The sequence below is a fragment of the Pseudomonas sp. m6p genome (assembly GCF_055760375.1).
On record NZ_CM147084.1, the window covers coordinates 3,369,961 to 3,427,231 of the forward strand.

At 55.9% G+C, this 57,271-nt stretch carries 53 protein-coding genes, 1 tRNA gene and 2 pseudogenes (2 of these 56 running past the window's edge); 25 read left to right on the top strand and 31 right to left on the bottom strand.

Annotated elements, in window-relative coordinates:
• Positions 1-697, top strand: the 3' portion of a protein-coding gene (locus ACYZUM_RS15200; protein WP_108183161.1) for an NAD(P)H-quinone oxidoreductase. 302 nt of this gene lie to the left of the window's left edge; 697 of the gene's 999 nt are visible here — the last part of the coding sequence; its start codon lies beyond the left edge, outside the window; the stop codon is at positions 695-697.
• A gap of 109 nt (positions 698-806) precedes the next feature.
• A complete protein-coding gene (locus tag ACYZUM_RS15205; RefSeq protein ID WP_108183162.1) occupies positions 807-1,751 on the top strand; it encodes an alpha/beta hydrolase in 945 nt (314 codons plus the stop codon).
• On the opposite strand, the gene ACYZUM_RS15210 is transcribed toward ACYZUM_RS15205, so the two are convergent.
• Positions 1,748-3,559 (bottom strand): ABC transporter ATP-binding protein, encoded by a 1,812-nt coding sequence (locus ACYZUM_RS15210; RefSeq protein WP_108183163.1) that lies wholly within the window; start codon positions 3,557-3,559, stop codon positions 1,748-1,750. The two genes, ACYZUM_RS15205 and ACYZUM_RS15210, sit on opposite strands and share 4 nt — an antisense overlap.
• A 203-nt stretch (positions 3,560-3,762) precedes the next feature.
• Between ACYZUM_RS15210 and ACYZUM_RS15215 the strand changes: the two genes are divergently transcribed.
• On the top strand, positions 3,763-4,176 hold the full coding sequence (locus ACYZUM_RS15215; RefSeq protein ID WP_108183164.1) for a VOC family protein: 414 nt from the start codon (positions 3,763-3,765) through the stop codon (positions 4,174-4,176).
• Positions 4,177-4,232: 56 nt separating this feature from the next.
• Here ACYZUM_RS15215 and ACYZUM_RS15220 read toward each other — a convergent pair whose 3' ends face one another.
• Positions 4,233-4,562 (bottom strand): hypothetical protein, encoded by a 330-nt coding sequence (locus ACYZUM_RS15220; protein WP_007961262.1) that lies wholly within the window; start codon positions 4,560-4,562, stop codon positions 4,233-4,235.
• A 166-nt stretch (positions 4,563-4,728) separates the two neighbouring features.
• On the opposite strand from ACYZUM_RS15220, the gene ACYZUM_RS15225 reads away from it, so the two are divergent.
• The 4 genes from ACYZUM_RS15225 to ACYZUM_RS15240 all read left to right on the top strand — a co-directional run bounded on the left by ACYZUM_RS15225 (position 4,729) and on the right by ACYZUM_RS15240 (position 8,137).
• Positions 4,729-5,004: a hypothetical protein gene (locus tag ACYZUM_RS15225; RefSeq protein ID WP_041066175.1), complete on the top strand. Its 276-nt coding sequence runs from the start codon at positions 4,729-4,731 to the stop codon at positions 5,002-5,004.
• A gap of 70 nt (positions 5,005-5,074) precedes the next feature.
• The gene (locus ACYZUM_RS15230) at positions 5,075-5,278 is read left to right on the top strand and encodes a hypothetical protein (protein WP_041066334.1); all 204 of its coding nucleotides are present in this window, start codon (positions 5,075-5,077) and stop codon (positions 5,276-5,278) included.
• Positions 5,279-5,619: 341 nt separating this feature from the next.
• Positions 5,620-7,032, top strand: a complete 1,413-nt coding sequence (locus ACYZUM_RS15235) for a tyrosine-type recombinase/integrase (protein WP_071984472.1) — start codon at positions 5,620-5,622, stop codon at positions 7,030-7,032.
• A gap of 85 nt (positions 7,033-7,117) precedes the next feature.
• The gene (locus ACYZUM_RS15240; RefSeq protein WP_155769224.1) at positions 7,118-8,137 is read left to right on the top strand and encodes a hypothetical protein; all 1,020 of its coding nucleotides are present in this window, start codon (positions 7,118-7,120) and stop codon (positions 8,135-8,137) included.
• Positions 8,138-8,329: 192 nt separating this feature from the next.
• Here the strand turns inward: ACYZUM_RS15240 and ACYZUM_RS15245 are convergent, their stop codons facing one another.
• The 3 genes from ACYZUM_RS15245 to ACYZUM_RS15255 all read right to left on the bottom strand — a co-directional run bounded on the left by ACYZUM_RS15245 (position 8,330) and on the right by ACYZUM_RS15255 (position 10,831).
• Positions 8,330-9,808, bottom strand: a complete 1,479-nt coding sequence (locus ACYZUM_RS15245; protein ID WP_071984474.1) for a YfjI family protein — start codon at positions 9,806-9,808, stop codon at positions 8,330-8,332.
• A 20-nt stretch (positions 9,809-9,828) separates the two neighbouring features.
• The gene (locus ACYZUM_RS15250) at positions 9,829-10,068 is read right to left on the bottom strand and encodes a helix-turn-helix transcriptional regulator (protein WP_004574260.1); all 240 of its coding nucleotides are present in this window, start codon (positions 10,066-10,068) and stop codon (positions 9,829-9,831) included.
• Between the two features lie 316 nt (positions 10,069-10,384).
• Entirely contained in the window at positions 10,385-10,831 is a 447-nt protein-coding gene (locus ACYZUM_RS15255; RefSeq protein WP_306409249.1) for a helix-turn-helix domain-containing protein, read from the bottom strand.
• Positions 10,832-11,061: 230 nt separating this feature from the next.
• Here ACYZUM_RS15255 and ACYZUM_RS15260 point away from each other — a divergent pair, with 230 nt between their 5' ends.
• The 4 genes from ACYZUM_RS15260 to ACYZUM_RS15275 all read left to right on the top strand — a co-directional run bounded on the left by ACYZUM_RS15260 (position 11,062) and on the right by ACYZUM_RS15275 (position 14,714).
• Positions 11,062-11,538: a hypothetical protein gene (locus ACYZUM_RS15260; protein WP_306409250.1), complete on the top strand. Its 477-nt coding sequence runs from the start codon at positions 11,062-11,064 to the stop codon at positions 11,536-11,538.
• A gap of 129 nt (positions 11,539-11,667) precedes the next feature.
• Positions 11,668-12,636, top strand: coding sequence for a DUF932 domain-containing protein (locus ACYZUM_RS15265; protein ID WP_004574264.1), 969 nt, complete (start codon positions 11,668-11,670; stop codon positions 12,634-12,636).
• A 75-nt stretch (positions 12,637-12,711) separates the two neighbouring features.
• Complete coding sequence (locus ACYZUM_RS15270) at positions 12,712-13,716, top strand: YqaJ viral recombinase family nuclease (protein WP_071984475.1); 1,005 nt, start codon at positions 12,712-12,714, stop codon at positions 13,714-13,716.
• Between the two features lie 77 nt (positions 13,717-13,793).
• Positions 13,794-14,714, top strand: a complete 921-nt coding sequence (locus ACYZUM_RS15275; RefSeq protein WP_004574266.1) for a recombination directionality factor — start codon at positions 13,794-13,796, stop codon at positions 14,712-14,714.
• Between the two features lie 170 nt (positions 14,715-14,884).
• Here ACYZUM_RS15275 and ACYZUM_RS15280 read toward each other — a convergent pair whose 3' ends face one another.
• Complete coding sequence (locus ACYZUM_RS15280) at positions 14,885-15,124, bottom strand: hypothetical protein (protein ID WP_192931599.1); 240 nt, start codon at positions 15,122-15,124, stop codon at positions 14,885-14,887.
• 448 nt (positions 15,125-15,572) lie between these two features.
• Between ACYZUM_RS15280 and ACYZUM_RS15285 the strand changes: the two genes are divergently transcribed.
• From ACYZUM_RS15285 to ACYZUM_RS15325, 9 genes and pseudogenes are all read left to right on the top strand, one after another.
• Positions 15,573-16,730 carry an iron-containing alcohol dehydrogenase gene (locus ACYZUM_RS15285; protein WP_004574270.1) on the top strand — a complete coding sequence of 386 codons (1,158 nt, stop codon included), beginning with the start codon at positions 15,573-15,575 and terminating at the stop codon, positions 16,728-16,730.
• Between the two features lie 81 nt (positions 16,731-16,811).
• On the top strand, positions 16,812-17,489 hold the full coding sequence (locus ACYZUM_RS15290; RefSeq protein ID WP_004574272.1) for a type 1 glutamine amidotransferase domain-containing protein: 678 nt from the start codon (positions 16,812-16,814) through the stop codon (positions 17,487-17,489).
• Between the two features lie 10 nt (positions 17,490-17,499).
• Positions 17,500-17,793, top strand: a complete 294-nt coding sequence (locus ACYZUM_RS15295; RefSeq protein WP_071984477.1) for a DUF1330 domain-containing protein — start codon at positions 17,500-17,502, stop codon at positions 17,791-17,793.
• Between the two features lie 92 nt (positions 17,794-17,885).
• Positions 17,886-19,278 (top strand): annotated as a pseudogene (locus ACYZUM_RS15300) (NAD-dependent succinate-semialdehyde dehydrogenase).
• Between the two features lie 253 nt (positions 19,279-19,531).
• Entirely contained in the window at positions 19,532-21,031 is a 1,500-nt protein-coding gene (locus tag ACYZUM_RS15305; RefSeq protein WP_071984478.1) for an aldehyde dehydrogenase family protein, read from the top strand.
• 65 nt (positions 21,032-21,096) lie between these two features.
• Entirely contained in the window at positions 21,097-22,221 is a 1,125-nt protein-coding gene (locus tag ACYZUM_RS15310) for an alkene reductase (protein WP_071984479.1), read from the top strand.
• Between the two features lie 66 nt (positions 22,222-22,287).
• The gene (locus ACYZUM_RS15315) at positions 22,288-23,271 is read left to right on the top strand and encodes an LLM class oxidoreductase (protein WP_071984480.1); all 984 of its coding nucleotides are present in this window, start codon (positions 22,288-22,290) and stop codon (positions 23,269-23,271) included.
• A 138-nt stretch (positions 23,272-23,409) separates the two neighbouring features.
• On the top strand, positions 23,410-23,715 hold the full coding sequence (locus ACYZUM_RS15320; protein WP_015275824.1) for an ArsR/SmtB family transcription factor: 306 nt from the start codon (positions 23,410-23,412) through the stop codon (positions 23,713-23,715).
• Positions 23,716-23,998: 283 nt separating this feature from the next.
• A complete protein-coding gene (locus tag ACYZUM_RS15325; protein WP_071984481.1) occupies positions 23,999-24,598 on the top strand; it encodes a nucleotidyltransferase family protein in 600 nt (199 codons plus the stop codon).
• Here the strand turns inward: ACYZUM_RS15325 and ACYZUM_RS15330 are convergent.
• The 9 genes from ACYZUM_RS15330 to ACYZUM_RS15370 all read right to left on the bottom strand — a co-directional run bounded on the left by ACYZUM_RS15330 (position 24,576) and on the right by ACYZUM_RS15370 (position 33,217).
• Positions 24,576-25,544, bottom strand: coding sequence for a GTP 3',8-cyclase MoaA (locus ACYZUM_RS15330; protein ID WP_071984482.1), 969 nt, complete (start codon positions 25,542-25,544; stop codon positions 24,576-24,578). The genes ACYZUM_RS15325 and ACYZUM_RS15330 overlap by 23 nt on opposite strands.
• Complete coding sequence (locus ACYZUM_RS15335) at positions 25,541-25,879, bottom strand: putative quinol monooxygenase (RefSeq protein WP_004574290.1); 339 nt, start codon at positions 25,877-25,879, stop codon at positions 25,541-25,543. Before ACYZUM_RS15335 ends, ACYZUM_RS15330 begins: the two co-directional genes overlap by 4 nt.
• Positions 25,880-25,907: 28 nt before the next feature.
• Positions 25,908-27,116 carry an XdhC family protein gene (locus ACYZUM_RS15340; protein ID WP_004574292.1) on the bottom strand — a complete coding sequence of 403 codons (1,209 nt, stop codon included), beginning with the start codon at positions 27,114-27,116 and terminating at the stop codon, positions 25,908-25,910.
• A gap of 13 nt (positions 27,117-27,129) precedes the next feature.
• Positions 27,130-28,350 carry a c-type cytochrome gene (locus ACYZUM_RS15345; protein ID WP_473060846.1) on the bottom strand — a complete coding sequence of 407 codons (1,221 nt, stop codon included), beginning with the start codon at positions 28,348-28,350 and terminating at the stop codon, positions 27,130-27,132.
• Positions 28,351-28,360: 10 nt separating this feature from the next.
• The gene (locus tag ACYZUM_RS15350; protein WP_071984483.1) at positions 28,361-30,553 is read right to left on the bottom strand and encodes a xanthine dehydrogenase family protein molybdopterin-binding subunit; all 2,193 of its coding nucleotides are present in this window, start codon (positions 30,551-30,553) and stop codon (positions 28,361-28,363) included.
• Position 30,554: 1 nt separating this feature from the next.
• A complete protein-coding gene (locus tag ACYZUM_RS15355; RefSeq protein WP_004574298.1) occupies positions 30,555-31,016 on the bottom strand; it encodes a (2Fe-2S)-binding protein in 462 nt (153 codons plus the stop codon).
• Positions 31,017-31,115: 99 nt separating this feature from the next.
• Positions 31,116-31,358, bottom strand: a complete 243-nt coding sequence (locus ACYZUM_RS15360) for a hypothetical protein (protein WP_004574300.1) — start codon at positions 31,356-31,358, stop codon at positions 31,116-31,118.
• Positions 31,359-31,477: 119 nt separating this feature from the next.
• Positions 31,478-32,512 carry an NADP-dependent oxidoreductase gene (locus ACYZUM_RS15365; RefSeq protein WP_004574303.1) on the bottom strand — a complete coding sequence of 345 codons (1,035 nt, stop codon included), beginning with the start codon at positions 32,510-32,512 and terminating at the stop codon, positions 31,478-31,480.
• A gap of 111 nt (positions 32,513-32,623) precedes the next feature.
• Positions 32,624-33,217 carry a TetR/AcrR family transcriptional regulator gene (locus tag ACYZUM_RS15370; protein ID WP_004574304.1) on the bottom strand — a complete coding sequence of 198 codons (594 nt, stop codon included), beginning with the start codon at positions 33,215-33,217 and terminating at the stop codon, positions 32,624-32,626.
• Positions 33,218-33,607: 390 nt separating this feature from the next.
• Between ACYZUM_RS15370 and ACYZUM_RS15375 the strand changes: the two genes are divergently transcribed.
• Positions 33,608-34,228 (top strand): glutathione S-transferase family protein, encoded by a 621-nt coding sequence (locus tag ACYZUM_RS15375; RefSeq protein ID WP_033726382.1) that lies wholly within the window; start codon positions 33,608-33,610, stop codon positions 34,226-34,228.
• A gap of 2 nt (positions 34,229-34,230) precedes the next feature.
• Here ACYZUM_RS15375 and ACYZUM_RS15380 read toward each other — a convergent pair whose 3' ends face one another.
• The gene (locus ACYZUM_RS15380) at positions 34,231-34,677 is read right to left on the bottom strand and encodes an acyl-CoA dehydrogenase N-terminal domain-containing protein (RefSeq protein ID WP_004574310.1); all 447 of its coding nucleotides are present in this window, start codon (positions 34,675-34,677) and stop codon (positions 34,231-34,233) included.
• Positions 34,678-35,140: 463 nt separating this feature from the next.
• Between ACYZUM_RS15380 and ACYZUM_RS15385 the strand changes: the two are divergent.
• From ACYZUM_RS15385 to ACYZUM_RS15400, 4 genes and pseudogenes are all read left to right on the top strand, one after another.
• Positions 35,141-35,356, top strand: a pseudogene (locus tag ACYZUM_RS15385) (JAB domain-containing protein); the annotation flags it as partial.
• 420 nt (positions 35,357-35,776) lie between these two features.
• Positions 35,777-37,276, top strand: a complete 1,500-nt coding sequence (gene istA / locus ACYZUM_RS15390; RefSeq protein WP_024087936.1) for an IS21 family transposase — start codon at positions 35,777-35,779, stop codon at positions 37,274-37,276.
• The gene (gene istB / locus ACYZUM_RS15395; protein WP_013973271.1) at positions 37,269-38,069 is read left to right on the top strand and encodes an IS21-like element helper ATPase IstB; all 801 of its coding nucleotides are present in this window, start codon (positions 37,269-37,271) and stop codon (positions 38,067-38,069) included. Before istA ends, istB begins: the two co-directional genes overlap by 8 nt.
• 434 nt (positions 38,070-38,503) lie before the next feature.
• Positions 38,504-39,451, top strand: coding sequence for a YagK/YfjJ domain-containing protein (locus ACYZUM_RS15400; protein WP_004574314.1), 948 nt, complete (start codon positions 38,504-38,506; stop codon positions 39,449-39,451).
• A 206-nt stretch (positions 39,452-39,657) separates the two neighbouring features.
• On the opposite strand, the gene ACYZUM_RS15405 is transcribed toward ACYZUM_RS15400, so the two are convergent.
• From ACYZUM_RS15405 to thrS, 15 genes are all read right to left on the bottom strand, one after another.
• Positions 39,658-41,517 (bottom strand): DUF262 domain-containing protein, encoded by a 1,860-nt coding sequence (locus ACYZUM_RS15405; protein ID WP_071984484.1) that lies wholly within the window; start codon positions 41,515-41,517, stop codon positions 39,658-39,660.
• Between the two features lie 228 nt (positions 41,518-41,745).
• Positions 41,746-43,218, bottom strand: a complete 1,473-nt coding sequence (locus ACYZUM_RS15410; protein WP_071984485.1) for a class I SAM-dependent DNA methyltransferase — start codon at positions 43,216-43,218, stop codon at positions 41,746-41,748.
• On the bottom strand, positions 43,215-44,009 hold the full coding sequence (locus ACYZUM_RS15415) for an HNH endonuclease signature motif containing protein (protein WP_071984486.1): 795 nt from the start codon (positions 44,007-44,009) through the stop codon (positions 43,215-43,217). Before ACYZUM_RS15415 ends, ACYZUM_RS15410 begins: the two co-directional genes overlap by 4 nt.
• Positions 44,006-45,697, bottom strand: a complete 1,692-nt coding sequence (locus ACYZUM_RS15420) for an ATP-binding protein (RefSeq protein WP_071984487.1) — start codon at positions 45,695-45,697, stop codon at positions 44,006-44,008. Before ACYZUM_RS15420 ends, ACYZUM_RS15415 begins: the two co-directional genes overlap by 4 nt.
• 2 nt (positions 45,698-45,699) lie before the next feature.
• Complete coding sequence (locus tag ACYZUM_RS15425) at positions 45,700-47,505, bottom strand: restriction endonuclease subunit S (protein WP_071984488.1); 1,806 nt, start codon at positions 47,503-47,505, stop codon at positions 45,700-45,702.
• A complete protein-coding gene (locus tag ACYZUM_RS15430; protein WP_071984783.1) occupies positions 47,505-50,285 on the bottom strand; it encodes a type I restriction endonuclease subunit R in 2,781 nt (926 codons plus the stop codon). Before ACYZUM_RS15430 ends, ACYZUM_RS15425 begins: the two co-directional genes overlap by 1 nt.
• 203 nt (positions 50,286-50,488) lie before the next feature.
• Positions 50,489-50,565 (bottom strand) — tRNA-Pro (locus tag ACYZUM_RS15435).
• Positions 50,566-50,653: 88 nt separating this feature from the next.
• Positions 50,654-51,010, bottom strand: coding sequence for a MerR family transcriptional regulator (locus ACYZUM_RS15440; protein ID WP_003179985.1), 357 nt, complete (start codon positions 51,008-51,010; stop codon positions 50,654-50,656).
• Complete coding sequence (gene ihfA, locus ACYZUM_RS15445) at positions 50,991-51,293, bottom strand: integration host factor subunit alpha (RefSeq protein ID WP_002553164.1); 303 nt, start codon at positions 51,291-51,293, stop codon at positions 50,991-50,993. Before ihfA ends, ACYZUM_RS15440 begins: the two co-directional genes overlap by 20 nt.
• Before the next feature lie 3 nt (positions 51,294-51,296).
• Positions 51,297-53,675, bottom strand: coding sequence for a phenylalanine--tRNA ligase subunit beta (gene pheT, locus ACYZUM_RS15450; protein ID WP_108183219.1), 2,379 nt, complete (start codon positions 53,673-53,675; stop codon positions 51,297-51,299).
• Positions 53,676-53,701: 26 nt separating this feature from the next.
• Positions 53,702-54,718, bottom strand: a complete 1,017-nt coding sequence (gene pheS, locus ACYZUM_RS15455; RefSeq protein WP_003226365.1) for a phenylalanine--tRNA ligase subunit alpha — start codon at positions 54,716-54,718, stop codon at positions 53,702-53,704.
• 109 nt (positions 54,719-54,827) lie between these two features.
• Entirely contained in the window at positions 54,828-55,184 is a 357-nt protein-coding gene (gene rplT / locus ACYZUM_RS15460) for a 50S ribosomal protein L20 (RefSeq protein ID WP_002553161.1), read from the bottom strand.
• A gap of 28 nt (positions 55,185-55,212) precedes the next feature.
• The gene (gene rpmI, locus ACYZUM_RS15465) at positions 55,213-55,407 is read right to left on the bottom strand and encodes a 50S ribosomal protein L35 (protein WP_002553160.1); all 195 of its coding nucleotides are present in this window, start codon (positions 55,405-55,407) and stop codon (positions 55,213-55,215) included.
• Positions 55,408-55,467: 60 nt separating this feature from the next.
• Entirely contained in the window at positions 55,468-56,019 is a 552-nt protein-coding gene (infC, locus tag ACYZUM_RS15470; RefSeq protein ID WP_170929410.1) for a translation initiation factor IF-3, read from the bottom strand.
• Positions 56,019-57,271 carry the 3' portion of a threonine--tRNA ligase gene (thrS, locus tag ACYZUM_RS15475; RefSeq protein ID WP_007961251.1) on the bottom strand. 670 nt of this gene lie beyond the right edge of the window, so only the last 1,253 of its 1,923 coding nucleotides appear in the window; its start codon lies off the right edge, out of view — the gene reads right to left on this strand; its stop codon occupies positions 56,019-56,021. The genes infC and thrS overlap by 1 nt, the downstream gene beginning before the upstream one ends.

The following is a 57,271-nucleotide window of genomic DNA, read 5'->3' on the forward strand; positions in this document are numbered from 1 at the left end:
TGAATACTGCAACGTCCCGGCCGGACAAACCCTGCCGATCCCCGATGGCCTGGATTGGTTGCAGGCCGCCGCTATCCCGGAAACCTTCTTTACCGTGTGGGCCAACCTGTTCGGCCTCGGCGACGTTCAGCGCGGTCAGCGCGTGCTGATTCACGGCGGCACCAGCGGCATCGGCACCACCGCGCTGATGCTCTGCCGCGAGTTCGGCATCGAAGCCTTCGCCACCGCCGGCAGTGCCGATAAATGCGCGGCAATCAGCAAACTGAGTGGGCAGCCGATCAATTATCGCGAGCAGGATTTCGCCACGGTCATCGCAGAAAAAACTGCAGGCCAGGGGGTGAACGCGATTCTCGACATCATGGGCGCCTCGTACCTCAACGCAAATGTCAGCGCGCTGGCGATGGATGGCCGGCTGGTGATGCTGGGCTTTCTTGGTGGCGGCAAGGCCAACGACGTCGACCTGTTGGCGATCATGGCCAAGCGTGCGGTGATCACTGGCTCGTTGCTGCGAGCGCGCACCGCAGAGGAAAAAGCCGACATTGCCGAGCAACTGCGCGAACACGTGTGGCCGGCGCTGGCCGCCGGGCGCTGCCTGCCGATCATCGACAAGGTTTATTCGCTGAACGATGCGGCCCAGGCGCATGCGCGCATGGAGGGTGGCGACCACATCGGCAAAATCGTTCTGCGGGTGAATTGAGCCGCAGCATTTTGTAATCGTTAAGGGCGCACGGTGGTCGAAAAAGTCACGCGCAGACCGAGCCTTCTGGTAAAAAGCCTTCTTTGTCTACGCCGTGGTGAACCGTTTAATGTTCCTGTCCTTCATGACCCGTTTGCGTCGCCGCCGTCTGGCGTTCGCCTGCATGGCTGCGCTGATCATTGGCGTGCCGACGAGTTGTGCGGTGCTCGAACACACCGAGCGCAAACTGCTGTTTCGCATCGAACCGGGCACGGCCGGCTGGTATCACGGCCTGCCGGGCAGCGTACAGGAGCTCGACCTGCAGCCCAGGAGTTTCAGGGCCGGGGAGAATATTCATGCCTGGTGGTGGCCGGCGGAAAAAGCCAATGCACCGGCCATTCTCTATCTGCATGGCGTGCGCTGGAACCTCACCGGGCAGTTGTTCCGCATCGAACAATTGCGCGCGGCCGGCTACTCGGTACTGGCCATCGACTATCGTGGTTTCGGCCAGAGCAAGGGCGATCTGCCTTCGGAAAGCAGCGTGTACGAAGATGCCCGTGTGGCGTGGGAACGTTTCAAACTGCTGCAGCCAGACCCGAATAAACGCCTGATTTACGGTCACTCGCTAGGCGGTGCCGTGGCCATTGATCTGGCGGCAGAGCTCGGCCAGGACGCCACGCGGGACCATACACCGCTACCGGTCAAGGGGCTGGTGATCGAGTCGACTTTCACCTCGCTCGCCGACGTGGCCGCCGCTGTGGCCAATACCTCGCTGCCGGTGCGCTGGCTGCTGTCGCAGAAATTCGACTCCATCGACAAGATCGCCGAGATTCATATGCCACTGTTGGTGGTGCACGGCATGGCCGACGCGTTCGTGCCGCCACGCTTCAGCGAACAACTGTTCAACGCCGCCCGACAACCGAAACGACTGCTGCTGGTGCCAGGCGCGACCCACAACAACAGCATGGCGCTGGGCGGACAGAATTATCGCAAGGCGATCGATGCGCTGATGCAGTCCAGACCCGCGCCGCGCGTGGCCGGGCCGGCAGTGGCCCGCAACGCGCAAGATTCCTAGCGATAGCCGCGAGCCTGCAGATCGAACAGCTTGGCGTAGCGTCCATTGGCGGCAATCAGGCTGTCGTGACCGCCCTGCTCCAGTATCCGTCCGGCCTCCAGCACAATGATCTGATCGGCGTTGCGCACACTGGAAAAACGATGGGAAATCAGCAGGGTCATGCGACCTTCGGTGTGCTGGCTGAAATGCTCGAACACTGCCGCTTCCGCTGCCGGATCCAGGGCCGAGGTCGGCTCGTCGAGAATCAGGATATCCGCATCGCGGCGCATGTAGGCCCGGGACAAGGCAATCTTCTGCCATTGCCCACCGGACAACTCCTGACCGCCAGCAAACCAGCGGCCCAACTGTGTGGCGTAGCCGCGGTCGAGCCCATCAATGAACGGCGCAGCCATTCCTTCGGTAGCCGCAGCCTGCCAGCGCGATTCATCATTGAACGCCGAGGTATCCCCCACGCCGATGTTTTCGCCCACGGTGAACTGATAGCGGATGTAGTCCTGAAAAATCACGCCGATGCGCCGGCGCAAAGTGGTCTCTTCCCAGTCCTGCAAGTCACTGCCATCAAGCAGGATGCGCCCTTGATCCGGCCGATACAGGCGGGTCAGCAGTTTGATCAGGGTGGTCTTGCCTGAACCGTTCTCTCCCACCAGCGCCACGCTCCTGCCCGGCACCAGGTGCAGGTCGATGCCTTCCAGTGCCGCGCGATTGGCGCCCGGATAACGAAAACCAACGTTTTCAAAGCGCAGGCCATCACCCGGGTGCGCGCCGACGGTGAGATGACCGGAATCGGCCAGCACCGGTTCAGCCAGGTATTCGTAAAGGTTCGACAGGTACAAACCGTCTTCGTACAAACCGCTGATTGCGCTCAGACTGCTACTGACCGCGCTTTGCCCCTGCTTGAACAACACCAGGTACATGGTCATTTGGCCGAGACTGATATTGCCGTGCACGGCATCGATCACCACCCACGCATAAGCCAGGTAGAACGCTCCGGTGCCGAGCAAGCCGAGACCAAACCCCCAGCCATCGCGACGCAAGGTCAGGCGCCGATCCTCGGCATAGAGCTTGGCGAACGTGTCCCGATAACGCTGCAGCAGCAACGGCGCAAAGCCGAACAACTTGACCTCTTTGATATAGGCCTCGTGGGACAACAAGGTTTCGATGTAATTTTGCTGCCGACTTTCCGGGGCCCGGCGGGTAAACAAGCGGAAAGCATCGCCGGAAAAATGTGCCTCGGCAAAGAACACCGGCAACGCGCCGATCACCAGCAACAGCAGTGCCCACGGCGAAAAGTGCACCAGCAGCACACCAAAGCTGATCAGCATGATCAGGTTCTGGATCAGTCCCAGCGACTTCATCACCAACGCCAGCGGTCGAGTCGAGGCTTCACGGCGTACGCGCACCAGCTTGTCATAGAACTCGGAGTTCTCGAACTGCACCAGCGACAGGGTCTGGGCCTTTTCCAGAATCAGCGTGTTGACCTTCTGCCCCAACTGCACCCGTAGTAGCGACTGCTGGACCGACAATGCCCGTTGCGTGCCGGACAATAACGCCAATACCCCCGCTTCCAACAGGACATAACGCAACACCGGCCACAGCGGGGCATCGCCCTGCTGCGCGTGCAACTGCATCGCGGTCACCACCGCATCGACAATACGCTGCCCCAGCCACGCGGCCAGCGCCGGCAGCACACCGGCAATCAGGGTCGCCAGCACCAGCCCCAGAAACAACCCGCGTGATGTCGCCCAAACCAATAGCAAAGCGCGCCGGGCCTGATCGAACAGGTTGTTGAAGCGGGAAATCAAAGGCATGGCAAATCAAGCTCGACAGGTCGTACAGGGTGTCATGGTACTCCGCAGGGTTTATCCGTGCTGAAGCGCGGTGTTTTCAGAAGAAAAACATCTGGAAAAACTCCGGACGTTACGACGCCCAATGCTCTGCTATGTTTTTAACCGCCTTTCGCGGAACCTGGCGAAAATCGCCTCTCTCCGCGCCTACTGCCAGGAGCGCAACCATGCGAATCAATCCCTATCTGATCTTCAACGGCAACTGCCGCGAAGCCTTCACTTTTTACGAACAAGCCTTGCAGGGCAAACTCGAAGCGATGATGACTTTCGGCGAAACACCCGCCGCCGAACACGTACCGAAAGAGCACCACAACCTGGTCATCCACACCTGCCTGAAAGTCGGCGACCAGATGATCATGGCCTCCGACACCACGCCCGACCGCCCAACCGGCGGCATGAGCGGTTGCTCGATCTCCCTCAACGTCGACAGCATCGCCGAAGCCGAGCGAGTGTTTGATGCGCTGGCCAAGGACGGGCGCGTCGACATGCCGCTCGAGGCGACGTTCTGGGCCGCCCGTTTCGGCATGCTGGTCGATCGCTTTGGGGTCTCCTGGATGGTCAATTGCGAGAGCGACAAGTGACGCTGACGTATCGTCAGGCATGAAAAGCCCAACCGTTTCAGGTTGGGCTTTGGGGTTTATCGCTGGGCCAGCTCATGCCGCACGCATTGTTCGTAATAGGTCTGCTTGACTGCCGCCGGCTTGAGCTTCGAAGTGCTGTTGTAGGTCTGCTCGGTAATGCCCATCGCCGTCATGCGCATCCACGGTTGCTGGAACTTGCGCACCTGCAACTGCTTGCGCGCGCCATACAACGAGATCCCCGAGAGCTTCGACTGTTGCGCCCCGGCAGCGATGTCCGAGCCCCAGGTACAGGCAAAACGATGACTCTTGCTCAACTCCCTCGCTTCAATGGCCGAAGCAAAGGCAGCCAGGGAAAGCGTTGCAACGGTTATGACAATCGTCCGCATATAGCCAACCTAACCTTTTGAAAAAAGGCGAGTTTGCCGGGGAAGCTCAGACCTGGGGGCCAGCAAATTGCCGCATGCGCGCAAAGCCAGCCGTTCGTCCAATGAGCAGCACCTTGGCGCGCCTGGTGCCTCCAATGCGGTACACCCCTCACCCAAGGCCGGAAAAATGGACAACAAGATTGCAACCCTGATGCTTGCAAGCCTGATGCTGGCTGGCTCTGCCTTGACATTGGCAACCGAGAAAGCAGGATCGGCCGCACCGCCCACGGCCATCCCAGGCGTCAATCAATCCAGCAACACATCTGAATCAAACGAAGAAAAAGCCAACAAGAAAGGTGAAGAAGCCTCAGGTTCGAACTCGGGCGCAGAATCGAATGAAACCGAGAAAGACGCGGCAACTTCCAGCGACTCGGAAGATATTCAGCGCAAGCCCAAGCAGTAACCACTGGATTGACCGACAACGAACGCCGATCATGCTGGGCATCGCCAATCCCCTGCAGATGAATGAAAGTATGCCCAGCAAAGAAGCGCAAACCCAGGCACCCGCGACCGCCGCTGACATCGAACGCTCGATCCAGGCCCTGAACAAAATGGCGGAACGTTTATGGGGCGATGGCCGAGAGGCAGAGGCAAAGGCGCTTCTGGATGCACTGGATGCATTGAACCGGGCCCTGGACCGAATCAGGATTGGTGAGAGCCGTAGGGTTCTGCACTGAGGCGTGGCTTTTTGGCTGCGCACAGCATAGTCGTCCCGCAAAACTCACGCGCATGAAAAAGGCCAATGTCATCAACATTGGCCTAAGTCATTGAAATATATGGTCGGGACGGAGTGATTCGAACACTCGACCCCTAGCACCCCATAAAGGTAAATACCCATCCTATCTGATTCAGCCTGATCCGAAACAGAATTCTCAAACCCTTGTTTTTACTGGCATTCATCCATTTTCCCGTCCAAAATAGCCCAAAGAGATTCGAGGAAAGCCGATCTCAATTGGCAACGAATTGGCAACCAGAGAATCTCAATTGGCAACCAATTGGCAACGGGAAAACTAACCAGATGGCCAAGATTACAGACCGACAAATGACCGCCAAACCCGGCGCCAGTGACAAGTGGCTCAGTGAAGTTGCCATCTGGGGGCATGGCAGCCTGGTTGCTCGCATCACCACCAGCGGAGAACGCCTCTTTTATTTCCGTTACGCGAACAGCATCGGTGAACGTATCACCTATCCCATCGGCACCTACAGCCGTGAGGGGCTTGAGGGAACCATGACCCTGGCCGAAGCTGGCCAACGTGCGAAGGAACTTGCCGGCCTGCACAAGGCAGGAATTCGGGATATCCGGGAGCATTTTGAAGCTGAAGAGGCTGCGCGCGTGGCCACCCGGGACGCCGAGTTCGCTCGCCTAGCAGCAGAAAAAGCAGCCGCAGAAGCGGAACAAGCCCGACAGGCCGCAAGAAAAAGCGTCTCCGAGCTATTCGAACACTGGGCCACAGTCGACCTGATCAACCGCAAGGATGGTGGAGCCGAAGTTCGCCGTATGTTTGAAAAGGACGTTTTGCCATTGTTAGGCAAAATAGCCGTGGCTGACGTAAAAAAAGGGCACGTCACCGAAGTGACCGATGCCCTCCTCGCTCGTGGCGTCAACCGTATGGCCAAACTGATCTTTAGCCTGATGCGACAAATGTTCCGGTTCGCAGTGGATCGAGATCTGATTGAGCACGATCCGACTGCCAGCATCCGCAAGGCCAAGATTGGTGGCAAGGATGTCGAACGCGACCGCGTGCTGAGCGATGATGAGATCCGCGCCCTGGCCCAGCTCACTCCTGAAGCCGGCCTACTTCCGTCCACCGAAGCTGCAATTTGGATTGCCCTCTCCACCTGCTGTCGCATTGGTGAACTGCTCAACGCACGCTGGGAGCACGTCGATCTCACCAAAGGCATTTGGTTTATACCGGCAGAAAACAGCAAAAACGGTAAAGCGCACAGTGTCACGCTCTCTTCATTTGCTATTCAGCAATTCGAAAAAACCAGAGCACTCAACAGTCGCTCTGCTTGGTGCTACCCCAACACGGAAAATAGCGGCCCGGTTTGTTCCAAGACCGTAACCAAACAACTTGGCGACAGGCAGCGCCAGCCTGATCAGGGAGTGATGAGTAATCGTAGCGCCAAAGCACAAGCTCTCCTATTGAGTGGAGGAAAATGGACCCCACATGATCTGAGGCGCACCGGCGCCACCATCATGACTGCATTGGGAGTACTTCCTGAAGTAGCAGAGCGCTGTCTAAATCACACAGAAGAAAACAAGGTTAAACGCACCTATCAGCGTCACAGCTATACAAACGAAATGGCTGACGCGTGGCACAAGCTTGGATTACATTTGCACCAAATAACCTCAGACCTTCACCACCCCACTTCCAGAGCAGATCTTGTTGCACCTTTATCGCCCGCAGAAACCACAAGAGACCTCTAGCAACAAACGCTTGATCTCATTGGACGTCGACTGAGCTACTGAAACTTACCTCAAGCTGAGCCACGCCACTACGAACAAGAGGAGCATGAACATGTCATTCCGGAATGAACGTGAATCGAAACCAGACATGCCATACATGCGTACGGCGACACTATTACGCACCGAAGCTATAAAGTTGGCTCAGCGTGTGTTTGACTTACAGAAAAAAGCCCCATCTTTGCGCACGCAAGAGCTGCAAAGACTTTATGAAATGATAGAAAGCTTTGAGATCCAACCGCAAAAAGAAAAGGACGTCGACCTGACCATCCGCCAGGGCAAGGTCGCGATTGCAGATCAATTGGGTAAGCATGCCAATGCTGCCCTACAGCAAGCGGTCTATGTAACGTTTCTCCACGACAATTACGTGCTACTACAATGCACGCCAGGAGCTACCGCCACATGCGAGCTTCGCGTAGAGGACATGATCACAGCCTTGACAGTGGCCAATCGTCACTTGGCGATGTTCGAAGCACTCAAAAACCTTGAGGGCAAGCATTATGGAGTAAAGGCAGCAAAGGGAGGAAATACTAAAAATCAAAGACCCTCCAACAATGCTACCACGCAACTTGTTCACGCCATGGTTAAGGGCATGCTTTATAGAAACCCTAACTTCCAAAAACTAGACAAAACCACTGCAGCTGACAAGATGGCAACACGCATCTTCAAAGTCAATAGCGAATACGAGATACTAGATATCGCCAATCCTGATGACTTGAAGCATCTAGTGCGTAACGTCCTGTTCGAAATCTCCAAAAAAAGGGGTGTGCAAGAACGCAGCCGGCTGAATGGAGACCGCTTACAGCTAGGACACTCCCTGCGCCATTCGTTCCCCAAGCAGGATACGGAAGAGTCACGCCAGATGGATCTAGACGCCGCACGCACCCTCGGACGTATTGAAGGCGTACGAGCCACATTAATTCTGCAACTTAAGCAGCGCTTTGGGGATTTGCCGACATCAGCAATTGAAAAGCTGGAAGCTTCAAACGACATGGATCAACTGCAAACTTACGCAGAGCAGCTAGTAGAGGTCCGATCGCTGGATGACGTCATCCAGAACCTCCAGTGAACGATTTTAACCTATAATGAAACGCCATCCTAACGGGTGGCGCTCTCGACTTACAAGAAACGGCAAAACTTACAGCACACCAGCAAGAAACTGAGACTTTCAGGCTATTTATCATAATCGAAATAATCAAAACAAATTTACACATCGACACCTACCCTGATCTCGACACAACATCACGCAGGAACTATACCCCTAAATTGAAGACTTGTAAGGAGAGATAATAGTTCTAGAAGAAAAATTACTTATCGAATACTCAGGAAAAATATCGAGATATGTGATTTTTCCAAATTTTGACCGAGAAACTTTACCCTGCGCAGTGAGCACTTCAATAGCAGAATCTAAACGCTTTACTTTTCGCAACTTCCAGGGCCCCTTTTGCAGTATAATATTCTTTGCTACAAATCGCTCACCCGCCTCACGCCATACTTGCAACCAGTCATCCAATTCTTGTGCGTCGATCTCTTCCTGAGGCGGCGATGAAAACAAACGCAGAAACTCGCCAGAGTACCAAAAGCACACATCGGCAGCAGCATCCAAGGTCTCTAGAGCTATATCACCACTCCTTCTCTCAAAGAAATGAAACAATGCAGCCACCCTTGCAATATTGTCTGCCAACTTTGACGCATGATCACCCATGCCAAAAAACCTTCCTCCCGGCCCAATAGCCGACTCAACCGCATTGAAAATTTCAATCCATTTTTGAGCCGCCTCCTGAGAAAACCTAATCACTAACCTTGACCTAGCAGGATCCATCAAAAATCCAACACTTTCTTTAAGTATCTCCCCAATGCGCTCAGAGAATTTCTCGCAACAACTCCAAGTGGCCACCCCTCCACCAATCAACCTAGTTCCCTGGGTCGATCTTGGATTACAAACCAAAAACCTAGCCCACAAACCAGATCCCCGTGATATCTCTCCGTTCTTCGCCATATAACTCAAGAAAGTTTTTTCTTGAACCATTATCGATACCGTCAGACGAGCTCTTAGCTCGTAGCTTTCAGACGTTATTCGATCAACAGTTATTGCATCCCCACTCCACAAGGCATTCTGCTTCGACAAATCATTAAATGCCTTGCCAGTCAACACTCCCCCACCCTCACTAGAAATTAGCCCTGCTGCAGGAATATTCTGGTATAACCCAAAAAACAAAGCCTCTGAAGTAGCATCTTCGTAAATCAACTTAAAACGTCTAGGCTTGACCGGCTCACTACCCATATGCGCCATAAATATCCGATATTCCTCACTTTCCTCTTCATCAGCTGAATGAAGTATTTCCTTCAACATGGCCTTCCGGCGAGCCTCCCAGACTGACCACTTCGCACTCCAATCAGAAAGCTCCTTAAGATAAATCAAATCCTTTTCATCCTGAAAATGGCGAACTCCTCTAAGAAATATATTCTCCGCCGTAGACTTCCTCTCTCCAGAGTTCGCAATCGTCAGCAGCATCAGCGATGCTGGAACTATTTGCCCATTCGGCTTACAAACATCAATCAAACCTTGAGAAGCTGTAGCGATCGCCGTCAGAGCAGATGAAAAAACGAGTGCCCTCGGGGCCTTTATATGCCCTTCCGCCTCATCCACTGCACTCACTATCACCGGTAAAGACATATACCTTGGAAAGCCTTCCTCCAAAGCAGAGGCCCCCCAAGACCCAAAGCTAGAGAAACTCATAAATTAAACACCTTCAGAGATCACGATAAAATCTTTCTGGCCTCTTCGATCCTAGATTCAATCCACCGATATATATCTTCCTCAACCCAACCCACCGCAAACTTTCCTAGTTTAATTGGTCTTGGGAATGTACTGTCGTATCTAGGCGACATTGGATTTAGCCGGTCATAAATTGTAGATCTACTCAGCCCAATGCACTCTCGCAACTGCCGAATGCGTAAAATTCTTAACGTTGATTTACCACTACTTTCGTTGCCCATCACCACGCCCTCTTCAGTTGCGAACTCAATAGGGAAGGACTCTACAGTCAGTGCCACTCGGAGTCGTCAGGGGTGCTAAATGGGTTTTCCAACACTAAGCAGATGTATTGACATCTTATGATTTCTGTGATTTGGAAATTCTCATCCTAGCAGCTTGTCCCCGCCCCACCGGATTTAGCCGGGACCACCATTGCAGTTGCTATTCCTGCTACTAATAGCAGGAATAGCAGCCTTGCTTGCCGTTCAGATCCCTTCCGTCCTTTGGAAACCAGTCGCCCCATAGCCAGGAAAAACGTTGACTCTCAGTCAGAACGACTCAGGGGGCCACTGATTGCCGGTCGATCCACAACTGCAGTAAGGCTTTTCCAGGCCCAGTGGGCTGACGTCGCCCCTGCTCCCAGTCCTGCAGCGTGCGAGCGCTGACCCCCAAATGCGCAGCGAGCTCTTGCTGGGTTAGCTTCAAGCGTTGGCGCAAGCAACATGCAAGCCTGATGATGCTTGAGTCTGGCGTGACGCCGTGACACATCTTTGGCCGTTTATGCAGGAAGATCTCCGAGACCTCGAAATTAGACGAAGCAGCTCCAGGTAAAGGTAATGTGCAATTTGTCTCCGGCGCTGTATTTACCCTCGCATGCCATGGGAGCGGAGCAGCCCGTACAGATAGAGATGACTCCATCGACTCATACCGAAGTTCCTCAGACTGTTGCTCATACTCAGGATGTTCGGCGAGAAATTTACGACGCCAATAATCGCTATAGCTCATTTAACTAACCCCATGCTGTTGAAATGAGGCACGGCAACGCCGTACCATACCATTGCAATGGAACCCGGGCTTAAAAGCATCTAATCAATAAATTGCGAAAACCGCCGCCAGCTATCCTTCACCACCAGCCGGACTATGAGACCAATAAAAGCAAACCCAGAAAAATAGAATAGGAAAGTTACAATTTTATTTATACGGCAGCGCCGTAAAAACCAGGCATATTCAAGGCCTTGATCACACAGCTACGACTCTGCCGTAGCTGCCATCATAAAAATCTTAATCAAAATAATTTCAAACCTGTATTACGCAATGGAGAGCAAGCAATTAGCGCTTGCGCCTTCTATTTAATTTTAAGTTTTACAGGAGTCCGAATTATGCCCATTTGCTGCCCTTCATGTGGTTCTCTGCGCGTTTTCGCTCGCAACCATGCTCGTAAGCTCGGCGGCATCGCCGGTACGGTCGGAGGCACTGCAAGCGGTGTTGCAGGCGCCATGACTGGCGCACAATCTGGCGCTGCACTGGGAGCTATTGCTGGTCCGATAGGAATGACTCTCGGTGGCTTGGCGGGTGCGATTCTCGGTGGCTTAGCAGGCGGTACCGCTGGTGGCTTGGCCGGAGCCAAAATGGGCGAAGAGATTGATGCCCGAGTTCTCGACAACTACGAATGCCTTAACTGCGGCCAGGCATTCTCCCAAGCCGAGCACTGATCCTGCACACCTCGCCTAATCGCATCATCCGATCCCCTCCCCTTATCACATAGCCGCATGGCATAGCACCCATCCCACAAGGGCCGGGCGCTATGCTGAATGCTGCGCGTTCCGACAAGGAGCTCTCTAATGGCACATCTCATAGAAACCATGGCCTACGCTGGCGCTACCCCGTGGCATGGCCTGGGCAATCAACTCCCCCAGAAGCAGCCCATCGAGGTCTGGCAACGTGAAGCCGGCATGGACTGGCAGATCCAGGAAAGCCCAGTGCACTTCAAGTCGGATACTGTCGGTCACCTTGGCACTATCCACTCCTTCCCCGAACAGAAAGTGCTCTACCGTTCCGACACCAAAGCTCCGCTCTCAGTGGTCTCCCAGCGCTATCACACCGTACAGCCGCGTGAAGTGTTGGAGTTTTATCGCGACTTGACCGAGGCCTCCGGCTACGAGTTGGAAACTGCCGGCGTACTCAAGGGTGGGCGCAAGTTCTGGGCACTGGCGCGTACCGGGCAAGGCACAGAGCTCAGGGGTAACGACCAGGTGAATGGCTATCTGCTGCTGGCGACGTCCTGCGACGGCACACTGGCCACCACAGCAACGCCGACCACCGTGCGCGTCGTCTGCAACAACACCCTGACCATCGCCCTTGATGGCACCAGCCGGGCGATCAAGGTGCCGCACAACACCCGCTTCGATCCCAAGACGGTGAAGAAGCAACTCGGTATTGCCGTCTCGCAATGGGACGACTTCATGTACCAAATGCGGACGCTGGCAGAACGCAAAGTGCAATGGCATGAGGCACTGGGTTTCTTCATGAACGTATTGTGCGGAACGACACCGACCGGCGGTCTGCCGGAGGTACTGCCCAATGAGCGAGCCCTGCGTAAGGTGCAGGAGTTGTACGAAGGGCGTGGCCGGGGTAGCCAGATTGACTCGGCACGCGGCACCGCCTGGGGTCTGCTCAACGCCGTGACCGAATATGTCGACCACGAACGCCGTGCGCGCAGCAACGAGTACCGCCTGGACTCAGCCTGGTTCGGCCAAGGGGCGCAAATCAAGCAACGCGCTCTGGATGCCGCTCTGCAACTCGCCGCCTAACTCTAACTCACATCAACCCTTGCGCCCGGTCAGCCTTGTGCTGGTCGGGCGTTTTTATGTCTGCCGGTGAATACGATGAAAGCAACGTCATTGAATAGTAGCACCCGTAAGAAACGCACTGCCCTGCGCCTGGTCAGCACCAAGGAGCTGCCCCGCGAGGACTGGTTGCAGATCCGCAAGCAAGGCATCGGCAGTTCGGATGCCGCCGCTGCGGTGGGCCTGAATCCCTACAAGTCGCAGTTGGAGCTGTGGCTAGAGAAGACCGGTCGCGATGCTGGGCTACCGAAGGCCGATCCTCACGATGAGCAAAGCCCGCTGTACTGGGGCAATGTGCTGGAGCCCATCGTGGCTTGGCACTACAGCAAGCGCAGCCAACACAAGGTTCGACGGATCAACGCTGTGCTACAGCATCCCGATCCGGCGCTCCCCTGGATGCTCGCCAATATCGACCGCGAGGTGATCGGTGCCGACGATGTTCAGATCCTTGAATGCAAGACTGCCGGCATAAACGGGGCACGCCTCTGGAAAGAGGGCGTGCCCGAATATGTGCAATTACAAGTCATGCACCAGCTCGCAGTCACTGGCAAGCAGGTCGCTGATGTGGCCGTGCTGCTCGGTGGCCAGCATCTGGAAATCCATCGCATCACACGCGACGAGGCGCTGATTGCTCGACTGATTGACCTAGAACGGCTGTTCTGGGATTACGTCGTCAGCGACACCCCTCCACCGGCCGATGGCACAGCGTCTGCGGAAGCGGCATTGCGCTGCCTCTACCCCGAGGATAACGGACAGACGCTGGACTTCAGCCAGCACACGGCGCTGACCAGCACCTTCCTGGAACTCAAGTCTGTTCGTCAGCACATTGCTCAGCAGGAAACGCGTGAGGCGCAGCTCAAGCAGGTTCTGCAGCAGGCCATGGGGGAAGCCACCCGTGCAGAGTTTGCCGAGGGTTACATCAGCTGGAAGAAATCCAAGGACAGCATTGGTCTGGATGTCGAACAGATGCTCAAAGACAAGCCCTACCTGAAAGCTCGCTACCCCAAGGCCAAAGCAGGCACTCGTCGCTTCCTGATCGCCTAAAACATCCTGCTCACCCTCGCCACCCGGACTACTCACGTCCCGGTGGCTTTTTTATTTTCAGATCAAGGATAACCGTCATGCTCAAAGGTTTAGCCATCACCCCGCCGGTACTCGGGCGCATTTCCATCGGCAAGGTCGTCGAGAAAAACGGCAAGCGCCTACCGGAGAAGGACGATCAGTTCACCATCACGTCGCAAGTCCAGAGCCGTGACGGCTGGCTGCTGCATCCACTCAACGAAGAACTGCGCAATGGTCAGGACGGCAAGCTGCGCAGCATTCCGATCCGCTTGTTGTTCAACGAACCAGATCTCAACTTTCGCGCGGAATACAGCCTGTTCGACCGTAATACCGGCAGGCCGTTGTGCGTCGGCAACGGTGAAACATGCAAGCGTTTGACCAAGGATGGCATCCAATCGCTGCCCTGCCCTTCACCCGATGGATGCCCACTGGCTCAAGGCAATGCCTGCAAGCCTTACGGTCGGCTGAACGTGCTGATTGGAGATGACGACCCACTAGGCAGTTTTGTCTTCCGCACCACTGGATTCAATAGCATCCGCACCCTGGCAGCGCGCCTGCATTACCTGCAAGCCATCTCTGGCAATCGCCTGGCCTGCCTGCCATTGGAGCTGCGTCTGCGTGGCAAATCCACCCGTCAGAGCCACGGCTCACCGATCTTCTACGTCGATATCACGGTACGCAGTGGGCTGATTCTTGAAGACGCCTTAGTGGCAGCCAAGAAACTGGAGGAAACCCGGCAGGCCTCGGGCTTTGACCAGAGCGCCTTGGATCACGCTGCTCGCCAGGGCTTTAACAATGGTGCCTTTGAAGACAGCGAGGAAGACACCAGTGCCATCGTCGAGGAGTTCTTCCCCAACATTGAAGATCAGCCCAGCCCTGGAGGGACCCAAGCCCAACCGTTAGCACTTGAAAAACCCTCACTGGCTCAGAAGCTGGAGGTTCAGGCTATTCAGCACAGCACTAGGCCTTCCGTTCGGTAATGCTCTGCTCAATCTCCGCAGACCCCAAATCTATTCGGGGTTTGAACCCTGGACCACATCGGGATGTGACACGAGTGCTGCATTTCGCTGAGCAAACGGTTTCCGCAAACGGAAAATCAGACTGAGGCAGCCGAGTGCTGTCTCAGCCTGGTGGTCTGTTTTTTTCTTTCCTAGGCTTCTCCAACATCAAGCCAGCCTGAGATAACGTTTGAAAAACACACCGCCAGCTTGCCCAGTGCTAATTGCGTCGTGACCGCAAGCCCGTTGTTCTTCGAGAAAGGTGAATTGTAATCCATGATCGCGGCATCCAGAAAACTCCGCTCACTTTGAGCCAGACCTTCCGCCTCGAACTCATCCTCGCCAAGCAGTCCGTCTTTGTTACCCTCGGGCAAAGCTGCAGATAAGAGCAACCTTGAGGCACTGGGTCTCAGGCAGATCCTTCTGCTACAAAGCGACGTCCGTGTAGAAACGCTTGGCTGCATCAGTCGATGCGCTGGGCGATGAAGCTATTGCTGCTTCATTGGCAGCAACCATCGAAACAGCGTTGTATAGATTATCCACAACCAAAAGTAGACGACCGGTCTATTTATTGATACGGTGGATCCATGAAACAAATGTCCCATCATCTGTGGCTAGCAACAATCCTCGACATTGTGCGGATCGTAAGCTGCTTGGCGGCAACGCCTTTGGCTCGGGGCCAGGACTACAGGCGAATGCCACACCAACTTGGTTGCCTTTAGAAGCAAGCTCTAACCAATCTCCAGCTATTTGGTTCGTAATGCACGCCGACGAGCTTCTGCCATAAAAATTTCACCGAAAACTATACGACTGGTCTACTTTTAAGGAATAGAGAAATCTATGCTCAATTTTGACCTCTACAACCCCACGCGAATTATCTTCGGTAATCAAACCATTGCCCGGCTAGATGAGCTGATTCCGACTGAAGCCCGCATTCTGCTGCTCTATGGTGGCCAAAGCGCTCGTGCGAGCGGGACGCTCCACGAAGTCCGAGAGGCATTAGGTTTCCGGGAGGTGCAAGAGTTCGGGGGTATAGAGCCGAACCCCAGCTACGAAACGCTAATCAGGGCCGTTGATACGGTTCGCATCCATCGCTTGGACTTTCTACTAGCCGTTGGTGGAGGCTCGGTCATCGATGGCACTAAGTTCGTTTCCGCCGCTGTTGGCTACGACGGTGATGCTTGGGACATCCTTGAAACGCGGGGCGCAAGTATTCGGCAAGCCTTGCCATTCGGTACCGTACTAACTCTGCCCGCAACTGGCTCAGAAATGAACAACGGCGGAGTGGTAACTCGCCGAGCGACACAAGACAAGTTGCCGTTTCGCAGCCCTCACGTGTTCCCGCAATTCTCGATTCTTGATCCTACTAAGACCCAGACCCTCCCTGCCCGCCAACTCGCAAACGGCGTGGTAGATGCGTTCGTGCATGTCATGGAGCAGTACCTTACCTACCCAATCGATGCCCGCGTGCAAGATCGTTTTGCCGAAGGTCTTTTACAAACGCTGATCGAAATTGGCCCCCTTGTACTGAAAGAGTCCTCGGACTACAGCACGCGTGCCAACCTCATGTGGACGGCCACTTTGGCGCTCAATGGCCTGATCGGAGCGGGCGTACCACAGGACTGGTCCACCCACATGATCGGCCATGAGCTCACCGCGCTGTACGGCATCGATCACGCACGGACCCTGGCCATCGTACTTCCTGCGAACCTAGAGATTCGTCGTGAAGCCAAGCGCGCGAAGCTGCTGCAGTACGCCGAGCGGGTTTGGCAGATCAGCCAAGGGGACGAAGAACAACGGATTGACATGGTCATACAACAGACCCGGATGTTCTTCGAGAGCCTGGGCTTACCGACGCACTTATCCGCCTACAAGCTCGGCACTGACGCTATAGATGCGCTAATAAACCAGCTCGACACACACCACCTCACCGCGCTCGGCGAACACAACAACGTCAGTTTAGACGTCAGCCGCCGTGTGCTTGAAGCGAGCCTATAAGCCAACTTCCAGCACTGCTTATCCACACAGGCAGCGCATTACAAAACATCCACAAGCACGCACAACTGCAAGGTATACGACATGAAGATTCTCCTCGTTCTGACTTCCCACGACCAGCTTGGTGACACTGGCGAGAAGACCGGTTTCTGGCTCGAAGAGCTTGCCGCGCCTTACTACGCCTTCATCGACGCTGGCGTGAAAGTGACCCTAGCATCGCCGAAAGGCGGTCAACCACCCATCGACCCAAAGAGCAATGAGCCCGATTTCCAGACAGACGCCACCCGTCGCTTTCAGACCGATTCAGTCGCCATTCACGCGCTGGCCAACACCGAGAAACTGAGCGACGTGATCAGTTCGGAGTTTGATGCTGTGTTCTACCCTGGCGGCCATGGCCCACTGTGGGATCTTGCGGAGAACACCTTTTCTATCTCTCTGATCGAGCAATCAATCCAATCAGGCAAACCTGTCGGAGCGGTTTGTCACGCACCAGCAGTTTTGCGCCATGTCAAGAGTGTAGATGGCAAACCTCTGGTTGCAGGCAAGACAGTAACCGGTTTCAGCAATAGCGAGGAGGCTGCGGTGGGTCTAACTCAAATCGTGCCTTTCCTGGTAGAGGATATGCTCAAGGCAAATGGTGGGCGCTATACCAAGGGTGCTGACTGGAGCGTTCATGTCGAAGTCGATGGGTTGCTCGTAACTGGCCAGAACCCAGCTTCCTCTGAAGCTACGGCTCACTCGCTGCTCAAACTGTTGGCCTGAGACTACGTCAATGTCCGCCTACGTAGTCTTCACACGTGAACACACCACAGACGAGGCTGAGTTGAAACTTTATGCCCGTAAAGCACCGGCAGCACGCCAGGGTCGGAACCTCACACCATTGGCCTTCTACCGCCAACTGGAGGTGCTCGAAGGCGGACCGATTGATGGCGCAGTCATTCTTCAATTTCCGGACATAGCCGCAGCTCGAGAGTGGTACTCCAGTCCCGCCTACCAAGAGGCACTGCAATATCGTCTTAAAGGTGCGGTTTACCGAGTATTCCTGATTGATGGCATCAATTATTAGTAAATGCACCAGAAATTCCCGCAGTTTAGGTTCTGTCTACTTACCACCCTCATTAACAAATCAAATTTACTTAAAATTACTGGAGAAACAGCATGGCATACGCATCCGTTAATCCCTATACAGGTGAAGTTCTAAAAAGTTTTCCAGATGCAACAGATATTCAGATTGAACAGGCTCTTGAGGCGTCTCACAACGCATTTCTTGTCTGGAAGAATTGCTCAATCGCAGAGCGTGGGGCCGTCCTTCAGCGAGCTGCCGACCTGCTGCGCGCGCGAGCAAACGACTATGCCCGGTTACTAACACTGGAAATGGGCAAGATCACTGCCGAAGCATTAGGTGAAGTAGAAATTTCAGCAAGTATCTTTGAGTATTACGTTAAACATGCAGAAGCTTTGTTAACTCCGCAGAAGCTGCCGGTAGCCGACCCAGCCGAGGGTCAAGCAATCTTGGTCCATGAGCCGTTGGGCACTATCCTGGCCATTGAACCATGGAACTTTCCTTACTATCAAATTGCTCGAATTCTCGCACCGCAGTTGGCAGCGGGTAATACCGTGCTGCTCAAACATGCTTCAAACGTACCGCAATGTGCCGAAGCTTTCGAGCAACTACTGCTTGATGCTGGTCTACCTGCTGGCGCATTCAGCAACATGTACGCAACTCGCCAGCAAATCGAGACAATCCTCAACGACTCTCGAGTACACGGGGTGGCACTGACCGGTTCCGAAGGCGCAGGTGCCATCATCGCCTCCCAGGCTGGCAAGGCACTGAAGAAATCTACATTGGAACTGGGGGGGGGCAGATGCCTTCATAGTTCTGCGCGACGCTGAACTGAAAAAGTCCGTGAAGTGGGCTGTTGTAGGCCGTCACTGGAATGCTGGACAGGTGTGCATATCATCCAAACGCATGATTGTAGTGGAAGAAGTCTACGACGAGTTCCTGCGCCTTTATGCCGAAGGTGTAGCACAACTGAAGGCCGGCGACCCGTTCGATCCGGAAACAAATCTAGCTCCCCTGTCATCTCAAACTGCCGCCGACGAAATCCGCGCGAAGATTCGTGAAGCAGTCAACTACGGTGCTACGGCCACCGAGGTTGGGCCCAAGGTACCAAGCAAGGGTGCATTTGTTCAACCGACCATTCTGACCAACCTGAGGCCTGATAACCCTGCCTACTACTGGGAGTTCTTCGGTCCAGTCTCGATGATCCTACGAGCTAAAGACGAAGAAGACGCGATAGTTATCGCCAACGACTCTCCGTTCGGGCTCGGTGGTTCGGTATTCACCGCAGACGCCCAGCATGGTGTTGAGGTTGCTAAGCGCATCGAGACAGGCATGGTGTTCGTCAATCACCCAACGTCATCGAAAGCCGACCTACCTTTCGGCGGAATCAAAAGATCTGGTTACGGTCGCGAGCTGATTGGTTTGGGAATCAAGGAATTCGTCAACCACAAGCTGATTAACGTCATGGATATCGACGCGCCGTTCTGACTTACATCTTCACCTAAACGCAAACAGGCCTCAGTGCTTTTATGCAGCAGCCCCCCTCGTTGATGAAGAGATCGGGGGGGGCTGGACTACGTAGCCAAGCCTGGCGCGCAGCACAGCGCGCTCCACGCCGATCCAGAAGCAGGCTGAAATGATACGACGATAGGAATGCCTGCACGAATACGCAACTACATATTGACATATGTCAATATCTAAAATAATCTCAACCAAACCCATCGCACTCAGGAGGTAACCCATGCAAAATTCCAGTGATACCCATCCGAGCTACCTTCCCGACAACAGCTACGGCCTGTTTATCGACAACCAGTGGGTGGCCGCCGAAAACGGTGAAACCCTCGACATTATCAACCCCGCCAACGGAAAAATTCTCACCAACATCCCAAACGCCACAGCTGCCGACGTCGACCGCGCGGTGCAGGCCGCAAAACGCGCCTTCGTGACCTGGCATACCACCTCGCCAGCGGAACGCGCCAATGCGTTGCTGAAGATCGCCGACCTGCTGGAAGCCGATGCCGATCGGTTCGCCGTTCTGGAAACCCTTGATGTAGGCAAACCCATTCGTGAAAGTCGCTCCGTCGACATCCCACTGGCGATTGATCACTTCCGCTACTTCGCCGGCGCAATCCGCAGCCAGTCGGATGAGGCGGTCATGCTGGATGAGCAAACACTCAGCATCGCTCTCAGTGAACCCCTCGGCGTCGTGGGCCAAGTGATTCCGTGGAACTTCCCGCTTCTTATGGCCGCCTGGAAGATCGCTCCAGCCATCGCGGCGGGTAACACCGTAGTCATCAAACCTTCTGAGCTGACCCCGGTAACCATCCTTGAACTGGCGAAGATCTTCGCCAAGGTACTTCCGGCCGGCGTGGTCAACATCGTCACAGGCTTAGGCACCTCAGTTGGCCAGGCGTTACTGGATCATCCAGACCTGCGCAAGCTTGCCTTCACTGGCTCGACGCGTGTCGGCGAACTCGTCGCCAATGCGGCAGCGAAGAAAATCATTCCCGCCACCCTTGAACTGGGCGGCAAGTCGGCCAACATCGTTTTCCCCGATGCGAACTGGGACAAGGCCGTGGAAGGCGCAGTCCTCGCCATCCTGTGGAACCAAGGCCAAGTCTGCGAATCCGGCGCACGGCTGTTCGTTCACGAATCCATCTACGAACGATTCCTAGCTGAGCTCAAGCATAAGTTCGAAGCTGTGCGTGTGGGTGACCCACTGAACCCGGACACCATGATGGGTGCACAGGTCAGCAAGACCCAGATGGAACGGATTCTCGGCTACGTCGATATCGCCAAACAGGAAGGTGCTGAGGTACTGATCGGCGGCGGTCGTTTCACAGGTGCCAATTACGATGCCGGCTTCTTCATCCAGCCAACGATTCTGGTCGGTGTTCGCAACGATATGCGCGTCGCCTACGAGGAAATTTTCGGCCCTGTTCTGTGCGTCATTCCTTTCAAGGATGAAGCGGAGGTCATCGCCATGGCCAACGACTCCGAGTACGGCCTAGCGGGTGCAGTCTGGACCCAAGACATCAACCGGGCGTTACGTGTGGCACGCGCGGTGGAAACCGGACGTATGTGGGTAAATACCTACCATGAGATCCCTGCCCATGCCCCCTTTGGTGGCTATAAGAAATCTGGCCTAGGACGGGAAACTCACAAGTCAATGCTGGAAGCCTACAGCCAGAAGAAGAATATCTACGTCAGCCTCAACGAAGCACCGCTCGGGCTCTTCTGACCTCGTTAGTCCATATTTTTTTTTGACTTATAACATCGAATATTTTAGATATGCAGGTAAACGAAATGACACAATCAGAACTTTTCAAAACCACTCAGCTGGGCCCGTACACCCTCAAGAACCGTATCGTTCTGCCGCCACTGACGCGTTCGCGCAGCTCCCAACCCGGCAATATTGCGAACGACCTAATGGCCACATATTACCGTCAGCGCAGCGGTGCTGGCTTCATGGTGACCGAGGGCACACAGATCGAACCCCGAGGACAGGGTTATGCCTGGACACCCGGCATTCATAGCCCAGAACAGATACAAGGCTGGCGTAAGGTCACCGACGCTGTTCACGCCGAAGGGGGGGTGATCTTTGCTCAACTTTGGCATGTAGGCCGCGTATCGCACACATCGCTGCAACCCGGTGGTGAAGCGCCCGTCGCGCCATCAGCCATCCGCGCGGACAACGTCAAGGTGTTCATCGAAACTGGCCCCGGCACGGGTGCACTGGCCGACCCATCGACCCCACGAGCCCTGTCCACCAAGGAGGTAAAGGAACTGGTTGAGCTCTACGCCCAAGCAGCCCGAAATGCTTTGGACGCAGGTTTTGACGGGGTGGAGCTTCACTGCGCGAACGGGTACCTGGTAAACCAGTTCATTTCGGCCCATACCAACCAGCGTGATGATGAATATGGCGGTTCGCTGCAGAACCGTCTTCGCTTCCTGCGCGAAATCACCGTCGCCGTTGCTGGTGTCGTCGGCAAGGAGCGCATGGGCGTTCGCTTCGCCCCGCTGTTCGCGACCACAGACGAAGACCGCGTATACCTTGGCCTGGTCGAGGAAGATCCTCACCAAACCTACATCGAGGCAGTGAAGATCCTCGAGGAAGTGGGCATTGCCTACCTGTCGCTCGCCGAAGCCGATTGGGAAAACGCACCCGAGCTGCCTGAGACGTTCCGGGAAGATGTTCGTAAGACCTTCAGCGGCAAGATTCTCTATGCCGGCAAGTACACCGCTGAACGAGGAAATCGCGTGATAAAAGCTGGCTGGGGCGACCTGATCGCTTTTGGTCGCCCCTTCATTGCGAACCCCGACCTGCCCGCTCGTATCGCCAACAACTGGCCGCTTAACCCAGTTGATCCAAGCAGCATGTACGGCGGTACCGATAAGGGCTACACCGACTACCCCATTTACAAATCCTAAACGCTCAATGCCACGCCCCATAACTCAGGGGCGTGGCTCAGCATTTGCTGACCGAGGAAGTTAAACATGTACCAACCGAGCACGATCCCCTACCAAGAGCATAGGGGATTCAAACGAACCTTCAGGCAGGGTCACCTAAGCCTGGGGCTGTTCTTTCCCCTAGAGGCTTTCGAAGGTGATACACCGAGCATGCTAGATCAGGTCGCGCTGGCCAAACGTGCAGAGGAACTTGGTTTTTCGGCGCTCTGGTTTCGCGACGTCCCACTCAGGGACCCAAGCTTCGGCGATGTCGGCCAGGTTTTCGACCCTTGGGTGTATCTGGGCTACATGGCAGCCCATACAAAAAAAATAGCACTAGGTACCGCCTCCATCGCCCTTACTTTGCGTAATCCCTTGCACACGGCAAAGGCCGCAGCGAGCATTGATCAGTTGAGCGGAGGTCGCTTGCTCCTGGGAGTAGCCTCTGGCGATCGTCCCGTGGAGTTTCCCGCATTCAGCATTGATCCAGAAAAGCGTGGCGAGACCTTTCAAGAAAACTTCAATGTGATACGCCAAGCCCATCGAACACACTTCGAGCCGATTCGCTGGAGTCACGGCGAGTTACTGGGGGCCGACCTCGTTCCCAAACCTACGACTCGGGAAATACCGCTATTCGTAACCGGACACAGCCGCCAGCCGCTCGATTGGATCGCACGTGAAAGCCATGGATGGATCAACTATCCACGTCCGCCAAAAATACAGCGACTGATCGTGGAGGATTGGCGACAGGAAATAATTAAACAGTGTGGCACTATCTACAAGCCGTTCTTGCAATCGCTTTATATCGACCTGGACAAACATCCATCCACGCCGCCCTCGCCTATCCATCTAGGATTCCGACTAGGACGTAACCACCTCCGGGCCTTGCTGGATACACTTCAGGAAATAGGTGTAGATCACGTCATCCTGAACCTCAAGTATGGTAAACGCCCCACAGCAGAGGTTATCGAGGAAATTGGCAAGCATATCGTCCCGCAATTCGGCGCACAGGTGCCCGATAGTTCTACCTGACAGGACAATAGGGTTCCAGTCCAAACCAGCCAGTCATTGCGACGGGCAGGCGCGCAGAGAACACGGCGAAGCCTTCCAATTTGATGCGCGAACCAGGAAAATATCTAGATATCGTAAAAAACAGGTATCAAAAAATTCATGACTATTGACGTCAACGAAGCCCTGAAAGCATTGGCGAACCCGATGCGCCTTGCCATCCTCAATTGGCTCAAGGATCCCAGGACAGTCTTTCCTGAGCAGGAGGTCGACCCAGAAACGGTAGGCGTGTGCGTCAGTATCATCCAAGAGCGCACGGGCCTCTCGCAGTCAACGACATCGCTTTATCTCGCAGCTCTACAGCGCGCGCAATTGGTGACATCGCAGCGGATCGGCCCCTGGACCTACTACAAACGCCACGATGAGAATATCGATGCCTTCTTCAAGGCGCTGCAAGAAAGAATCTAGGGCTGCACACCCTTGTATTTCTGACTGATTTCAGTCTTTGCCGATGTCAAAAACAGCAATCTGACCAAATAACGATCAGATCATCCGAAGCTTCGAGTGATCGAACAGCATTACCAGTGATGCGGTGCGCGGAAAAAACGCTCCTATAGCAAAACTGCCACTTGACAACGCTGAAATCAGGGGATCTACACGCAAAAGACAGCACACTCCAGAGAGGGACGCGAAGCCCTTCAAGTGCTCTTCTACGGCCAACCTTCTTTAGGGGGCAACATAGATTTTCAACATGATAGAACCGCGCCGCAACCCTGAGTGTATTGGCCTGGTACTCGCCGCCGGCACCGGGCAGCGCTTCGGCAGCGACAAACGCTGCGCCAAGCTGGCCGACGGCAACAGCCTGCTACGCGCAACAGTGCTGCGCACGCAAGAAGCCTTCAGTGATGTTCGAGTCGTGCTAAAAGCCGAGGACGATGCCCAGGCCCTGGCTATACCGCCTGGCGTTCAGCTGGTACGTGCGGCCCACGCCAAACAGGGCATGGGCTCAAGCCTGGCTGCCGGCATCCAGAGCCTGGCACACTCGCAGGCCACTGCGGCGGCGGTGCTGCTTGGAGATATGCCGTGGATTTCTGCCGCCACCCTGCGGCAACTGCGAGCGCAGGCCGACGCTGAACATATCGTCGTGGCTTACTGCGAGGGTCAGCGCGGCCACCCGGTGTTGTTCGGCCGGCGCTTCTGGCCGGAGCTGATGCAACTGCAAGGCGAGAATGGGGCCAGGGGCTTGATCGCCAGCCATGCGCAACAGGTGATTGCCGTGACGCTCGATGACCACGGCATTCTGCGGGACGTCGACAGGCCGGACGACCTCAGCCACCCACCGATTTCATAATCAGCGCGCTGCCGGTAAACGTAGCGTCCTGCTTGTCCGCCAGCGCACGGCCCAGCAACGCGGTGAGCTGCGGCTGTGCCTGCTCAGTCGGCAGATCCAACAGCGTGCCCATAAAGTGCCCGCGATTGGATGACAGACATCCGTATAAACTGCCGGTAGACGACAGGCGCAGACGGCTGCAGCTCCGGCAAAAGGGCGCGCTTTCGTTGGCAATGATGCCGAACGCCCCGCGCTCGCCAACGCTATAACGCAGCGCAGTGGAGTCTACCGGCGCCTCAGCCTGGGTGAAGGCATAACGCTCGCCGATAAGCTCCAGCAGCTCGCGCTGGCCGACGAACTGGGTACGAAAAGCCTCTGCATGCTGGGCCAGATGGCCCATGCGCATAAGTTCGATAAAACGCAATTCGTAGCCCTGCTGAAGGCAGAACGCCAACATGGGCAAAACTTGATCGAGGTTGCTACCACGCATCGGCACCATGTTGATCTTGATGCTCATGCCGGCTCGGCGCGCCTGCTCAATGCCGTTGAGCACCGTCTGCAGGTCGCCGCCCTTGGCGATCGTGCGGAAGGCACTCGGGTCGAGCGTATCGAGGGACACATTGAGCCGCTGGATGCCGGCGCTGCGCAATAACGGCAGTTTGCCGGCCAGCAACTGGCCATTGGTGGTCAGGCTAATGTCCTGCAACGCCAGCTTACCTATGCCCTGCAGAAAGGGCTCCAGCCGGTCACTCAGCAGCGGCTCGCCGCCGGTAATGCGCAGTTCCTCAACCCCGGCAACATCCCTGAGCAACTCGACGGCACGCAGCATCGACGCGGCCGTCAGCTCATCGCGTGCGGCCACCAAGCGACGGCCATCGGCCACACAGTAGGTGCAGGCGTAATTGCATGCGGCAGTCAGGCTCAGACGAAGTTTGCGAAAACGCCGACCATGTCGATCAACTATCACCCGACAACGCCCGTACGGGGATCAATGGCGGGTTCGATGTCCTCCGCCAGCGCTTCAAGCACATAAACCTGACGATCGCTTAGCAGCTCGCCCAAGGCATTGGCCATGGCCGTGTAATGTGGCATCTGCCGATGGCGCGCTATCGCCTCATGGCTGGCCCAGCGCTCGACGAAGACAAAACGCCCGGCCTGTTCAATACAGCGATTCAGGACGTAAGACAGGCAGCCGTCTTCGGCGCGCGATGGCTGCACACAGGCGCGCAGAATCTGCTCGACCTGCGACTCTTTGCCTGCCTTGGCTGTCAGTATCGCTACAACGCGTATGGCTTGACTCATGCTGATGGGTTCCTCGGTTGATAAATTGTTAACGCTGCACGGCCACCAGCCGACAACCTTCTGCCGCAACATCCGTTTGATCCCGGCCAGCCATCAGCACAGGGTCGCTGTCATGGATGCTCGCAGATCTGAAGCGCAGGCTGCCGCCATTGCGGCCGTTGAGCACTGCCTGAATTTCCGCCAGCACCGCCATGGCCACGCTTTCCGGGGTGTCGCCACCAAGGTCCAGGCCGATCGGATAATGCAAACATTCCAGCCCCGGCAGCTCGTCCTGCGGGTTAGCCAATTGTTCGTGGATGCCGGCCAACAAACGCTCGGTGCGCTCACGCGGCCCCAACTGACCGACATAGCAGGGTTCACTGTGCAACACACCCTGTAGCCAATGCGCGTCTTGCACCAGGCTGTGGGTCATCACCGCCACCGCAGCCCCGCGCACCAGCTCGTGGTAATCGAAAGGCTGCTCAACATCGCCGACCAGCACCTGGTCAGCCTCGGCAAAACGCTCGGCCCGGGCAAAGTGCGCCCGGCCGTCGATCACCGTCACATGCCAACCCAACAGCTTGGCCATGCGCACCAGCGGCTGGGCATCATGGCCCGCGCCGAAGATCACCAGACGCCGGACCGGCGGCAGGTACTCCAGAAGCACTTCCACTTCGCCGAGACCATTCGGGTAGAGACCACGGGATGACTTGCCGCGCAGCAAGGTCTGCTGCAGGTCGGCGCTGATTTGCTCAACCAGCACCGAGCGCAGCAATTCGCCCGCGGCCTCCTGCCCAGGCATCAAGCACAAACGCTCGCCTAAGCGTGGCGCAGCCGCGCCCGAGCTGGCGATTACCGTGGCGATGGCCGCAGGCTGCTGGCGGTCGCGCACGCTGAGCAAAGCATCGACCAAGGCGCAAGGGCCGGCCGGCAGGCGCTCGAACAGCACGTGAACCTTGCCGTTACAGCCCAGGCCGAAGCTCAGCGCTTCCTCGCTGGCGTCATCCGCCTCTGCGGTGCTGTAGCTGCGCAGCGCCGGCCCGGCTTCGGTCAGCCACCAAGCCTTTTTCGCCACTTCCGCCTCCAGGCAGCCGCCACTGATGGTGCCCTCGGGCCGGCCGAAGCGCGACACCAGCATGCGCGCGCCGGGCCGCCGATACGCCGAACCTTCGACCTTGACCACAGTCGCAAGCACCGCTTCGCGGCCAGCCTCCCGCTCGGCCAGGAGCGCATCCAGCAATGTGTTCAGGCCCGACATGCAGAACCTCCGCTCAATGCAGGGACTCGGTCCGGCGCTTAGCCACAGCCGGCACCGAAACCTGCGCACCACTCTCGCCGAAACGCTGCAACATAAAGCTGCTCAACGCGGCCAACTCTTGATCGGTATAAATGCTGCCGAACGATGGCATACGCCGATTCACTGGGGCGTCGGCGGCGCCGTGGCCACTCAACAGAATGCCGAGCAAGTTGCTGGCGGCCGGATCGTTGACCGTCTTCAAGCCCAGCAGCATGGCCGTCTGGCTCTGGTTGCCCGTGCCGTCCCAGCGGTGGCAACTGGCGCAGGCTTCGGCGAACAGCTTGTTGCCGAGTGCATTGCCGCTGCCCGGTTCTGCAAGAGTGACCTGCTGCGGGCGAGGCACGCCTTCACTGCGCGGTGGCGAGTCCTTGAGGAACACTGCAATCGCCTGACGGTCAGCGTCGGTCAGGTGGCGCAAGCTGTTTTCCACCACCTCCGCCATGGGCCCTGAAGACAAACCCAGGCCTGGCGCTGCGCCATCCTTCAAATAGCCAGCTAGCACGTCCGTGGGCCAGGCACCAATGCCGTGCACGGGGTCGGCACTGATGTTGTAGGCGTTCCAACCCTGGATCAGATTACCGGCCAGCGAGCGCTCGCTGCTGACAGCCTGAAACAGGTTACGCGGTGAATGGCATTCGCCGCAGTGACCCGGCCCTTCGACGAGGTATTTGCCGCGATTCCACTCAGCAGAGCGCTGGCTGTCCGCCTGAAATGGCTCATCGTTAAGGAACAGCAAATTCCAGAAAACCATGCCCCAGCGCTGATTGAACGGGAAGCCGATGTGGTTTTCGCGCGGTGCTTGCTCGACCGGTTCCAGGCTGTCGAGATAACCCTTGATCGCGAGGATGTCATCGCGCGACATTTTGCTGTAGGAGGTATAGGGAAACGCCGGGTAGTAGTGCTTGCCGTCACGGCCAATGCCGGTCTGCAGCGCACTGACGAACTCGTCATCGGTCCATGCACCGATGCCGGTTTGCGGGTCCGGGGTAATGTTGGGCGAAAACAGCGAGCCGAACGGCAGCTTGAACTCAACACCACCGGCGAAGGGTTGACCGCCAGGCACGGTATGGCAAGTCACACAGTTGGCAGCGCGCGTCAGGTATTCGCCCTTAGCCAGCAAGTCCTCTTGCGCATAGGCCGCTTGCGCCAGCAGAGCCGCGCTGGCGAGCGTCAGTAGGTTGCTTATTAATTTCATCAAGTGCTCCTTAAACCGGGTAGTAGCCGAAGCGGCTCAGCGGCAGGCGACGGATGCGCTGACCCGAGGCCGCGTACAAGGCATTCACCAGGGCCGGGCCAATCAATGCCGTACCCGCCTCCCCCACGCCACCCGGTGCTTCCAGGCTAGGCAGCAGGTGCACCTCCACCGCCGGCGCTTCGCTGATGCGCAGCTGCCGGTAGTTGTGGAAGTTGGTCTGCTGCACCTGGCCGTTTTCGATGAGGATTTCGTTGAATAGCGAGGCGGACAGGCCGAACAGCGTGCCGCCCTCGATCTGCGCCTTAACCGAGGTCGGGTTAGTCGCAAAGCCGCAATCCACCACACTGACCAGCCGCTTGATGCGTATGCCCAAGTCGCCCTGCATCTCCAGTTCAACCAGGGTCGCCACATAGCTGCCGAACACCGCACTGACCGCCACACCACGGCCCTGCCCTGCGGGCAACGGCTTATTCCAGTCAGTCTTTTCGGCCAGCAAACGCAGCACCGCCTGGGCACGTGGTTGCTCCGCCATCAGTTCCAGGCGGTAGGCAACCGGGTCGGCCTTGGCGTTGTGCGCCAGCTCATCAATAAAACACTCCAGGGCATAGGTGCCGCGCAGCGGGCCCACGCCGCGCCACCAGGACACGGGCACAACGCTCGGCTCCTGGCGGATATAACGAACCTGCAAATGCGCCAGGCTGTAGATGGGGTCTACCGCCACTTCCACGGCATCACTATCCACGCCATTGGGCGGCAAGCTGCCGACATAACGGGCGAGAATCGAGGCGCCGGCGATGCGGTGCTCCCAACCCAGCGGCCGTCCCTGCTCGTCGAGGGCGGCCTGCATACGGTCGGCATACAGCGGCCGGTAGAGGTCGTGGGTCATGTCCTCCTCACGACTCCAGATGAGCTTGATCGGGTAATCGACCTGGCGTGCGATGGCCACCGCTTGGGTGATGAAATCAAACTCCAGACGCCGGCCGAATGCGCCACCGATCAATTGGTTGTACACCTGGATTTTTTCCACGGGCAACCCGGTGACTTGGGCGGCCGTCTGCTGGGCAAACACCGGCACTTGGGTGCCGACCCACAGCTCGCAGGCATCTTTGCGCACATGGGCCACACAACTCATGGGTTCAAGCGGCGAATGGGACAACAGCGCCTGCTCGTAAACCGCTTCGAACTGGCTGGCCGATTGCTGCTTGGCTTGCTCAATGTCGCCGCTGCGCTTGGCGACCACGCCATCACGGCTACTGGCGGCGAGCAGCTCCTGGTCCAACTGCGCTGAACCAATCGCGGCATGCGGGCCGAGGTCCCACTCGATCTTCAGCGCCCTGATGGCCTGCTGACAGGTCCAGAAGTTGCTCGCGGTGACGGCCACGGCATTGTCCAGGCGCACGATGTCGCGCACCCCAGGCACTCGTCGCGCCTGACTGTCATCAACGTTGAGCAGCCGCCCGCCATACACCGGACAGGTGATACTGGAGGCCACCAGCATGCCGGGGATTTGCAGGTCGATGGTAAAGTGCGCCTTGCCGTTGACCTTCGCAGGCGTATCCAGACGCTGCGCGGGTGTGCCCAGCAACTTGAACTGCTCGGGGGTTTTCAGCGGCACTGCGTCGGGCAATGGCAGCGTCGCAGCCGCCTCGACCAAGTCGCCATAGGCCGCCTGCAGGCCATTGGGGCCAAACACCTGGCTGTTCTGCGCATGGCACAGGCTCGGCGCGACGCGCCATTGCAGAGCAGCCGCCTGGATCAACAGGATGCGCGCCGTAGCGCCCGCCCGACGCAGCGGCTCCCAGGTAACACGAGTAGAAGTCGAACCACCGGTGGCCTGAAACTGCATCAGGCTGTCGGTATACAGCGCCGAGTTCGGTGGCGCTTCCTGGATCACTACCTGATCCAGGGGCACTTCCAGCTCCTCGGCGACCATCATGGCAATACCGGTTTGCGCACCCTGGCCCATTTCAATTTTCGGCGAGATCACCGTGACCACGCCATCGGGGCCAACGCGGACAAAGGCACCGTAACCCTCCGCGGAGTGATCACCAAGCCGACCTGCCGCAGCCGCCTCGGCGGCTGCGCTTTTGGCCACCAGCGGCGGTAGCCAGGTACTCAACACCAAGCCACCGAGGGCGATACCGCTGCCCTGCAAGAGGCGGCGACGGGACATATCAACAGTCACTTCGTTAGGCTTTTTCATCTCACGCCTCCTCAACCTGGCCAACACTGTGAATTGCCGTGCGAATCCGGGTGTAGGTGGCGCAGCGGCACAGATTGCCCGCCATGGCGGCATCAATTGCCTGATCATCGGGCTTCGGCTGGCTCTGCAGCAGCGCCGTGGCGGCCATGATCTGCCCTGATTGGCAGTAACCGCATTGCACCACCTCATGCGCCAGCCAGGCCTGCTGCACGGCTTGGCCCACGACCGTCTCACCGATGGCCTCAATGGTGGTGATCGCGCGGCCCGCCACGGCGGAAATCGGCGTCACGCACGAACGAATCGGCTGGCCATCGAGGTGCACGGTGCACACGCCGCACTGGGCAATGCCGCAGCCATACTTGGTTCCGGTTAGGCCCAGCACATCGCGCAGGACCCATAGCAGAGGCATATCGGGGGCAACGTCAACCTGCTGCGACTGTCCGTTGATGATTAACATTTGCATGGTATTTCCTCTGCTTAAAGTGTTGATGCCGACAACCTTGGTTATCGCTTTGATCATGTGGGTGCGCGACGTGAGGCAGACTTAAACAGCGTCATGCCCTCACGAATCTATTCGCCTTAAACGGGCAACCAGCCACCCGGCCAATGGAAAGGAAATAAGCTGGGTGACAGGCACCAATACCAGCACTTCCACCAGCACCATTACCGGGAAACTCAGATCACGGGTCAGCGGGGCTAATACACTCAGCACCAACAAGAGTGTTGGGTAAAGCCCCAGACAACCAACCACTACACGCCAGAACATGGCGTTTATTTTATGCGAGCGCTTACTGGGTGTATGCATAACCCCCCCTGCAGGCATTGCCTGTAACTTAGCAATCTGGATTTTTTAAATAAAAAGCCCTACCAGCAAGGAGCTTGAGCTGGCAGAGCAATAACCTGTGTTATTCCAACAAGCGGCAATCAGTCCTCACTGACGCGAACCACTAACTTGCCAAAATTGCGCCCCTCGAGCAGGCCGATAAAGGCCTTAGGCGCCTCCTCCAGACCACTCACTAATTCTTCACGGTATTTAATCCGGCCCTGCGCAAACCAGCTCGACATATCGTTAAAGAACTCGTCGTAGCGGTGGCCGTAATCATCAAAAATAATGAAACCCTGCACATGAATACGCTTGCGCAGAATGCTGCCCATCAAAGCAGGCAAACGATCTGGCCCGTTGGGTAAAGCGGTATCGTTGTAGTGCGCAATAATGCCGCAGACGGGCACTCGGGCCTTGGTATTGAGCAGCGGCAGCACCGCATCGAAGACCTTGCCGCCGACATTCTCGAAGTAGATGTCGATACCTGCCGGGCAGGCCTTGGCCAGTTGCTCGGCGAAGTCCGGCGCACGGTGATCGAGACAGGCATCAAAACCCAGCACCTCGACCGCATGTCGGCATTTTTCCGCGCCGCCGGCGACACCGACCACATGGCAGCCCTTGATCTTGCCGATCTGCCCCACAGTCGCGCCGACCGGCCCGGTGGCCGCCGCCACCACCAGAGTTTCACCCGCCTGCGGCCGGCCAATATCGAGCAAGCCCATATAAGCGGTGAAGCCCGGCATGCCAAAGATGCCCAAGGCATAAGAAGGATGCGCCGGCGACTCACCCAACGCGGTCAGATCGCTTCCATCGGACAGCGTGTAGTCCTGCCAGCCAGCAAAGGACAGCACCCAGTCACCGGCCTTGTAGGCCGGGTTTTTCGAAGCCTCCACACGGCATACAGTGCCACCCACAATCACTCCACCGACTTCCACCGGCGCAGCATAGGACGGTGCATCACTCATGCGACCACGCATGTAAGGGTCAAGTGAGAGGTAAACGGTACGCAGCAGAACCTGCCCTTCTGCTGGCTCAGGAATGGGGCTTTGCTCAATGCGAAAATTCGCTTCGAGAGGCGCACCGTGGGGACGTGAGGCCAGAACGACGCGCCGATTGATTAGCTTTGATTGGGGCATGTGCAAACTCCTGGGGTTGCTGAAGTTGGGGTTGTCTCGATCACCAGAATTAGACCAGTCGGCTAGTTGGTCAGTGAAAAAAAGCCCACCAACAGGTGGGCAACCTCGCCATCAGATGTTGTCAGAGGTCAGAATGGTCTGAGTTGTGGCCATGGCGTTTTCCAGCGGCCGACTATTACGGTGTAGCTTGCTCAGCAGACTCGCACCGAGCCACAACTGGTAAAGGGCCGTCGCAGTGTGGAAAGCATCGCCCAGTGCCAGAGAACCGTCTCGCTGCCCCTGCTCAATACATTCAGAAATCCGCGCAATGATTTGATCTGCACCATCGCGCAGCGTGAGGCGCATGGGCTCCGAAAGATCAGCTACCTCTGCGCTCAGCTTCACCACCAGGCACTTCTGGTCGTCGCAGGGCTCGCAGTAGCTGTCTAGCCACTTCTGCCAATACCCCATCAGGCGCTCGCGGGCCGTGTTGCCCGTGACGGCAAAACGCTCATCCATGCTCGCCAAATAATTGCGAAAGTAATCCTCAAGCAACGACTGGCCGTACTGCTCTTTGGACTTAAAATAATGGTAAAACGAGCCTTTCGGCACGTTAGCGGCCTGCAAAATCTCGTTAAGGCCCACACCAGTGAAGCCCTTAACCACCATCATGCGGTGGCCGGTATCGAGTAAATGCTGACGCGTATCATCGTAACGTAGTTTCATGGAATTAATGTATCAATAAATAGACCAGTCGTCTATAGTGGATTTCTGAGAGAATTGTTAGCCATTCTTGATGACCACCAGACAGTATACAGACCAACCCACACTCAGCAGGCTCATGGCGGCGCAGTACGGCGAAGCACCTACCTGGAGCTCAAGGGGAACCTTCAAACCGCCCTTCGCTCGCGCCCCAGAAGGCAAGCTCCTGGATACAGGCCTCAGTGGATCCGGAGCGAACCTAAAGGGCATCGCTGCACTCAGCTTGCCGGACTAGTAGACCGGTCGCTTAGTCAGAGATAACATTGATGCCGGGTTGCTGCTCAAACACCCTGTCGACAGCCCTCATACAAAGCACACTTCCTTTTCCACTATAACTTAAAAGGCATAATAACGATGATAAAACTTCACCACCTCAATGACTCTAGGTCGTTTCGTATTCTGTGGCTACTGGAAGAAATAGGCCAACCATATGAAATCATTCGGTATCAGCGTGATAAAAAAACACATCTAGCTCCAGAAACGCTGAGGAACATTCACCCCCTAGGAAAATCTCCAGTTATCGAGCTTGATGGAAAAATAATTGCGGAGTCAGGCGCCATCACAGAACTCCTGATAAATAAATTTGCACCTCGCTTAGCACCCAAAGAAAGCTCTCCAGAATATCTTGACTACTTACAGTGGATACACTTTTCAGAAAGCTCAGCAATGCTCCCGCTCTTACTGAAAATATTTAATCAGTTTGAAACACAATCTGGAACCAAACTAAAATTCCTTAACAACTACGCCGAAGTAGAATTCAATAAAGTTTTTTCCCATCTAAACGAACACTTGAACAATAAAAAGTTTTTGGTCGAGGAGAGGCTCACAGGAGCAGACTTCATGCTGGGATTTGTAGTAAAGAGCGCGCTCAACCTACTCAAATCAAAGAGCGAATTTCCACATATTGAAAACTACATTAAAACCCTTGAAAACCAGACAAGCTACAAGCTAGCGCTGATTATCGACGCGAAGTGAGTTTAGCTTTTTAACAAATAGCCGTGGCAGACCCTCAAACTGCCATGGCCCTTCACTATCATAGAGCTAAGACCAACAAAGCTGACAACCTTCAAGTAACGGAACACTGGAGTGATGATCAACCTGCTTAGACCTTGGCCGCCGAACTCGGAGGGGCACGCCAGCGCCGTCCAGCCGCCTTCGGCGAACTGGCGGTAGCCCTCGCGGAACCCGGCCGGCGTCTTAACAGAGCGGGTCGCCGGGTCGTAATGGCAGCCTTCCTTGTCGCCCGAACTGTTCAGCGGGGCCAGCCACCACTCAGCCACGCGCGCCGCCTCTTCGAGGATCGCTCCGCCCAAGTCTGCGCCGAATTCCCCCTGGGACTGCAGCGCCTGCAGGTGCGTATAGGCGTCGAGTACTTCATCGAACAAAAAACGCATGTCGCGGAGCGGCGCGCGGTAAGCCGGCATAGTCGAGCCCCATAAAACTGTACATTCAGTAAATTTGTATAGATTTTCTACTGACGCGTATAAGTTTTCGCAAGATACTTGTACAACTTTTCCCGCCTGGGGGATGACCGGCCAGTTCCGCTTTCAGCGCCTCGGCAGGTAGCTTTGGCCAGCAAGGCCCCTCGCCCTGTAGCTTTCGCCCACCCGCAGGGAGGCCTTGAAGGAAACGCGCGTTATAAATCACCTCACTCATCCTGGCACTCATTGCCAGTGCCACAGACGCCGGCTACCTGTACCTCAGCCAGGTGCCCCGCCTGGCCTACCTAGTGTATCGACGGCTGGGCCATGAGCGATGGGGGCTCCTTTGGGCTGAAGGTGGTAGATGTCGAGGGCCGTGTCGTCCTGCTGGGCATCCAGGCCACCGCCCTCAATGCACCGGTGGAGCACTATCCGGCCTTAATCGGGCGACCGCTGTTCGGCATAACCGCAAGAAGTGGTCAAGATCGCCTTGGAGCACAATGCTGCGGCCGTCATCATGGTGCACAATCACCCCTCCGGAGACCCAGAACCAAGCCAAGCAGATCGGACCCTGACCACCACCCTCAAGAACGCTCTGAACATGGTCGGCACCCGCATATTGGATCATGTGGTGGTTGGCTATGAAGGTTGTGTGTCGTTGGCCGAACGAGGTTATCTCTAGCCGAATCCCCGTAAAAGGTTGCTCCTGGGGATACCAGGGGCAATCTTCAGGACGGGAAATCATTTATTTTTTGTTCTGAAGTGACTACACATCAGCCGAGAAAGCCGGGTCGGCAGTTGCTATCGAAAATTATGAACAGGCTCCAGCACCGACACCTGGCCGACGTTCTTGACCGACCGGTTCAAGGTACGCCCTTTGGCTCTGGTTGGTGCCGATTAGTATATCCCTGCTTGGACAGATCAACGGCTGTCGATACTGGCTCCTCCCCGATTTTTCACCTCTGATTATCGATCGCGATCTCAGATTGTTGCCGCTGACCGAAAACTGACCCAGTTTCGCCCATTGTGCTGACTGAAAACTGACCCAGGTGTTCCACTGTACCTGCTCAATTTTTGAGCAGGAGAACACAGGGTGATCAGCATGGAAATGATGGGCAAAATTCGGCGGATGTATTTCCGCGACAAGCTGTCGTTGCATGAGATAGCCAAGCGCACCGGCCTGTCGCGCAACACCATCCGAAAATGGGTCAGAGCGTCGGAGTCCAAGCAGCCGGTTTATCAGCGTCGAGCCGTGTTCAACAAGCTCAGTCCCTTTCACGAGATGTTGGAGCAGGCGCTGCGGGCTGATGCCTTGAGGGCCAAGCAACATCGTCGCAGTGCCAAGGCGCTGCTGGCCATGATCCGCGCTGAAGGCTATGACGGCGGCTACAGCCAGCTCACTGCCTTCGTTCGTCATTGGCGCGGAGAGCAAGGCAAGGCGGTACGGGCATTTGTGCCGTTGGCGTTCGCATTGGGCGAGGCCTTCCAGTTCGATTGGAGCGAGGAAGGCCTGCTGATTGGCGGTGTTTTCCGACGTGTCCAGGTCGCGCACATGAAGCTATGTGCCAGCCGAGCCTTCTGGCTAGTGGCCTATCCCAGCCAAGGGCATGAAATGCTGTTCGATGCCCATACCCGCTCATTCGCCGCCATGGGCGGCGTGCCGCGTCGCGGCATCTACGACAACATGAAAACGGCGGTCGACAAGGTCTCCAAGGGTAAAGGCCGCACGGTCAACGCTCGCTTCATGGTGATGTGCTCGCACTACCTGTTCGACCCGGACTTCTGCAACGTAGCGTCCGGCTGGGAAAAAGGTATCGTCGAAAAGAATGTCCAAGATAGTCGGCGCCGCATCTGGCTGTCTGCCTGCGACAATACTTTCCATAGCTTCGAAGAGTTGAATGCCTGGCTTGCCCAGCGCTGTCGGGCTCTGTGGCACGAGCTGATCCATCCGCAGTACAACGGCCTCACCGTTGCAGAAGTCTTAGAACTGGAGCGCGTCGAAATGATGCCGATGCCGACGCCTTTCGACGGTTATGTAGAGCGCACGGTTCGCGTTTCCAGCACCTGTCTGATCAACGTGGCCCGCAACCGCTATTCAGTACCCTGTGAGCGTGTTGGCCAGTGGGTCAGCAGTCGGCTCTATCCCTCGCGAATCGTCGTGATTGCCGATGATGGTGTGATTGCCAGCCACGAGCGCCTGTTTGATCGCGATCAGGTCAGCTACGACTGGCAACACTATATCCCCCTCATTGAGCGTAAACCGGGAGCCCTACGCAATGGTGCCCCGTTTGCCGACCTACCCAAGCCACTACGCCTGCTCAGGCGCGGGCTGCGGCGGCATCTACAGGGTGATCGGGTCATGACCCAGGTCTTGGCCGCCGTGCCCGTCGCTGGCCTGGATGCTGTCCTCGTAGCGGTTGAGCTGGTTTTGGAATCTGGCAGCCTGAGCGCTGACCACATCCTCAATATCGTGGCCCGTCTGACCGCCCGTGAAGCACCACCCTCGGTCGAAACCAACCTGCAACTGAAAGTTACCCCTATCGCCAATACCGCGCGCTATGACCGGTTGCGCAGCACAGATGAGGAGGTGCGCAATGCGTGATCTTACAGAGGAACTCAAAGACTTACGCCTGCACGGCATGGCCACTGCCTGGGCAGATCTGGCCGCACAAGGTGAATCCACCACCGCCTCATCGAAATGGCTGATCGAGCATCTCCTCGATCAGGAACACGCCGACCGGGCAGTGCGCTCGGTACATCATCAGATGAATATGGCGAAACTGCCCATACACCGCGATCTGGCTGGCTTCGACTTCGGTGTATCCAGCGCTGATGCCCGGCTGATCAAGGAACTGTCCACTCTGACCTTCACCGACACAGCTCAAAATGTGGTGTTCATCGGCGGCCCTGGCACCGGTAAAACGCACCTCGCCACCGCCCTGGCGGTGGCCAGCATCACCCAACACAACAAGCGTGTACGCTTCCACTCCACGGTCGATCTGGTCAACCTGCTGGAGCGTGAGAAGCACGAGGGTAAGACAGGGCGTATCGCCCGAGGACTACTGCGTGCAGATCTGGTAATCCTTGATGAGCTTGGCTACCTACCTTTCAGCCAGAGCGGCGGGGCCTTGCTGTTCCACTTGCTCTCTAAGCTTTACGAGCACACCAGTGTGATCATCACCACCAACCTCAGCTTCGCCGAATGGTCGAGCGTATTTGGCGACGCCAAGATGACCACGGCCTTGCTCGACCGATTGACCCACCACTGCCACATCGTCGAGACGGGGAATGAATCGTACCGCCTGCAAAACAGCACCTTAGTGGCCAAGACCAAGATCCAGGCGAGGGAGCGCAGGCGACAGGATATCGAGGAGGCGGAGGACGACCCGTTTTGACCTCTTTGGGCTGGCCTTGCTGAGTGCAGGGTCAGCACTTTTACGACGCTGTCGACTGCTAGGCTTATCCACAATTGCCGGGGTCTAAATCGGCAAGCAGCCCTGGGTCATTTTTCAATCGGCAGGGTGGGTCAATTTTCAATCAGCGCCGACACTCAGATAACTCCCACCATAAATAAACTTGCAAGCCCCCAAAAAAACTCATCGAATTCCCAGACCGACACCTCAAAAGCACGATCAAAAAACAAAAATGTAACTTGGTTTTATTTATATTAGATTAGCTTAGTTATTGAACTATATTAATTCAATAGCAGGATTTACTAGAGCAACCAACAACTTAAACAATAAAACACACTCACATACAAACCACTGGAATCAGTAAAAGCTTACACAACAAGGCACTGATATGTCTTCACAACTTGTCAGCACCTCTCATGAACAACAAAACCCGAAAAACAACATTCAACACTTCGCAATCACGAGCTTCGATTCAGATCGAAAATATCGTCAAGATGATTGAGAACACTAGCGAACCAGCCTTTCATATTACCGAAAGCACAACTGGTTATGAGCACATAGAGTTCAGCAGCCTGTCTGAGCTTTTCTTCAATATTCAGCATCTGCTCAGCATCCACACGGACCACTACGAATATAGTGAACACCTCCAATTATTTTGGAGAGCTTGTAGTGAAGTCGGTCTTGAGCGCAGCCCAGTTGGTCCCGTATGCCTAGACCCTACGGGCCTTTATTACCTCAGCTTTCACAGTTCTATGAACGAGTTAGTAGACAGAGTCAGGCAGCTAACGCGCGAGCCTGGATACAGGCGCAAAGCGAGTGACCGCAGTTACCAAGCACGACAGCGCGAAGCGGACGTGGAAACCTACGCCCGTGCAGTACTTAACCGTTACTCACGTACTGTCGTCGTTCGAGTAGACCTTCATTACTTGGAAATAGTTGACCCTTTACTACGTATCGAAGATCTATTCAGAGACTTAGCAACGCTGATTAGATCTCGCGAACGCAATCCGATCTTCGAATATGAAACGGGCTACATTTGGTCTGTAGAGCAAGGCAAGAACAAAGGTTTCCACATCCATACTGCCTTCTTCTTTAACAGTGCGCACGTTTATAGTGACTGGCACAAGGCGCAGGAGATAGGCACTCTATGGGAGAAAATAACGGGTGGACGGGGTTACTTCTTCAACTGCAACGCCGATAAACAAAAATATACAAAACTCGGCATCGGCACCGTTAAACGAGCCGATACACTAGCTTGCGAAAACGTCATCAACACCATGCGCTATCTAGCCAAGGAGGAGCAACATCTGCGCATAAAGCCAACCAGAGCACGAACTTTCGGAATGGGCCACCTGCCGCGCTGATGGTATTTAGGCATTCAATTAGCAGGTCGGTGTAGGTGAACAATTTTCTGCCGGCTAGTCTGGCACTTACATGGTGAAGTATTCGGTGGGTTCACCCACCGAATACACCAACGCGTCACTATGCTCAAGCCAAACGCAAACCGTGGTCAGGATCAAAGAGGCAGCAGCAGATAGAAATGCAACACTGCATTAGACACAAACTCCCATCATGAAATTTCTGGCTTCCTCCAGATCAAAGACGCAATTTCGAAAAGCAACTTATGACGCTCTTCAAGTTCATCAGGGCCAAATTTCGCCAAAGGCATGAATGCAAGCCCTGAAGACTTCGCAAAATCACGGAAATCCAGCTTACTGTGATACGAGTCGTCACGGAGCGTTTCATTCCAATACAAGGTATTGGCATACGACTTCAGCTTATCGGCATAGGGCTCATTGCCACTTGAGATATTGTCCTTGCCCTTCATTAGCAAGACACCACCCAGCCGGTTACGTTCGACTTCAAAGCGTTCTTCATCGCCACCATAGGCATCCAGGCTTTCTGAGTTGCGCGACAATATATGTTCGATATGAAAGCCCGTTTTGGCCCCTCGGAGCGTAACCAAGCTCTGCAGCGGGTGCTTCATTGTCAGCTTCATACCTTTAGCGAGGAATCGCTCCACCCTGCCAAAGAAGAATCGCGTAAAACGAGTATTCAGCCGATCGAGGGTCATACCACGAAACAAGCTGTAGGTGAAACTTGCTGAAACCTCTGTCGCACGCTTCCTGGAAATCTCTTGCAGCAAATGCTTTTCGAATACCGACGGTATCTGAGCAACCGGCTTATTGCGAATCTCCGCACTAACCTCGAACAACTTAACCGCAAACTCGTTACTGTCGTAGGCCCCCTGCAACTGCTGAAGCGAAAACATTCGATCAAGCTGTTCCGCCACAACTCTTATTTTAGCGACTTCCTCAGGATCGTTCACGGAGCACGCCGACAAAATAAGCAAGTACTGGCTATCCAACTCGTTCAGGCTATTGAAAAAGACCGCTGGATACTGTTCATTCTCGTGCTGCCCGGCTTGCAGCAGTCGCACATACAGCTTCGAATAATACGAAAAATCCTCTTTGAGAAATATTTTGACCTTGGCGGAATCATGCTCAAGATGGAGTAGCTGATTGATATCATTCTTGAACATTTCCCTGTGATAGTCACCGTCAAAGCGCTGTCCAACCTTGCGACTATCGGAAAACTTACTCTTTAACCAGTAACGGAAAAAGTTGTCAATTTCATCTTCCCGAAAGGAATTCACTGCCCTGACGTGCATATCCCAAAGCTCGTTATAGTTACCAGAGTCAAGCTCAAGTTTGTCGATCTGCCCAAGGAGTTTTCCTTTCAATATCTCGTATGGCTTGAGCCGTACGCCACGGTCATTGATTACCTCGAACACCATCGGAACATGGGTAGAATCAACGGACAGGTTGATGAGCACCAGACGGTAAAGGAAGTAGTGAACGAAGGTCTCGAACTTGTGTTTGCTGCTCAAACGGGCAGATAGCTCCGCCGCTATGACCGAGAAGTTCCTCAGCATATTGGCAGCCGTCAAGCCTGTGGATCTATCTACAGCCTCGGGAGGGACGCCATCCATCAGGTCCTTGAGGACATGGATATGCCGGACGTGGTTCATCCAGAACTCGTATTCCACCCCCGAATAGCCCGCAATTTTGCGCTCCAGCCAACCAGAGGTCTTCGAGTCGAACACCTTGGCCATCCGAAATAGCTGAACCAGAAAAAGCGTCAGGGTTGTCAAGCGCTGCTGACCGTCCACGACAAACACCTTTCCCTGGACGGTATTCGTGACATACGTATTGAGGTAGTACCAGGGATAGCGGGCGTTGATACTCTCCGAGCTTGGCTCCAAAGCCGAGTGCTTTGAATAAGCCTCTTCGAATTGGTAGAAAACGTCATCGATCAACCTCCGCACGGGCTCTTCGGCCCACTTGTAGTCTCGCTGATAGAAGTCGATGTAGTAGACCGTCGATGCAAATGTGCGATCCAGGTTCTGCTTATCCGGCTGAATATCCATATCGAATACGACTCGAAAAATTGATCATGACTGCGAAGCTGGCTACTTAGTCAGCTCCATCAGCTTGCCATACCCATCCACCACGTCATACCTGACCCATTGGTATATGTCTCGGTTGCTGTCTGTGCCAGCTTGAAGCCTCGCCCCATTTGTTTCAGTTCGTAGAAGCTCGCTGCACTTTCTGCGTACTGCGCTCGATGATGTGCAACGCCTTACAGTGATCGACGCTCACTCGCCCACTTCAAATCGAGGCAAACTCAATGAAACCTCACGAAACGCAAGTAAAGCCGCTTCGAGATGATCGATGATCTCCTGCTGCAACACATCCGGTAGCGGCAGATCATCTAGGTTGTCGAGGCTATCGTCTTTCAGCCAAAAGACGTCGAGACTGGCCTTGTCGCGGGCCATCAAGTCTTCGTAGCTAAAGTACTTGAAGCGTTCGGTCTCCTGCCGCTCAAAGCGGTTTTCAGGGTTATAGCAGGTAATGAAATCCTGCAGATCGTCCAACTTCAGCGTGCGCGTCTTCAGCGTGAAATGCTTGTTGGTGCGCAGGTCGTAGAACCACGCGCCTTTGGTGTGGATCTGACCGTCTTTGGGCTTCGCATCAAAAAATACCACATTGGCCTTGACGCCCTGTGCGTAGAAGATGCCGGTGGGCAGGCGCAAGATGGTGTGCACGTCACAGGTCTCCAGCAGCTTGCGGCGGATCCTCTCGCCCGCACCGCCTTCGAAAAGCACGTTGTCGGGCAGGACCACCGCAGTCTTGCCGGTTACATTGAGCATGCTGACAATGTGCTGCAGGAAGTTGAGCTGCTTGTTCGACGTGGTTTCCCAGAAGTCCTGCCGCTCGTAGGTCAACGCCTCCTTGTCTTCTTCACCCTCTTCATTGGTGATGGTCATGCTGCTCTTTTTGCCGAAGGGCGGATTGGCCAGTACATAATCCACCTTGAACTTGGGCTCGGAGATCAAGGCATCCGAACGCTCAACCGAGGGTTCGCCATCCAGCTCACCGATGTTGTGCAAGAACAGGTTCATCAAACACATGCGGCGCGTGTTCGGCACGATCTCGTTGCCGTGGAACGTCTTGTCGCGCAGAAACTCCTTTTGGCGCTTGTCGAGCTTGGCGCCGGAGCGGGTCAGCCAGTTGTAGGCACCCAAGAAGAAGCCGCCCGTGCCACAGGCCGGGTCTGCAATGGTCTTCATCGGTTCGGGCCGCACGCAGGCCACCATCGCTTCGATCAGCGCGCGCGGTGTGAAGTACTGACCCGCGCCGCTCTTGGTGTCTTCAGCGTTCTTTTGCAGCAGGCCTTCGTACAAATCGCCCTTGGTATCGGCATCCAGGCTGATCCAGCTTTCTGCGTCGATCAACTGCACCAGGCGCGAGAGCTTGGCCGGGTCTTGGATCTTATTCTGCGCCTTGAAGAAAATGGCGCCCAGCATGCCGGACTGTTGCCCCAGCTTGTGCAGAGTGGCCAGGTAATGCGACTCCAGGGGCTCGCCCACCTTGGAGGTCAGGCTGGCCCAGTCATAGCCTTTGGGGATGTGGGTATCGCGGTTGTAAGGCTCCTGCGCGTATTCGTGCGCCAGCTTCAGAAACAGCAGGTAGGTCAGCTGCTCCAAGTAGTCGCCGTAACCCACGCCGTCGTCGCGCAGCGTGTTACAGAAGTTCCAGACCTTCTGGACCAATGTGCTTGTGTTCATAAAAGTGCCTCCACCCAAGCCTTGTCGCGATGTGCGCCGATGGCAGATCGGAAAAAGGTGGCGTATTCGTGATCGTGGGAAAGGTATTTGTTTAGTTCAGCAGTAACAGCAGGATTAGCGTTATTGCCTACGACGGAAAGCAACGTGGCCAGTGTCTGCCACTGGCTTCGCTTGCTCTCTGGTGTGTTCCATTCATTGAAACCGAGACGCTTGATCGTGTAGTCCGCTCGCTCATATTCCCAAGAGCCAATCGGAGCCAATGGCTTGACCTCTCCATCAATGCCGTGGGCCAGCAGTTGGCAATCGACCTCCACACAAGGGTCTAAGAGCCTTGGCGATTCCGTGATCAATGAATCTGCGGGCTGCGAGCAACGCTGAGCCTCATTCTGAATCGGAAACTCATTAGCCTTGCCATGCAGGATTTCACCGTCGTTTTTTTCCGGACGATTGCACCGTTGGCAGGAGAGACGGAAATTCCACCATTCATATGCCAACCAGTAGTACCCGTCATGACCGGCTAGCTCAACGCCATCGATCGTGATGCCAAGCTTCGGGCGAAAGTGGTCAACGTCAAATGGAGCGCGATTACTCTTCGCTTCACAGTACCAGCATTTGTGATTGCTGGCATGGGCAAGCCATTTCTTGAGCAATCCCCAGCTGCCGTTCTTCTTGATGTATTTTGACCGCAGATCATGTGCGGCGAACGCGCCAACTACGGTGATCCTGGCGCTATAAATTTTGGGCCATCGCTTTGGCAGATGGGGTGGCAAAGGGATCTGTACAAATCTCAAGCCTGCCCCTCCTGTAGACCGCGAAGCAGGCTTTGAACCAAGGCGTCAAGGGCCTTTTCCTTATTCTCTGGGGTGACGATAGCCCCGTCGATTGAGCTATCTGCGGCCAGATCAAACCTGGCGCGCAGATATTCTTGCTCTAACCGATCTCGCGAGGCGAAGTTGAAGTCGAGACCTTCGAGCCGCTGGCGGATATCTATCAGCCTCGCGCGATCAGCCTCGCTGAGAGGCTGTTTCTGCGTGGAGAGTTGATGCAAGGTCAGTAGGTCGTCATTCGTGGCATTGTCCAGGCTGGTGCCCAAGCCAAACATATCGCTGGTCACGATGCCGGCAAAGCCCATGCCCTTGGGATCTGCCGCCGGGTTCTCCGCACGTACTGTACGCGTACCTGCTTGCCGGTACAGGATCTGCACCTGCTCCTTGACCAGCTCTGCAATGGCCAAAGGGTTGTGGGTTGTGAGCACGATATGACTGTTGTCTTGGCCACCACTGTTCTGCCCGACAAACGACTTCAGGTAGTTCAGGTAGTCCACAGACCATCGAGGATTCAAGTGCGTATCCGGCTCATCCAGCAAAAACAGGCTTTCATCCTCAGCCGTGAAACGCAGCAGGCCCAACACGGTTAGCAACTGTTGCTCACCCTCGCTGAGCTCGCGGAAGGTCACGCTGCCATCGTTCTTCTTGAGTCGCACCCGGATGCGCACTTCCTCGATCAACTCCGAAACGTAGGTACTCTCCAGATCCCGGAAGAATTGCGCCGGCACCTGATCGCCCACCAAGCGCCGCAGCGCAGCGATGTCCTTCACGAACAAGTACTTGAACTGCAGGGTTTCCTTATTCCAGATCGAGGTCGATACGCGGCGGCTGATCTCCACCGGCGCCAAGGCAATGTCATAGAGGCGAGACAGGAAATCGCGCACCACGCCGCGAGCATTCCAGAAACGTGGGTCGCCATCGGCGGCTTTGGATTTCCATGGGGGTTGCCGCAGTACGAACAACACCGACTCAATACCTTCATTCGGATCAAGCCCAAGGTGGTCGTCCAGAAAAGCCCGCACTACTTCAGACTGTTGAATGAGGAAGGCCAGCAACACGAACTGGCTATGCACCGGCAAAGCGTAGAACAGCCGCTTCAGACCGGGGTCTTCGCCGTTACGTAACTTGCTGTCGTAGCTCTCCAAATATGGGCGGAACACCTCGTGCATACGCGGGCTTTCGCCCGAATAGTAGCTGAACACATAGCGCGGCAGGTACTCGGCATCGGCATTCAGGAAGGCCGTGAGCTTGATCGGCTCCCCTCGCGGCGATTTGTCCGCATCATCACCAAAGTCAAGGAAACTGTGACTCAGATTGTTCTGCCTGATTTGCTTGGCATCGGCGACGCGGATGAGAAAGGCATCCTTCTCGCGGTCCGGATCGGCATCGATGTGGACGTGCCGGAGGTTCTCGCCGGCGCCCATGCGGTAGGCCAGCTGAAAGGCGAAAGCGGGCGTGCGCTTCTTGGCAATCAAGTCGCGGAAGATGATGGCAAGTGCCTCCAACACGTTGGACTTGCCGGTTCCGTTCCAGCCGATTACGACCGTGACCCAGTGATCCTGGTCGAAGTCGATAGTTACGTCCTTCAGGTTCTTGAACTGGTGCGTCGGACTGTCCTTGGCGCTACCAATGATGAGCTTGTCCAGTCGCATGGTCAGCCCGCCAGCAGCTTCAATCGGTCGTACAGCTTGCGGCCCTGCGCATCGGTCACGGGCTCCACCGCCAAGCGGCCGGTCTTGTCCAACACACGCAACTCGGCGTAAAGCACTTCAATCTGGTCGGTTAGCGCACCATCGGCAACACCACATCGGCGGAACGCCTCTTGTGCTGGCACCCAATCGCCCACCTCGGCAAGCACGTCAATTAGTTTGCTCATCACAGCGGCGATCTCCTTCTGTTTTCTAGTCTTGCGGACCTTGGGCTGCTTGGCGCGTTCAGCCCGCTCAGCACGTATGCGCTCCAGTAGCACGCTCGCGGGTTCATCGTTCGGGTCTTGCGGCACCAATTGGCCTGCAAAGGCAGCACGCAAGATGTTTTGGCGTTGGGCGATGGATTGTTTTAGCGACTTTTCGATGTTTTTTTCTTGCTCGAACGCGCTCTCAATTTGTTCCGCCAAGGCCCGTATCAGTTCAATCTGCTCTACCACGGAAGGAACGGGGACTGCTAGCGCTGCCAACTTGCTTCCATTTACATTGGCCTGCCCCACTTGCTGGACAGCTACTGATTTAACCCAGTACCGACCATACGCAGAATTGATGTAGGCCGAGGCGAGCTCAGGAATAAAACCCTGTGAAAACCTCACTGCAATTAGGTACGAGGCATATGAGCAAGGTGTCAGTTCGGAGCGATAGACAGCTGTTTTGCCGACCAGCTCAGGACTGTTCGTGCGATTGAAGAGAAGATCTCCGTCCTCTAAGAATAGGGCTGGGAACTCTTCATGGCTCTTGGGCAGATACTTCAAGCTTGCATAGTCGAGCTGCCCGTCCTGAATGTTGCCCATCCGCAACACAGGGACGCCTAAGCTATCCTCGTTCGTTTTCGCCGATGATCCATACCGTTGCTCGATGGTTAGTTGATCTATCGTCGCCCACACCCAACCCTCCGGCAATTCCGGCAAGTCGCTTTTATCCGGCTGTACGGGCTCAGGATATTTCATTTGCCAGTCTTTGGGTGGGGCTTTGCCTTTTTCCTTGAACTTTGCGAGTTGTTTGGCTTCCCAGCGAGCGCGGCGCTCGATAAGGATGCGTTCGAGAAGTTGAGCACCGGTTTCAGTGGGGGTGTTTTGTGAGCGCCACACCGCGGTGAACCCGCCTTCTACAGCGGTTTTCAGCAGTGACTGACGGTATTGCACGAGCTTCTTTTGAGCAGCCTTGAGTTCGGCCACACCGGCATCGAGGTCGGAAAGTAGTTCTTCGAGCTTTTCGATGATACGGGCTTGCTCGGCAGACGGCGGCAAAAGAAAAGGTATTGTATTTGCCAAAGTCTTGGATGAAATACTTGCCTGATTCACGTGGTTGGTACACCGATGCTTCATGTACCCCGACATCCAAAGGAAGTGTAATTGCCTTGCTGCAAAAACGGAGTTCACCCCATTTTCAGGGCGAACTCGAGTCATATGGTTGGAAAACGCAAAACCAGACTCACGAGCAGAAACGACGGCAGTCTTTCCAACAAGTTCTGCAGAATTGGTGTTGTTAAACAAGACGTCACCGAGCCTTAGCTCAACACCTTTGCTCTCGGCCACTGACTTGACAACAGCGAGGTCGATCCGTCCATCGCGGTCCACGTTCATAGGCCGAAGGTGAGGTACGCCGGCACCATCAGAGTTGTGTTTACCGCTAGCGAAGCCTGGGCTCACATCAGCCGCGATTTTGTCGAGCGCTACGCTCTCCCAATTCGATGGCAGAGTGACGCCTGCAAATGGATAGCTGTGCAATGCCTCTTCACTAAACTCACTCATCACGCTACCAACTCTTCATTCATTTCATTCATCAAGGTGTCCAAGTGTTTGCCAAACAGTCCCCAGGCCTTTTGCAAACCACCCTTGTCTGCCAGTTCGGCGTAGTCAAAATCGTCCCGACTAATACTGCAGCTGCTGGCGATATGATCTTTCATCAGGCGCAGCCACTCGGTTTGTTCGGGCGTGAAGGCGCTGCCACGCTGGGCATTGTGGCGGAAGATCCAGGCCTGAAAGCGCTTGTCCACCTCGTCGGCAAAGGGTTTGAGTTCACCCTCCAGCCCGAGCGCAAAACGCACCAGTGACACCAGATCGGTGAGCTGACGTTTGCGGTCAGCTCCTTTCACGTGGGCGGCCTGCACACGGGCATAGGCGCTCCAAAGGCGCTCGGTGGTGAGCATCAGCGGCGGTTTGCTCAGGTGCTCATGCAAGTCTTCGATCATGTCGAAGGTCAGCGCGCGGCGCTGGTAGGGTTGCTGGTAGAAAAAGTCCAATGCGGCGATTTCGTCCTTGTGCTGTTTGATGTAGCCGGCAAAGGTTTGAATCACTGCTTGGGCCTGCGCTTCGGCCTGTTCGGAAAAGCCAGAAAATGTCACCTGATCCAGGTTGATGTGGTCGATGACCTGCTCGCGCTCACGTCGGGCGTTTTCGATCTCGTCACGCAATTCGGGTTGGTCGAAGGGGGCGCAGGCAGTCGCCACTCGCTGCTGCCGGGCGGCTTCAAGCTCTTCCGGCAGCAAGGTGTCTTCGCTGCGGGTGATACCCTTGCCTTTGGCAGTTTCCAGCGCAGCTTGCACGATAGCGTCCGGGTCCAGTGCAGCAATCAGTCTCTTACCCAACTCGGCTACAGGAATCCCACCACTAGTTTTCTCGATGCGCGCCTTCGCTTTGTCATCGAGCTGTTTGGCCAGGCGCACAAGGCGATTGGCTAGTGACAGCACGGTGTCATCGTCACGGCTGCCCATGGCCACGCCTTGCAGCAGGTCTTTCAGCGCCACACCGGGCTTCTTTTCCAGCGGGCGGCTTTCGGTTTTCAGCGACTTTTCCACGCCCACTGCGTCGATCAACACAAAGCGCGTTTTGGCTCCGTCGGCACTGTTGCTGACGCGCTTGAGGCTGTCGCCATCCAGGCTGCGCACACCACGGCCTTTCATCTGCTCGTAGTAGCCCTTGGAGCGCACGTCTCGCATGAACAGAAGCACTTCCAGTGGCTTCACGTCAGTGCCGGTGGCGATCATATCCACGGTAACGGCGATGCGCGGGTTATAGTCGTTACGAAAGCTGCTGAGGATGCTGTCGGCGTCTTCCTCGGCGCGGTAGGTAACCTTTTTACAGAAGGCATTTCCTTGACCATAGACCTCGCGAACGATGTGGATGATGTCATCGGCGTGGCTATCGGTCTTGGCGAATATCAGGGTCTTGGGTGTCTCTTTGCGTGCGGGGAAGATCTGCGTTTCCACAGCGGTTTTCATAGCCTGAATCACTTTACGGATCTGGCTGATATTGACCACGGAGCGGTCCAACTCCTTGGCCGAATAGACGGTGTCCTCTTCGGTTTCGCTCCAGCGTTTTTTGCGGGTCTGGCGGTCGCGGTGATCCACCCACTCCTTGGCCTTGAGCTCAGCGCCCTTTTGGGTGATCTCAGTTTCGATATCGTACACGTCGTAGCCGACGTTGACGCCATCGGCCACGGACTGCTCGTAGGTATATTCAGCTACGATGTTCTCGCTGAAGAAGCCGAAGGTGCGTTTATCAGGCGTAGCGGTCAGGCCGATCAGGCTGGCATCGAAGTAATCAAGCACTTGCTTCCACAGGTTGTAGATGCTGCGGTGGCACTCGTCGATGATGATGAAGTCGAAAGTTTCCACCGGTACGGCCGAGTTATAGCGGACAAGCTTTTCCTGCTTGGCGGTTTGCTGCACTTCGTTGAGCGAGACATCCTCAGCCGATTCGTCAATCGGCTCGCCGCTCAAAATGGAAAACATGCGCTGGATGGTGCTTATGCACACCTGGGAGTGCGGGTCGATGTTGGGTGAAGCCAGGCGCTGCACGTTGTAGAGCTCGGTGAACTTGCGGCCATCGTCCGGCGGCGTGTAGGCCATGAACTCCTGATGGGCCTGCTTGCCGAGGTTGCGTGTATCGACCAAAAACAAGATGCGCTTGGCACCGCCGAACTTGAGCAGGCGGTAAACAGAGGTGATGGCGGTGAAGGTCTTGCCCGCGCCGGTGGCCATGTGCACCAAGGCGCGGGGTTTGTTCTGGGCCAGCGACCTCTCCAGCCCGGTGACGGCGCTGATCTGGCAGTCGCGAAGATTGCGATCGGGCAGCGCGGGCATCTGCTCGACCAGGCGGCGGCGCAGGGATTCTGGCTGCGCTAACCATGTAGCTAGCGTTTCGGGCTTGAAAAAGTGGAAGATTTCGCGGGAACGCGGCGCCGGGTCGGCGTTGTCGGTGAAGTGAATGATCTGGCCGGTGGCCTCAAACAGGAAGCGCAGTGGCGTATTGTCTTTGCGCCACTTCAGGTTCGCAGTGGCGTAGCGTTCGGTCTGGCTTTCGGTGGCAGTGAGGTTTTCGCCCGCGGTGTCTTTCTTGGCTTCGATCACGCCCACGACATTGCGATTAACAAACAAAACGTAATCAGCAGGACCGGTATCAGTGGGGTATTCGCGCACGGCCACGCCCACACCTGCCGATAGGTTGAGTTGCTTCATGTCCTGGATGACCCAGCCTCCTTGTTCAAGCTTCTGGTCGATCTGCTGACGAGCTTTTGATTCTGGCGTCATGATGCCGGTCCCTGCGAATGTCCGCGCCATTGGGTTAAAGCCTTAGGAAGCAAGCTGCTTTAGGCTTTACTGGAGTCTGAGCAAGCCAATCTCAATTGGCAACCAATTGGCAACCAGAACGACCAATTTCAAATTGGTAACGAAAAACTCCAAACATAAAAAAATCCAAGCACCCGTAAGTGCTTGGATTCTTTGGAGTTTTTTGGTCGGGACGGAGTGATTCGAACACTCGACCCCTTGCACCCCATGCTAGTGCGCTACCGGACTGCGCTACGCCCCGACTGGTTTGAAACCTGCCCTTCATCTCGAAGAGCGCTCAAGAATATAGCGCAAGCTTTTGAAAACTGGAAGTATTCAAACGCAGCTTTTTATTTCTTGAGCACCACCAGTACATCTTCAAGCTCAGCGATCATCTGGCGGATCATTTGCTTGTATTGAGTGGTGTCGTCTTTGGCTTCATCGCCGGACAAACGCAGGCGCGCGCCGCCGATGGTGAAACCCTGATCGTAAAGGAGCGCGCGGATCTGCCGGATCATCAGCACGTCCTGGCGCTGATAATACCGGCGGTTTCCGCGGCGTTTGACGGGGTTGAGCTGAGGAAACTCCTGCTCCCAGTAGCGCAGCACGTGTGGTTTTACCGCACACAGCTCGCTGACTTCACCAATGGTGAAGTAGCGTTTGCCTGGGATGACGGGTAGTTCGTCGTTATGACTTGGTTCCAGCATAAGCCTCAACTCGGGCCTTCAACTTCTGCCCTGGACGAAAGGTGACCACACGGCGAGCCGTGATCGGGATTTCTTCCCCCGTTTTCGGGTTGCGGCCAGGCCGCTGGCGTTTGTCCCGAAGGTCGAAATTGCCGAAACCCGACAATTTGACCTGCTCGTTGTCTTCAAGAGCGTGCCTGATTTCCTCGAAAAACAGTTCGACCAATTCCTTGGCTTCCCGCTTGTTCAGGCCCAGCTCTTCATACAGACGTTCCGCCATCTCAGCTTTCGTCAAAGCCCCCATACGTCACTTCCTTAACGTGGCGTTCAACCTTTGTTCGAGCGAGGTGAGGATATTTTGCGTCGTCGAATTCACCTCATCGTCATTAAGAGTGCGCGATGGATGCTGCCAGGTCAAGCCAACTGCAAGGCTTTTTCTATCAGGATCAATGCCTTTACCCTGATACACGTCAAACAGCCTGAGATCCGTGAGCCATTCGCCTGCATTTTCACGGATTACGTCGAGTACAGCCGAGGCCGCGACGTCTTTGTGCGCGATCAGTGCAAGGTCACGACGCACTTCAGGAAAACGCGACAACTCGTGGAATTGCGGCATTTTTCCGGAAGCGACTTCAGCCAAAACCAGCTCGAAGACGAATACCGGACGATCCAGGCCCAAGGCTTTGGACAGTTCAGGGTGAATCGCACCGATGAAGCCGACTTCACGCCCATCACGTTCAATGCGCGCGGTTTGACCCGGGTGCAGCGCCGGATGTTTGCCCGGAGTGAAAGTGAAGGCATCCAACGCACCGGCATAACCCAGCACCGCTTCGACGTCAGCTTTCACATCGAAGAAATCGATGCTGTCGCGACCCTGTGCCCAACCTTCCGGCAGACGGCTGCCGCAAACGACACCCGAGAGCATCGGCTCTTGTTTCAGACCTTCCAGCTGACCGACGAAGCGCAGACCGCTTTCGAACAGACGCACACGATCCTGCTGACGGTTCAGGTTGTGCTGCAACGCCTTGACCAGGCCCGGCCACAGCGACGAGCGCATGGCAGCCATGTCATTGGAAATCGGGTTGGCCAGCAGCAGCGGCTCAACGCCCGGGTTGAACAGTTCAAACTGCTTGGGATCGATGAAGCTGTAAGTGATCGCTTCCTGATAACCACGAGCAACCAGCAGACGACGCAACTCAGGCAACTCGCTGCGTGCTTCAGCTTTGGCTTGTGGCGCCAGACGCGCTTGCGGGTAACGAACCGGCAGACGGTTGTAGCCGTACAGACGCGCCAGCTCTTCGATCAGATCGACTTCAAGGCTGATGTCGAAGCGATGGCTTGGCACTTCTACGCGCCACTGCCCTGCTCCATCAGCGGAAATCTTCAGGCCCAGGGCGCTGAGCAGACGCTCGACCTGCGCCGAATCCATTTCCATCCCCAGCATCTGGGTGATGCGCTGTGCACGCAGGGTGATCGGCGCGATCGACGGCAGGTGTTGCTCGCTGACGGTCTCGATGATCGGGCCGGCTTCACCACCGGCGATTTCCAGCAACAGGCCAGTGGCGCGCTCCATGGCTTCACGGGCCAGTTGCCAGTCCACACCACGCTCATAACGATGCGAAGCGTCGGTGTGCAGGCCGTAGGAGCGAGCCTTGCCAGCCACAGCGATCTGGTCGAAGAACGCACTTTCCAGGAAAACGTCGCGCGTAGTCGCGGACACACCGCTGTGTTCGCCCCCCATTACGCCGGCAATCGCCAGAGCGCGAGTATGGTCGGCAATCACCAGCGTATCGCTACGCAGGCTGACTTCCTGACCGTCGAGCAGCACCAGCTTCTCGCCGTCTTCCGCCATACGCACGCGGATGCCACCGTTGATTTCGGCGAGATCGAACGCGTGCAGCGGCTGACCCAGCTCGAGCATCACGTAATTGGTGATGTCGACGGCAGCGTCGATACTGCGCACTTCGGCGCGGCGCAGTCGTTCAACCATCCACAGCGGGGTCGGCTTGGACAGGTCAACGTTACGGATGACACGCCCCAGGTAACGCGGGCAAGCGGCAGGCGCCAGCACGTCTACCGGACGTACTTCGTCGTGCACAGCCGGAATCGCCATGACCACCGGACGGGTAACCGGAGCGGCGTACAGCGCACCCACTTCACGGGCCAGACCGGCCAGCGACAGGCAGTCGCCACGGTTCGGGGTCAGGTCGACCTCGATGCTGGCGTCTTCCAGATCCAGATACACACGGAAATCTTCGCCCACCGGCGCATCGGCCGGCAGTTCCATCAGACCGTCGTTGCCTTCACCAATCTGCAGCTCGGCTTGCGAGCACAACATGCCGTTGGACTCGACGCCGCGCAGCTTGGCCTTCTTGATCTTGAAGTCGCCCGGCAGTTCGGCACCGATCATGGCGAACGGAATCTTCAGGCCCGGACGCACGTTTGGCGCACCGCACACGACCTGGAAGGTTTCCGCACCATTGCTGACCTGGCACACACGCAGCTTGTCGGCGTCAGGGTGTTGCTCGGTGCTCAGCACCTCGCCGACGACCACGCCGCTGAATACACCGGCGGCCGGGGTCACGCTATCGACCTCCAGACCCGCCATCGACAGACGAGCAACCAGCTCGTCGCGACTTACCTGCGGGCTAACCCAGCCACGCAGCCATTGTTCACTGAATTTCATCCTGCTCTCCTAAGAATTCGTTACGACTAGCGAAATTGCGCGAGGAACCGCAAGTCGTTGTCGAAGAACAGACGCAAGTCGTTCACGCCGTAACGGAGCATGGCCAGACGCTCGACACCCATGCCGAAGGCAAAACCGGAGAACTCTTCCGGATCGATGCCGGACATGCGCAGCACGTTCGGGTGCACCATGCCGCAGCCCATGACTTCCAGCCAGCCGGTCTGCTTGCAGACGCGGCAGCCTTTACCGCTGCACATCACGCATTCCATATCGACTTCAGCGGATGGCTCGGTGAACGGGAAGTAAGAAGGACGGAAACGTACGGCCAGCTCTTTCTCGAAGAACACCCGCAGGAATTCTTCGATGGTGCCTTTGAGATCGGCGAAATTGATATCGCGATCGACCAGCAGGCCTTCGACCTGGTGGAACATCGGCGAGTGGGTGATATCGGAGTCGCTGCGATACACACGGCCTGGGCAGACGATGCGGATCGGCGGTTGCTTGGACTCCATGGTGCGGACCTGTACCGGCGAGGTATGGGTGCGCAGCAACATGTTCGCGTTGAAATAGAAGGTGTCATGCATCGACCGGGCCGGGTGGTGGCCTGGGATGTTGAGCGCTTCGAAGTTGTGATAGTCGTCTTCGACCTCAGGGCCTTCGGCGATGCCGTAGCCGATGCGGGTGAAGAACTGCTCGACTCGTTCCAGAGTCCGGGTCACCGGATGCAGACCACCGGAGGTCTGGCCACGGCCCGGCAACGTCACGTCAATAGATTCGGCAGACAGTTTGGCAGCCAGTTCGGCTTCTTCAAACAGAGCCATGCGCGCATTGAGAACGCCTGTAACACGCTCCTTGGCAACGTTGATCAGGGCGCCGACTTGCGGACGCTCTTCTGCCGGCAAATTCCCCAGGGTCTTCATCACCTGAGTCAATTCACCTTTTTTGCCAAGGTATTGAACCCGGATTTGCTCCAGGGCATTGATATCTTCAGCGCTTTGCACAGCCTCTAGTGCTTGAGAGACCAGCGCATCCAGGTTTTCCATGTACAGACTCCAGATACAAAATAGGGGAAGAGCTTGAAGGCTCTTCCCCTATTTATGACGTTTAACACCTGACCCCACAGAGGTGGGGCCGGGTGACTGTCGGGGGTACTTAAGCCAAGGTGGCTTTAGCTTTCTCGACAATCGCAGCAAACGCCGCTTTTTCGTTCACTGCCAGATCAGCCAGAACCTTACGGTCGATCTCGATGGACGCTTTTTTCAGGCCAGCGATGAAACGGCTGTAGGACAGACCGTTAACACGAGCACCAGCGTTGATACGAGCGATCCACAGAGCGCGGAACTGACGTTTTTTCTGACGACGGTCACGGTAGGCGTATTGGCCTGCCTTGATTACCGCTTGCTTGGCAACACGGAATACGCGGGAGCGTGCGCCGTAGTAGCCTTTAGCAAGTTTCAGAATTTTTTTGTGACGCTTACGGGCAATGACGCCACGCTTTACACGAGCCATGAGTTACTTCCTCTATTCTTGACTAAAATTAACGAAGGCGCAGCATGCGCTCGACTTTTGCCACGTCAGACGGATGCAGCAAGCTGCTACCGCGCAGTTGACGCTTACGCTTGGTCGACATTTTGGTCAGGATGTGGCTCTTGAAAGCGTGCTTGTGCTTGATACCGTTAGCAGTTTTCAGAAACCGCTTAGCAGCACCACTTTTGGTTTTCATTTTTGGCATGTTCGGATACTCCGCATTCAGTTGATAAACATAATCAGAAGGCCTGCCGTGCCCTGTTGATTACTTCTTCTTTTTCGGGGCGATGACCATGATCAGCTGGCGTCCTTCCATCTTAGGATGCTGTTCGACCGAACCGTACTCGAGCAGGTCAGCTTCAACCCGCTTGAGGAGTTCCATCCCCAGCTCCTGGTGGGCCATCTCACGGCCGCGGAATCGCAAGGATACCTTGGCCCTGTCCCCGTCACTCAGGAAACGTACCAGGTTGCGCAGTTTTACCTGGTAATCCCCTTCCTCCGTCCCTGGACGAAACTTGATTTCTTTTACCTGAATCTGCTTCTGGTTTTTCTTCGCCGCTGCAATCTGCTTCTTCTTTTCGAAGATCGATTTGCCGTAGTCCATCACCCGGCAAACCGGTGGGACTGCGTCAGCAGAGATTTCTACCAGATCAAGCTTTGCTTCTTCAGCAATACGAAGCGCTTCATCAATCGAGACGATGCCAATCTGCTCGCCATCAGCGCCAATTAACCGAACCTCGCGTGCCGAGATATTCTCGTTGATCGGGGCTTTCGGTGCAGCTCGTTTATCTTGTCTCATTTCACGCTTAATAATAATTACTCCGAATCTGGGCGACCACGCCGGGAAACCGCTTGCGCGAGAAACTCAGCGAACTGGGCGACGGGCATCGAGCCCAGGTCAGCACCTTCACGAGTACGCACAGCGACAGTCTGCATCTCGACTTCCTTATCTCCGATAACCAAAAGATAGGGAACCTTGAGCAAAGTATGCTCGCGGATTTTAAAGCCGATCTTTTCATTTCTCAAGTCGGACTTGGCACGAAATCCGCTTTCGTTGAGAGTTTTTTCAACCTGAGCGACGAAATCTGCCTGTTTATCAGTGATATTCATGATCACTGCCTGGGTTGGCGCGAGCCACGCAGGGAATGCACCTTCGTAATGCTCGATCAGAATCCCGACGAAACGCTCGAACGAACCGAGGATCGCCCGGTGCAACATCACCGGATGCTTGCGGCTGTTGTCTTCGGAAACGTATTCGGCGCCGAGACGGACAGGCAGGTTGAAATCGAGCTGCAAGGTACCACACTGCCAGACGCGACCGAGGCAATCTTTCAGCGAGAACTCGATCTTCGGACCGTAGAACGCACCTTCGCCCGGCTGCAAATCATACGGCAGGCCCGCGCTATCGAGGGCTGCCGCCAGTGCCGCTTCGGCGCGATCCCACAGCTCGTCGGAACCTACGCGTTTTTCCGGACGAGTGGACAGCTTCATCTCGACATCGGTGAAGCCGAAGTCGCGGTAAACGTCCATGGTCAGCTTGATGAACGCTGCGGATTCAGCCTGCATCTGCTCTTCGGTGCAGAAAATGTGGGCGTCGTCCTGAGTAAACGCACGTACACGCATGATGCCGTGCAAGGCACCCGACGGCTCGTTACGGTGACACGCACCGAACTCGGCCAGACGCATCGGCAGCTCGCGGTAGCTCTTCAGACCCTGATTGAACACCTGCACATGGCATGGGCAGTTCATCGGCTTGATGGCGTAGTCGCGGCTTTCCGACTCGGTAGTGAACATGTTGTCGGCGTAGTTGGCCCAGTGCCCGGATTTCTCCCACAGGCTGCGGTCAACGACTTGCGGCGTCTTGATCTCGAGATAGCCGTTGTCACGCTGCACCTTGCGCATGTACTGCTCGAGCACTTGATACAGGGTCCAGCCGTTCGGGTGCCAGAACACCATGCCCGGCGCTTCTTCCTGGGTGTGGAACAGGCCCAGGCGCTTGCCGATCTTGCGGTGATCGCGTTTTTCCGCTTCTTCGATACGCTGGATGTATGCCGCCAGCTGTTTCTTGT

What these genes read in the sequence shown, in the direction of transcription:
- ACYZUM_RS15210 (WP_108183163.1), bottom strand. Translation starts at nt 3,559, where the DNA reads ATGCCTTTGATTTCCCGCTTCAACAACCTGTTCGATCAGGCCCGGCGC.
- ihfA (WP_002553164.1), bottom strand. Translation starts at nt 51,293, where the DNA reads ATGGGGGCTTTGACGAAAGCTGAGATGGCGGAACGTCTGTATGAAGAG.
- rplT (WP_002553161.1), bottom strand. Translation starts at nt 55,184, where the DNA reads ATGGCTCGTGTAAAGCGTGGCGTCATTGCCCGTAAGCGTCACAAAAAA.
- ACYZUM_RS15425 (WP_071984488.1), bottom strand. Translation starts at nt 47,505, where the DNA reads ATGAGTGAGTTTAGTGAAGAGGCATTGCACAGCTATCCATTTGCAGGC.
- ACYZUM_RS15355 (WP_004574298.1), bottom strand. Translation starts at nt 31,016, where the DNA reads ATGCAAATGTTAATCATCAACGGACAGTCGCAGCAGGTTGACGTTGCC.
- ACYZUM_RS15315 (WP_071984480.1), top strand. Translation starts at nt 22,288, where the DNA reads ATGTACCAACCGAGCACGATCCCCTACCAAGAGCATAGGGGATTCAAA.
- ACYZUM_RS15245 (WP_071984474.1), bottom strand. Translation starts at nt 9,808, where the DNA reads ATGAGTTTCTCTAGCTTTGGGTCTTGGGGGGCCTCTGCTTTGGAGGAA.
- ACYZUM_RS15430 (WP_071984783.1), bottom strand. Translation starts at nt 50,285, where the DNA reads ATGACGCCAGAATCAAAAGCTCGTCAGCAGATCGACCAGAAGCTTGAA.
- ACYZUM_RS15215 (WP_108183164.1), top strand. Translation starts at nt 3,763, where the DNA reads ATGCGAATCAATCCCTATCTGATCTTCAACGGCAACTGCCGCGAAGCC.
- ACYZUM_RS15220 (WP_007961262.1), bottom strand. Translation starts at nt 4,562, where the DNA reads ATGCGGACGATTGTCATAACCGTTGCAACGCTTTCCCTGGCTGCCTTT.
- ACYZUM_RS15400 (WP_004574314.1), top strand. Translation starts at nt 38,504, where the DNA reads ATGAACAACAAAACCCGAAAAACAACATTCAACACTTCGCAATCACGA.
- ACYZUM_RS15320 (WP_015275824.1), top strand. Translation starts at nt 23,410, where the DNA reads ATGACTATTGACGTCAACGAAGCCCTGAAAGCATTGGCGAACCCGATG.
- istA (WP_024087936.1), top strand. Translation starts at nt 35,777, where the DNA reads ATGGAAATGATGGGCAAAATTCGGCGGATGTATTTCCGCGACAAGCTG.
- ACYZUM_RS15310 (WP_071984479.1), top strand. Translation starts at nt 21,097, where the DNA reads ATGACACAATCAGAACTTTTCAAAACCACTCAGCTGGGCCCGTACACC.
- rpmI (WP_002553160.1), bottom strand. Translation starts at nt 55,407, where the DNA reads ATGCCAAAAATGAAAACCAAAAGTGGTGCTGCTAAGCGGTTTCTGAAA.
- ACYZUM_RS15305 (WP_071984478.1), top strand. Translation starts at nt 19,532, where the DNA reads ATGCAAAATTCCAGTGATACCCATCCGAGCTACCTTCCCGACAACAGC.
- ACYZUM_RS15265 (WP_004574264.1), top strand. Translation starts at nt 11,668, where the DNA reads ATGGCACATCTCATAGAAACCATGGCCTACGCTGGCGCTACCCCGTGG.
- istB (WP_013973271.1), top strand. Translation starts at nt 37,269, where the DNA reads ATGCGTGATCTTACAGAGGAACTCAAAGACTTACGCCTGCACGGCATG.
- ACYZUM_RS15365 (WP_004574303.1), bottom strand. Translation starts at nt 32,512, where the DNA reads ATGCCCCAATCAAAGCTAATCAATCGGCGCGTCGTTCTGGCCTCACGT.
- ACYZUM_RS15285 (WP_004574270.1), top strand. Translation starts at nt 15,573, where the DNA reads ATGCTCAATTTTGACCTCTACAACCCCACGCGAATTATCTTCGGTAAT.
- ACYZUM_RS15205 (WP_108183162.1), top strand. Translation starts at nt 807, where the DNA reads ATGTTCCTGTCCTTCATGACCCGTTTGCGTCGCCGCCGTCTGGCGTTC.
- ACYZUM_RS15225 (WP_041066175.1), top strand. Translation starts at nt 4,729, where the DNA reads ATGGACAACAAGATTGCAACCCTGATGCTTGCAAGCCTGATGCTGGCT.
- ACYZUM_RS15440 (WP_003179985.1), bottom strand. Translation starts at nt 51,010, where the DNA reads ATGCTGGAACCAAGTCATAACGACGAACTACCCGTCATCCCAGGCAAA.
- ACYZUM_RS15240 (WP_155769224.1), top strand. Translation starts at nt 7,118, where the DNA reads ATGAACATGTCATTCCGGAATGAACGTGAATCGAAACCAGACATGCCA.
- pheT (WP_108183219.1), bottom strand. Translation starts at nt 53,675, where the DNA reads ATGAAATTCAGTGAACAATGGCTGCGTGGCTGGGTTAGCCCGCAGGTA.
- ACYZUM_RS15255 (WP_306409249.1), bottom strand. Translation starts at nt 10,831, where the DNA reads ATGAGCTATAGCGATTATTGGCGTCGTAAATTTCTCGCCGAACATCCT.
- ACYZUM_RS15375 (WP_033726382.1), top strand. Translation starts at nt 33,608, where the DNA reads ATGATAAAACTTCACCACCTCAATGACTCTAGGTCGTTTCGTATTCTG.
- ACYZUM_RS15290 (WP_004574272.1), top strand. Translation starts at nt 16,812, where the DNA reads ATGAAGATTCTCCTCGTTCTGACTTCCCACGACCAGCTTGGTGACACT.
- ACYZUM_RS15350 (WP_071984483.1), bottom strand. Translation starts at nt 30,553, where the DNA reads ATGAAAAAGCCTAACGAAGTGACTGTTGATATGTCCCGTCGCCGCCTC.
- ACYZUM_RS15270 (WP_071984475.1), top strand. Translation starts at nt 12,712, where the DNA reads ATGAAAGCAACGTCATTGAATAGTAGCACCCGTAAGAAACGCACTGCC.
- ACYZUM_RS15420 (WP_071984487.1), bottom strand. Translation starts at nt 45,697, where the DNA reads ATGCGACTGGACAAGCTCATCATTGGTAGCGCCAAGGACAGTCCGACG.
- pheS (WP_003226365.1), bottom strand. Translation starts at nt 54,718, where the DNA reads ATGGAAAACCTGGATGCGCTGGTCTCTCAAGCACTAGAGGCTGTGCAA.
- ACYZUM_RS15370 (WP_004574304.1), bottom strand. Translation starts at nt 33,217, where the DNA reads ATGAAACTACGTTACGATGATACGCGTCAGCATTTACTCGATACCGGC.
- ACYZUM_RS15380 (WP_004574310.1), bottom strand. Translation starts at nt 34,677, where the DNA reads ATGCCGGCTTACCGCGCGCCGCTCCGCGACATGCGTTTTTTGTTCGAT.
- ACYZUM_RS15275 (WP_004574266.1), top strand. Translation starts at nt 13,794, where the DNA reads ATGCTCAAAGGTTTAGCCATCACCCCGCCGGTACTCGGGCGCATTTCC.
- ACYZUM_RS15235 (WP_071984472.1), top strand. Translation starts at nt 5,620, where the DNA reads ATGGCCAAGATTACAGACCGACAAATGACCGCCAAACCCGGCGCCAGT.
- ACYZUM_RS15250 (WP_004574260.1), bottom strand. Translation starts at nt 10,068, where the DNA reads ATGGGCAACGAAAGTAGTGGTAAATCAACGTTAAGAATTTTACGCATT.
- ACYZUM_RS15340 (WP_004574292.1), bottom strand. Translation starts at nt 27,116, where the DNA reads ATGTCGGGCCTGAACACATTGCTGGATGCGCTCCTGGCCGAGCGGGAG.
- ACYZUM_RS15335 (WP_004574290.1), bottom strand. Translation starts at nt 25,879, where the DNA reads ATGAGTCAAGCCATACGCGTTGTAGCGATACTGACAGCCAAGGCAGGC.
- ACYZUM_RS15230 (WP_041066334.1), top strand. Translation starts at nt 5,075, where the DNA reads ATGCCCAGCAAAGAAGCGCAAACCCAGGCACCCGCGACCGCCGCTGAC.
- ACYZUM_RS15405 (WP_071984484.1), bottom strand. Translation starts at nt 41,517, where the DNA reads ATGGATATTCAGCCGGATAAGCAGAACCTGGATCGCACATTTGCATCG.
- ACYZUM_RS15295 (WP_071984477.1), top strand. Translation starts at nt 17,500, where the DNA reads ATGTCCGCCTACGTAGTCTTCACACGTGAACACACCACAGACGAGGCT.
- ACYZUM_RS15360 (WP_004574300.1), bottom strand. Translation starts at nt 31,358, where the DNA reads ATGCATACACCCAGTAAGCGCTCGCATAAAATAAACGCCATGTTCTGG.
- ACYZUM_RS15410 (WP_071984485.1), bottom strand. Translation starts at nt 43,218, where the DNA reads ATGAACACAAGCACATTGGTCCAGAAGGTCTGGAACTTCTGTAACACG.
- ACYZUM_RS15345 (WP_473060846.1), bottom strand. Translation starts at nt 28,350, where the DNA reads ATGAAATTAATAAGCAACCTACTGACGCTCGCCAGCGCGGCTCTGCTG.
- ACYZUM_RS15325 (WP_071984481.1), top strand. Translation starts at nt 23,999, where the DNA reads ATGATAGAACCGCGCCGCAACCCTGAGTGTATTGGCCTGGTACTCGCC.